Annotated in this window: 51 protein-coding genes and 1 tRNA gene (2 of these 52 running past the window's edge); 25 read left to right on the forward strand and 27 right to left on the reverse strand. The window is 43.2% G+C overall.

Features of this window, described 5'->3' with window-relative positions; translation table 11 throughout:
• From KXQ82_RS01115 to KXQ82_RS01135, 5 genes are all read right to left on the reverse strand, one after another.
• Window positions 1-987, reverse strand: the 5' portion of a protein-coding gene (locus KXQ82_RS01115; RefSeq protein WP_219486059.1) for a hypothetical protein. The gene continues 801 nt to the left of window position 1, outside the view; 987 of the gene's 1,788 nt are visible here — the first part of the coding sequence; it begins with the start codon at window positions 985-987; its stop codon lies beyond the left edge, outside the window.
• Window positions 984-3,077, reverse strand: a complete 2,094-nt coding sequence (locus KXQ82_RS01120) for a hypothetical protein (protein ID WP_219486060.1) — start codon at window positions 3,075-3,077, stop codon at window positions 984-986. The genes KXQ82_RS01115 and KXQ82_RS01120 overlap by 4 nt, the downstream gene beginning before the upstream one ends.
• Window positions 3,070-4,551 (reverse strand): BatA domain-containing protein, encoded by a 1,482-nt coding sequence (locus KXQ82_RS01125; RefSeq protein WP_219486061.1) that lies wholly within the window; start codon window positions 4,549-4,551, stop codon window positions 3,070-3,072. Before KXQ82_RS01125 ends, KXQ82_RS01120 begins: the two co-directional genes overlap by 8 nt.
• A gap of 64 nt (window positions 4,552-4,615) precedes the next feature.
• Complete coding sequence (locus KXQ82_RS01130; RefSeq protein ID WP_219486062.1) at window positions 4,616-5,470, reverse strand: DUF58 domain-containing protein; 855 nt, start codon at window positions 5,468-5,470, stop codon at window positions 4,616-4,618.
• A 112-nt stretch (window positions 5,471-5,582) separates the two neighbouring features.
• Window positions 5,583-6,584 carry an AAA family ATPase gene (locus KXQ82_RS01135; RefSeq protein WP_219486063.1) on the reverse strand — a complete coding sequence of 334 codons (1,002 nt, stop codon included), beginning with the start codon at window positions 6,582-6,584 and terminating at the stop codon, window positions 5,583-5,585.
• Window positions 6,585-6,747: 163 nt separating this feature from the next.
• On the opposite strand from KXQ82_RS01135, the gene KXQ82_RS01140 reads away from it, so the two are divergent.
• Window positions 6,748-7,371, forward strand: coding sequence for a DUF4159 domain-containing protein (locus KXQ82_RS01140; RefSeq protein ID WP_219486064.1), 624 nt, complete (start codon window positions 6,748-6,750; stop codon window positions 7,369-7,371).
• Between the two features lie 45 nt (window positions 7,372-7,416).
• Here KXQ82_RS01140 and KXQ82_RS01145 read toward each other — a convergent pair whose 3' ends face one another.
• A complete protein-coding gene (locus KXQ82_RS01145) occupies window positions 7,417-7,764 on the reverse strand; it encodes a YciI family protein (RefSeq protein ID WP_219486065.1) in 348 nt (115 codons plus the stop codon).
• A 316-nt stretch (window positions 7,765-8,080) separates the two neighbouring features.
• Here KXQ82_RS01145 and KXQ82_RS01150 point away from each other — a divergent pair, with 316 nt between their 5' ends.
• Window positions 8,081-10,957, forward strand: coding sequence for a S9 family peptidase (locus KXQ82_RS01150; RefSeq protein ID WP_219486066.1), 2,877 nt, complete (start codon window positions 8,081-8,083; stop codon window positions 10,955-10,957).
• A gap of 70 nt (window positions 10,958-11,027) precedes the next feature.
• On the opposite strand, the gene KXQ82_RS01155 is transcribed toward KXQ82_RS01150, so the two are convergent.
• Window positions 11,028-12,098 carry a hypothetical protein gene (locus tag KXQ82_RS01155; RefSeq protein ID WP_219486069.1) on the reverse strand — a complete coding sequence of 357 codons (1,071 nt, stop codon included), beginning with the start codon at window positions 12,096-12,098 and terminating at the stop codon, window positions 11,028-11,030.
• 456 nt (window positions 12,099-12,554) lie between these two features.
• On the opposite strand from KXQ82_RS01155, the gene KXQ82_RS01160 reads away from it, so the two are divergent.
• From KXQ82_RS01160 to KXQ82_RS01210, 11 genes are all read left to right on the forward strand, one after another.
• The gene (locus KXQ82_RS01160; RefSeq protein WP_219486070.1) at window positions 12,555-13,712 is read left to right on the forward strand and encodes a PQQ-dependent sugar dehydrogenase; all 1,158 of its coding nucleotides are present in this window, start codon (window positions 12,555-12,557) and stop codon (window positions 13,710-13,712) included.
• Between the two features lie 79 nt (window positions 13,713-13,791).
• Window positions 13,792-14,565, forward strand: a complete 774-nt coding sequence (locus KXQ82_RS01165; RefSeq protein ID WP_219486071.1) for a rhamnogalacturonan acetylesterase — start codon at window positions 13,792-13,794, stop codon at window positions 14,563-14,565.
• Window positions 14,566-14,570: 5 nt separating this feature from the next.
• Window positions 14,571-15,365, forward strand: a complete 795-nt coding sequence (locus KXQ82_RS01170; protein ID WP_219486072.1) for a rhamnogalacturonan acetylesterase — start codon at window positions 14,571-14,573, stop codon at window positions 15,363-15,365.
• Window positions 15,362-16,315, forward strand: a complete 954-nt coding sequence (locus KXQ82_RS01175; protein ID WP_219486073.1) for a pectinesterase family protein — start codon at window positions 15,362-15,364, stop codon at window positions 16,313-16,315. Before KXQ82_RS01170 ends, KXQ82_RS01175 begins: the two co-directional genes overlap by 4 nt.
• Before the next feature lies 1 nt (window position 16,316).
• Entirely contained in the window at window positions 16,317-17,270 is a 954-nt protein-coding gene (locus tag KXQ82_RS01180) for a pectinesterase family protein (protein ID WP_219486074.1), read from the forward strand.
• An 80-nt stretch (window positions 17,271-17,350) separates the two neighbouring features.
• Window positions 17,351-17,704: an S-adenosylmethionine decarboxylase family protein gene (locus tag KXQ82_RS01185; protein WP_219486075.1), complete on the forward strand. Its 354-nt coding sequence runs from the start codon at window positions 17,351-17,353 to the stop codon at window positions 17,702-17,704.
• 1 nt (window position 17,705) lies between these two features.
• Entirely contained in the window at window positions 17,706-19,022 is a 1,317-nt protein-coding gene (locus KXQ82_RS01190; RefSeq protein WP_219486078.1) for a DUF4178 domain-containing protein, read from the forward strand.
• Window positions 19,023-19,212: 190 nt separating this feature from the next.
• A complete protein-coding gene (locus tag KXQ82_RS01195) occupies window positions 19,213-19,437 on the forward strand; it encodes a DUF350 domain-containing protein (RefSeq protein ID WP_219486080.1) in 225 nt (74 codons plus the stop codon).
• Window positions 19,438-19,442: 5 nt separating this feature from the next.
• Complete coding sequence (locus KXQ82_RS01200) at window positions 19,443-20,951, forward strand: polyamine aminopropyltransferase (protein WP_219486082.1); 1,509 nt, start codon at window positions 19,443-19,445, stop codon at window positions 20,949-20,951.
• Window positions 20,929-22,599, forward strand: coding sequence for an FAD-dependent oxidoreductase (locus KXQ82_RS01205; protein ID WP_219486084.1), 1,671 nt, complete (start codon window positions 20,929-20,931; stop codon window positions 22,597-22,599). Before KXQ82_RS01200 ends, KXQ82_RS01205 begins: the two co-directional genes overlap by 23 nt.
• Complete coding sequence (locus tag KXQ82_RS01210; protein WP_219486086.1) at window positions 22,589-23,674, forward strand: hypothetical protein; 1,086 nt, start codon at window positions 22,589-22,591, stop codon at window positions 23,672-23,674. Before KXQ82_RS01205 ends, KXQ82_RS01210 begins: the two co-directional genes overlap by 11 nt.
• 73 nt (window positions 23,675-23,747) lie before the next feature.
• Here KXQ82_RS01210 and KXQ82_RS01215 read toward each other — a convergent pair.
• Together KXQ82_RS01215 and prfA are read right to left on the reverse strand one after the other, a co-directional pair.
• Window positions 23,748-23,824 (reverse strand) — tRNA-Asp (locus KXQ82_RS01215).
• A 60-nt stretch (window positions 23,825-23,884) separates the two neighbouring features.
• Entirely contained in the window at window positions 23,885-24,958 is a 1,074-nt protein-coding gene (prfA, locus tag KXQ82_RS01220) for a peptide chain release factor 1 (RefSeq protein ID WP_219486088.1), read from the reverse strand.
• Window positions 24,959-25,099: 141 nt separating this feature from the next.
• Between prfA and KXQ82_RS01225 the strand changes: the two genes are divergently transcribed.
• On the forward strand, window positions 25,100-25,981 hold the full coding sequence (locus KXQ82_RS01225) for a glutamate--tRNA ligase family protein (RefSeq protein ID WP_219486089.1): 882 nt from the start codon (window positions 25,100-25,102) through the stop codon (window positions 25,979-25,981).
• A 12-nt stretch (window positions 25,982-25,993) separates the two neighbouring features.
• Here KXQ82_RS01225 and KXQ82_RS01230 read toward each other — a convergent pair whose 3' ends face one another.
• On the reverse strand, window positions 25,994-26,755 hold the full coding sequence (locus KXQ82_RS01230; protein WP_219486090.1) for a UDP-2,3-diacylglucosamine diphosphatase: 762 nt from the start codon (window positions 26,753-26,755) through the stop codon (window positions 25,994-25,996).
• A 97-nt stretch (window positions 26,756-26,852) separates the two neighbouring features.
• The gene (locus KXQ82_RS01235) at window positions 26,853-29,348 is read right to left on the reverse strand and encodes a M14 family metallopeptidase (protein WP_219486091.1); all 2,496 of its coding nucleotides are present in this window, start codon (window positions 29,346-29,348) and stop codon (window positions 26,853-26,855) included.
• Window positions 29,349-29,442: 94 nt separating this feature from the next.
• Between KXQ82_RS01235 and recQ the strand changes: the two genes are divergently transcribed.
• From recQ to KXQ82_RS01255, 4 genes are all read left to right on the forward strand, one after another.
• Window positions 29,443-31,596 carry a DNA helicase RecQ gene (gene recQ / locus KXQ82_RS01240; RefSeq protein ID WP_219486092.1) on the forward strand — a complete coding sequence of 718 codons (2,154 nt, stop codon included), beginning with the start codon at window positions 29,443-29,445 and terminating at the stop codon, window positions 31,594-31,596.
• A gap of 166 nt (window positions 31,597-31,762) precedes the next feature.
• A complete protein-coding gene (locus KXQ82_RS01245) occupies window positions 31,763-33,064 on the forward strand; it encodes a UDP-N-acetylmuramoyl-tripeptide--D-alanyl-D-alanine ligase (RefSeq protein WP_219486093.1) in 1,302 nt (433 codons plus the stop codon).
• A gap of 4 nt (window positions 33,065-33,068) precedes the next feature.
• On the forward strand, window positions 33,069-33,419 hold the full coding sequence (locus KXQ82_RS01250; protein WP_219486095.1) for a hypothetical protein: 351 nt from the start codon (window positions 33,069-33,071) through the stop codon (window positions 33,417-33,419).
• Entirely contained in the window at window positions 33,406-33,885 is a 480-nt protein-coding gene (locus tag KXQ82_RS01255) for a hypothetical protein (RefSeq protein ID WP_219486097.1), read from the forward strand. The genes KXQ82_RS01250 and KXQ82_RS01255 overlap by 14 nt, the downstream gene beginning before the upstream one ends.
• 2 nt (window positions 33,886-33,887) lie before the next feature.
• Here the strand turns inward: KXQ82_RS01255 and KXQ82_RS01260 are convergent, their stop codons facing one another.
• The 7 genes from KXQ82_RS01260 to KXQ82_RS01290 form a co-directional block, all read right to left on the reverse strand.
• Complete coding sequence (locus KXQ82_RS01260) at window positions 33,888-34,256, reverse strand: methionine-R-sulfoxide reductase (RefSeq protein WP_219486099.1); 369 nt, start codon at window positions 34,254-34,256, stop codon at window positions 33,888-33,890.
• A gap of 170 nt (window positions 34,257-34,426) precedes the next feature.
• Window positions 34,427-35,308 (reverse strand): succinate--CoA ligase subunit alpha, encoded by an 882-nt coding sequence (sucD, locus tag KXQ82_RS01265; protein WP_219486100.1) that lies wholly within the window; start codon window positions 35,306-35,308, stop codon window positions 34,427-34,429.
• A 96-nt stretch (window positions 35,309-35,404) separates the two neighbouring features.
• Window positions 35,405-35,968 (reverse strand): PPC domain-containing DNA-binding protein, encoded by a 564-nt coding sequence (locus KXQ82_RS01270; protein WP_219486101.1) that lies wholly within the window; start codon window positions 35,966-35,968, stop codon window positions 35,405-35,407.
• A gap of 41 nt (window positions 35,969-36,009) precedes the next feature.
• Window positions 36,010-36,600, reverse strand: a complete 591-nt coding sequence (locus tag KXQ82_RS01275) for a hypothetical protein (RefSeq protein WP_219486102.1) — start codon at window positions 36,598-36,600, stop codon at window positions 36,010-36,012.
• A gap of 10 nt (window positions 36,601-36,610) precedes the next feature.
• A complete protein-coding gene (locus KXQ82_RS01280; RefSeq protein WP_219486103.1) occupies window positions 36,611-36,826 on the reverse strand; it encodes a hypothetical protein in 216 nt (71 codons plus the stop codon).
• A gap of 191 nt (window positions 36,827-37,017) precedes the next feature.
• Window positions 37,018-37,203, reverse strand: a complete 186-nt coding sequence (locus KXQ82_RS01285) for a hypothetical protein (RefSeq protein ID WP_219486104.1) — start codon at window positions 37,201-37,203, stop codon at window positions 37,018-37,020.
• 129 nt (window positions 37,204-37,332) lie between these two features.
• On the reverse strand, window positions 37,333-39,234 hold the full coding sequence (locus KXQ82_RS01290) for an ATP-dependent nuclease (RefSeq protein ID WP_219486105.1): 1,902 nt from the start codon (window positions 39,232-39,234) through the stop codon (window positions 37,333-37,335).
• 441 nt (window positions 39,235-39,675) lie between these two features.
• Between KXQ82_RS01290 and KXQ82_RS01295 the strand changes: the two genes are divergently transcribed.
• Window positions 39,676-39,885 (forward strand): hypothetical protein, encoded by a 210-nt coding sequence (locus KXQ82_RS01295; RefSeq protein WP_219486106.1) that lies wholly within the window; start codon window positions 39,676-39,678, stop codon window positions 39,883-39,885.
• Window positions 39,886-40,458: 573 nt separating this feature from the next.
• On the opposite strand, the gene dctA is transcribed toward KXQ82_RS01295, so the two are convergent.
• Window positions 40,459-41,703 (reverse strand): C4-dicarboxylate transporter DctA, encoded by a 1,245-nt coding sequence (dctA, locus tag KXQ82_RS01300; protein WP_219486108.1) that lies wholly within the window; start codon window positions 41,701-41,703, stop codon window positions 40,459-40,461.
• Between the two features lie 95 nt (window positions 41,704-41,798).
• On the opposite strand from dctA, the gene KXQ82_RS01305 reads away from it, so the two are divergent.
• Complete coding sequence (locus KXQ82_RS01305; RefSeq protein ID WP_219486111.1) at window positions 41,799-42,401, forward strand: TetR/AcrR family transcriptional regulator; 603 nt, start codon at window positions 41,799-41,801, stop codon at window positions 42,399-42,401.
• A gap of 8 nt (window positions 42,402-42,409) precedes the next feature.
• On the opposite strand, the gene KXQ82_RS01310 is transcribed toward KXQ82_RS01305, so the two are convergent.
• Both KXQ82_RS01310 and truA read right to left on the reverse strand, forming a co-directional pair.
• Window positions 42,410-44,206, reverse strand: a complete 1,797-nt coding sequence (locus KXQ82_RS01310) for an ABC transporter ATP-binding protein (protein ID WP_219486113.1) — start codon at window positions 44,204-44,206, stop codon at window positions 42,410-42,412.
• Between the two features lie 98 nt (window positions 44,207-44,304).
• Window positions 44,305-45,066, reverse strand: coding sequence for a tRNA pseudouridine(38-40) synthase TruA (gene truA / locus KXQ82_RS01315; protein WP_219486115.1), 762 nt, complete (start codon window positions 45,064-45,066; stop codon window positions 44,305-44,307).
• Window positions 45,067-45,146: 80 nt separating this feature from the next.
• On the opposite strand from truA, the gene KXQ82_RS01320 reads away from it, so the two are divergent.
• Window positions 45,147-45,614 carry a DUF4293 domain-containing protein gene (locus KXQ82_RS01320; RefSeq protein ID WP_219486117.1) on the forward strand — a complete coding sequence of 156 codons (468 nt, stop codon included), beginning with the start codon at window positions 45,147-45,149 and terminating at the stop codon, window positions 45,612-45,614.
• A 65-nt stretch (window positions 45,615-45,679) separates the two neighbouring features.
• Here KXQ82_RS01320 and KXQ82_RS01325 read toward each other — a convergent pair whose 3' ends face one another.
• Entirely contained in the window at window positions 45,680-46,285 is a 606-nt protein-coding gene (locus KXQ82_RS01325) for a porin family protein (protein WP_219486118.1), read from the reverse strand.
• Window positions 46,286-46,528: 243 nt separating this feature from the next.
• Here KXQ82_RS01325 and KXQ82_RS01330 point away from each other — a divergent pair, with 243 nt between their 5' ends.
• From KXQ82_RS01330 to KXQ82_RS01340, 3 genes are all read left to right on the forward strand, one after another.
• A complete protein-coding gene (locus KXQ82_RS01330) occupies window positions 46,529-48,241 on the forward strand; it encodes a glycoside hydrolase family 3 protein (RefSeq protein ID WP_219486120.1) in 1,713 nt (570 codons plus the stop codon).
• Window positions 48,242-48,306: 65 nt separating this feature from the next.
• Window positions 48,307-49,602 (forward strand): Kelch repeat-containing protein, encoded by a 1,296-nt coding sequence (locus tag KXQ82_RS01335; RefSeq protein ID WP_219486122.1) that lies wholly within the window; start codon window positions 48,307-48,309, stop codon window positions 49,600-49,602.
• 170 nt (window positions 49,603-49,772) lie between these two features.
• A complete protein-coding gene (locus KXQ82_RS01340) occupies window positions 49,773-52,496 on the forward strand; it encodes a family 78 glycoside hydrolase catalytic domain (protein WP_219486124.1) in 2,724 nt (907 codons plus the stop codon).
• An 88-nt stretch (window positions 52,497-52,584) separates the two neighbouring features.
• Here KXQ82_RS01340 and KXQ82_RS01345 read toward each other — a convergent pair whose 3' ends face one another.
• From KXQ82_RS01345 to KXQ82_RS01365, 5 genes are all read right to left on the reverse strand, one after another.
• Window positions 52,585-52,734 (reverse strand): hypothetical protein, encoded by a 150-nt coding sequence (locus KXQ82_RS01345; protein WP_219486125.1) that lies wholly within the window; start codon window positions 52,732-52,734, stop codon window positions 52,585-52,587.
• A gap of 56 nt (window positions 52,735-52,790) precedes the next feature.
• Window positions 52,791-52,940 carry a hypothetical protein gene (locus tag KXQ82_RS01350; protein ID WP_219486127.1) on the reverse strand — a complete coding sequence of 50 codons (150 nt, stop codon included), beginning with the start codon at window positions 52,938-52,940 and terminating at the stop codon, window positions 52,791-52,793.
• A 95-nt stretch (window positions 52,941-53,035) separates the two neighbouring features.
• On the reverse strand, window positions 53,036-53,695 hold the full coding sequence (locus KXQ82_RS01355; protein ID WP_219486128.1) for a hypothetical protein: 660 nt from the start codon (window positions 53,693-53,695) through the stop codon (window positions 53,036-53,038).
• A 1-nt stretch (window position 53,696) separates the two neighbouring features.
• Complete coding sequence (locus KXQ82_RS01360; RefSeq protein WP_219486129.1) at window positions 53,697-56,864, reverse strand: ATP-dependent helicase; 3,168 nt, start codon at window positions 56,862-56,864, stop codon at window positions 53,697-53,699.
• Between the two features lie 54 nt (window positions 56,865-56,918).
• Window positions 56,919-57,419, reverse strand: coding sequence for a hypothetical protein (locus KXQ82_RS01365; protein WP_219486130.1), 501 nt, complete (start codon window positions 57,417-57,419; stop codon window positions 56,919-56,921).
• Window positions 57,420-57,496: 77 nt separating this feature from the next.
• On the opposite strand from KXQ82_RS01365, the gene KXQ82_RS01370 reads away from it, so the two are divergent.
• On the forward strand, window positions 57,497-57,671 hold the 5' end (the start) of the coding sequence (locus KXQ82_RS01370; protein ID WP_219486131.1) for an amidohydrolase. Its footprint extends 1,136 nt past the window's final position; the window shows 175 of its 1,311 coding nt (coding positions 1-175); it begins with the start codon at window positions 57,497-57,499; the stop codon falls past the right edge of the window.

The following is a 57,671-nucleotide window of genomic DNA, read 5'->3' on the forward strand; positions in this document are numbered from 1 at the left end:
TTGTGTTACTTGCTGCCTTAAGGCCGATGATTCGGCGGCACTTAAACTTTGCAGCGCTAACTGATCTCCCAATATCACATCAAAATTTTGAAAGGTAGCCGCGCTCAAATTGACCAGGTGCATTTGCGAAGCGTTGATAGCCTCGGTACTGAACTTATTTTTACTGATAGCAGTTCTGATATGTACCGCGTAACTATTAGCACTAAGCCAATTCTTCAAAAAACGGTTCTCAAAATCAGGCGAAGAGGCCAGTATTAATATCCTTACCGGTTTAACAGCAGTTACATGTATTGGCAACTGCTCACTCTCCAAAGTATCTTTATCGCTTTTCGCGATGAGGTTGTACACCGCATTCCCTTTTATTTTTGGCGTGGACCTCAATTCAAAATCGCTGTTCCCCTTTACGGTGATGGAATCTAAAGTAACGTTCAGGCCTTTTAATATGAGTTGATATGGCTTACCGTCATCTCCATTCAAATGCCCCTGAACAGTTAGCGCCTCGCCGCTTTTTAACTCCCTGTTCCAGTTAACCGTGGCCACTCCTGTTGGCTTTACAGCGGCGCCAAACCGCACCGGCATTTTATCTAATTGCTTTAATTCATCTGCATCTAATCCATATCCCCAAATATTCAAGCCGGTAATATCGGGATGGTTGGTTTTTATCTCCGTTAGGGTATTTAACAGAATTGCTTTGGCATATTCCTTTTTAATTGCCGCATTAGTGGTAAATATAGGTATGCCCGGGTATTGCTTTAAGCTATCTACGCTAAAACCATCGGTTAATAAAACGGCACGATGTTCATCCGGTGTTTTTTGCGTGCTTGTATAAGTAAGCGGCAACGCTATACAAGCCAGCATAGCCACAGCTACAGTAACGGCAACCATACGCCAAATCAAATGTCCCCTGTTCACGCGCATTGCCTCTTTCCAAACCGAAAAGATCAGCAGTACTAAACAAATAACGGCTACAATAATACTCCAGCTCATTTGTCCAGGTTTTTATAGTATTGTTGGGATATCCCCATATCAGGCTGAGTTTGTACAGCACGCGGCATAGGTTTGGCTGTATGCAAGGTTTGTTGAATGGCCTGTTCAACCCGACCAATATCTGCTTGCTGTGCCAGCGCAGGCGCTGCCAATATTCTGCGCATTGCGCTTACCGAAGCCAGGTAAACACCCGGCTGTGCCGATGCTTTTATACTCAATTGCTGCCCCGCTAATTGTAAGGTCCTAAACTGCTGTGTGCCTATCGGCGCCTTACTTTTCAGTTGCTCCAACACGCTCACCGCGTTTTGCAGGTTAATCATCGGGTTATCCAAAGGCTTAACAGTTGAATGCAGATCCGGCCCGATGATCTTATTCAGTTCTCCGCTCAAACGCTTTTCCATTTTTAATGGTGGTGTTTTAAAGCTGGTTTTGGCAACATACGCCCTCGACTTTTGTTGCAGATCCTTTAATAACCGCAATGCCTTATAAGCAAAGGGCAATGCTTCCTGCGGTTTATAAATACGCAGGTGCAACTCTGCGTTCCACATTTCGGTAAGGGTAGCTTTTAGCTGGTCTTTTTGTTTGGCATCAAAAAAGCCCGCATCTTCAGAGTTATCGTGTTTATCGGCATACTCATCCATTATTTTGTTCACATTATTAAAATCGGCGGGGTCGCTTAATGTGCTGCCCTCATGTTCACCAATGTTTGATTCCGATTCCTCACCTAAAAACTTGCCGTAGCGCAGTCGCAACAATTTCTGGTCTATCCCCAAATTATTGCTTCGTTTTTTAAAGGCATCCAAACTAATAGTGTCCCGTTCCTTTAATAACTGTTCGGCATCAATGATGATCTGCCGCTCACTCCTGAAAAATTCCGGCTTAAAATCCGCGCCCGAAACCAATCCGTTCATGCTCAGCAGCGCCGCTGTATCCTGTATCGAAACCGTATAAGCATCCGTTCGGCTCTGTTGATTATGGGTATCGGTAGCCTGTATAAAAAAGTAAAGTTCATCGCCGGGTTCCATATCCAGCTTTTTCATATCGATCAGCTTTTGCAGATCATACTTAGGCTTATGTTCGCCAAACGAAGTGTTAAATGGTATCTTGTATTCCTTAAACTTAACGGCTTCGCCTGTACCCTTGGCAACTGTTGCCATCAACAGCGCATTACTAATACCGTAATCATCGTTCAGTTGCGCCGTAATGTTTACTTGTGGCACTTCGCCAGCCTCAATATGGGTATATGGTTTTGGTGTGATGATACGTATCACCGGTGACGCATCTTTTATCACCTCCACCTGGTACAGGTCGGATAGCTTACCATCAATATCCACCTGGTAAAAGCCGGGTTTGGTTATGATTTTTTGAGTAGTGAATACCGTATGCCCGGCATTTGCCGATAAACTGATCCGCTCGATCTCATTAAATACTAATGCCGCCTGCTTTACCGCGATATTGGTGCTGATCTCCCATTTTACGCTGCATCCTTCTTCTACATTTAAAGTAAAGTAGCTCTGCTCCCGCACCGGTTTGCCGGTATAAGCAGGGGGAGAAATTATAAGTATGTTTTTAGCTATCTGCGGCAATACCTTTTCAGGAATTCTTTCAGCCATTGTTGGTACCGGGCTTAACGCGCTCTTTACTTTCTGTATCAATATCCCGCTTTTCGCGATGGCAAAACTTACCGCCAGCATCAGCATCAAAAATAAACCGGCTTGCCGCAAATGTTTGGTGAGTTGTTTCGGCATGCCATTTAGATCATGCAAAGCCCTTTCAACTTTAGCCAGTTGTAGCTTTTCCAGCAGGTTGAGGCTATCCTTTGGTTTCAATACCAATCCGCAACTTTCTTGCAGTTGCGGGTATTGGATATTTAGCAAGGCTGCAACTTTACTTTCGGTAATTGCCCATGGTTTCGCAACAGCTAACAATATCAACAAGGTCACAATCAATACCGCCGACGCCCACCCCAAACCAATAACACTATAAGCCAAGGTAGCAAAAGCCAGCGCAACCAAAACATTGGCCGCAACCTCATAGGCTACCCAGCGGCTGCGTATGGTGTTTAGGTGTTGTATGCCGCTGCTATCCATTTGCTGTTTTAGTTTTTTGATGAGATAACCACCGTTCCGCAAAAAATGCCAGTATCAGAACCAGCCATACGTAATGCGACAGATCAATATCATCTGCCATTCCTGCCAAAGTTTGTTTACCATTATTGCTCATCACCGGCATCATTTGTTTATATGCCATTACCCGTTTATCATTTGCTGCACTTTGGGCCGAAAGCTGCTCATCACTCACCAAAGCCAGCAGCATCCTTGGGAAATTATCATTCCATACCAGATCGCTCCACGCCGGACTAAAGCGGCTGTAAAAGCGATAAAGTTTAAATCCCTTACTTTGCTCGCTTGTTAAAACCGGTTTGCCAAATCCATCATGCCAAACTATCTGCTCATCTTTTTTCTCCGAAATGATCAATTTGTAAACCGGCACCTGCACATTGCCCAACCACGAGTTAACCACCTGCTCTTTACCCGTTTGGTACACAAATAAATTATCAGCCAATTGCGCTGCCGGTACATCAACTGGTTTCTTAGCCAGCCAGAACAACCAGGTTTGTTTTTGTTTAACCTGCAAAGCATTGGTATAATTCACCAGTTTTACGTTATGCGGTATCAATGGGGCGATGGCTTTTAAAGCCGCGTTCAAATAATTTGCATCCGGCTCACCGTTATCAGCAACAACCGCTATTCTAAAAACCGAAGTATCGGCTATAACAGTTTGTTGCGGCTTGCTTTTCAGCGATACTGTAACTCCGCCATTGGTAATTGCTGCATTAAACAGAGCATTGCTTTGTCCCGGTTGTACGGTATATGTTGAAAACGTAGTGCCATATTGATGGCTATCCCCCTTAACCACCCTGATGTTATTATCCTTTGTAAACCAGGCCTTCTCCAGCCATTCACTTGTTGAATCGGCAGGGCTATAAGTTTGCCACTTTAAATTGGCAATAATGGTAGGTTTGTTTCCGCCGAAGTGCTTCGCGGCATTATCTGTAAACAAATAAACAGGTAGCCTGGCGGGTGCTTTACCATTCAGCCGCGCAAGCATATCCCAATAATTGGCTGCGGTACTATCCGTAACTTTAGTAGTGTCTTTCAGTACCTCTAATAAGTTGGCTTTAGCAAAACCCGCATTAAAATAATGAAACTCATAGCCTGCCGCGGTAAGTGAGTCAACAGGCTTTTTAAACCGCGCATAGGTTTCTTTAAAGTTGTTACCGGGTATCATCACCCAGCCTTTTATTTTGCTGTTATTCGCCAAATGGCTTAAAAGTGGCATCGCCAATAGCCCGGCCAATGATACCAGGATCAGGCAGCGTAACATCAGTAACAAAATATCCAGCAACCTGAAACTCCTGCTGCTTTGCCGCGATGCCTCTCCCATCAATGCGATACTCCCCACCTTTAATGTTTTCCCCGGCGTGATATTCCACAGGTGTATCACCACCGGTATCAATACCGCCGCCACCGCTAAAAACCATATCGGATTGAGGAAATGCATTATTAGTATTGCGTATTACGAATTCATTTTGTTATTTGTTAATTCTTCTTCGCCAGCCGTAGCTTTAGCGAAGGATGGTATTCCGCTGCACCAAAAACTCGCGCAATGCTTCGTCCAGCGGTTGCGATGTGCTTATCATTTTATAGGCAATCCGTTTGCCCAGCAATTGCATCCGTAAGGCCGAAATATGCTGATCCAGGGTTTCCTGGTATTGTTTTTTAGTTTGCGCGCTTACCTGCACCGTTTTGCCTGTCTCCAAATCTTCTAATGTGGAGTAGCCCTTAAAGTCAAAATCCAACTCATTTTGTCCCATTAAATGGAAAACAACTACTTCGTGTTTTAACGCCGTCAGCGAGTCCAGCAATTTGCTGATCTCGCCTTCTGATTGATACATATCGGTAACAAATACCAACAGTTCCTTGCGCCCGGTTCCGGCAAATAGTTCTTTATAGTGTATGGGCTTGGTAAATGTTCCGGCGGGTTGTATTTGCTCAAGTTGATAGTATAACCGCTGCAAATGTTGTGGGTCGGGCCGCGATGGGAGCGAAAACAATTCGCCCTCTTTAAACACATACATTCCAATGGCGTCGCCCTGCAAATTGGCCAAATAAGCCAGCGAAGCTGTTAAAAATCTGGCGTAGTCTATCTTCTTTATCCCGTCATCATCATGGTTCATTGACGCACTCGCATCCACTAAAAACCGTACCGAAATGCTCGTCTCAATTTCCGATTCGCGGATATAGTACCTGTCGCTGCGGGCAAACATGCGCCAGTCCAGCCAACGCAGGTCATCGCCCGGCTGGTAGCTTCGGTACTGGCTAAACTCCAACCCCGGCCCCTTCACCGTGCTTTTATTAAACCCATTCATAAAGCCATCAATAACCGTTTTTGCCAGCAGCGGCAAATCCTTAATGGTCATTAATGTTTTGGGGTCGAGCACTTTATTTTATGTAATATGTGAGATGTTATATAAGATGGAAAAGGTAAGATGTAAAGAGACTGACAATACCTCTTACACCTTACGTCTTCCATCAAACTAAAGGTCGCTGTATCAATTGTATCAACTCTTCCGTCACTTTATCCGATGTTATTCCTTCGGCCTCGGCTTTAAAGTTGGTCAGTATCCTATGCCTTAAAACAGGGATAGCCATGGCGTGGATATCTTCCATCAGCACCGAATACCTACCTTTTAACAGGGCTCTTGCTTTGGCCGTCAATATCAGGGCCTGGCCTGCCCGCGGGCCTGCGCCCCAGCGTACCCACTCTTTAACATAAGTAAGGGTTGTAGTATCAGGGCGTGTAGCGCGGATCAGGCTGCTTACGTATCTTATCAGGTCCTCGTTAATGGTTACCTGCCTTACCAGTGCCTGCGCCTGCTGTATCTCTTCTGCGTTGATGATGGCATTGATGGTGGCTTTCGCTGTCCCTGTGGTACGGTTCAATACTTCATATTCTTCAGCCTCGGTAGGGTAGCCAATTTTTATCAGGAGTAAAAACCTGTCGAGCTGCGCTTCGGGCAATGGGTAGGTTCCGGCTTGCTCTATCGGGTTTTGGGTGGCCAGGATAAAGAAGGGTTTATCCAGCGGGTACGTTTGCCCGCCATAAGTAACCTCAAACTCCTGCATCGCTTCTAACAAGGCCGATTGTGTTTTCGGCGGCGTACGGTTAATCTCATCAGCCAAAATAATATTCGCGAAAAGCGGGCCTTTATTGAATTTGAAAAAGCGCTTGCCGGTTACGTGGTCCTCTTCCAAAATTTCGGTGCCTACAATATCGGTCGGCATCAAATCCGGTGTAAACTGGATACGCCTGAATGATAGGTGCAGGGCCTGCGACATGGTTTTAACGATGAGGGTTTTTGCCAGCCCCGGTACGCCTTCCAACAGGCAATGGCCGCCGGCTAAAAAGGCAACCAGCAGTTCGTCCAGTATTTCATCCTGGCCAACAATTACCTTTTGTATTTCCTTTTTTAACGATGGTAATTTCGCCAATAAGGTTTTAATATCTTGTTCTGTCAGTTGTGTTGAGGTCATTAATTTTGTGATAGTAAAATTTGAAAACACAATATATACTGCTTTAGCTTAGTAAGCAATATTTTATTAAGTTTTGCAGTAAAGTATCCAAATATTTACAAGATAGTCACAAATTATCGGATTTTGCTTAAAATATTGTACTACTTTAGTTGTTTAACATTACATGGCCATTAGCACAAAGTTTACATTTACCCGCCTAAGCTACCATAGCGGCGATTGGGATACCGACCAGCGCATGCCTGTAAACGTGCTTAACTCGCTTTTAGAATATACCACCATCCCTTTCGATCCCAAAGAAAAAGTGATCGCTTTGGATAGCAACGATATTTTCAGCGCGCCGTTTTGTTATCTCAGCGGCCACAAGCTGGTGCAGTTTGATATGCAAGAGCGCGCCAACTTTAAAAAATATGTACAAAACGGGGGCTTTGTTTTTGTGGATGATTGCAACCATGATATCGATGGGCTGTTCGCCAAATCGTTCGAAGCACAAATGGATGCCTTGTTTGGGCCGAAGAGTTTAAGGAAGATACCCAATACGCACCCCATTTACAGTTCGTTTTTTAAGTTCGATAAACCGCCAAACACTGCTTTTGAGCTTAACGGCTGGGGCGACGATCTTATTCACGATTACCTGAAAGCTTATGAAGTGAACGGCCGCATAGCGGTATTATACAGTAATAAGGATTATGGCTGTGAGTGGGATTATGACTTTAGGAATAAACGCTTTTTAGCGGAAGATAACACCAGGTTTGCGGTAAATATTGTAGTGTATGCCATGGGGAGCTGATAATTAAATGCGGCCACCACTAAAATGACAGCCGCATTTCGGTTTTTACATAGCAGTTGGGATAATGCTCCTCACCTCAACACTGCCATTCATTTTTAATACCGGGCAGCCTTTGGCAAATTCAACAGCCTCTTCAATAGTTTCGGTTCTCACCACAATAAAACCACTCAGCATTTCTTTCATTTCTACAAAAGGCCCGTCGGTTATTACATCATTTGGCTTTAATACTTTTGCCTCGAAACCTAAACGGTTGCCCGGGCTGGCTAACTTATTTTGCGCGGCAATGCTGCCCATCCAATCGCGCCATTGGGTTAATACGCCTTGCATTTGCTCGGGCGAATATTTAACATCAGGGTCCTGGTCATTTCTAAAGATAAATGCAAATTCGTTCATGATTTTTTAATTTAAATGGTTTTTCCTTGATAATGAGAGGGCATTGTAAAATTGGACAATTGTTGTAAAATAATTTAAGGCATATTAAATATATGCATTGCCATTGAGCATATAACGCTAAATTTAAAATAGTGCTTTAACAAGATGGCAGTATATAATTTGGTATCTCTCTTTTGTGGCCGGTAAAACATGTTAAAATCACCATAATTGCGAATTAGCTACGTAAAGGCTTGTTGTATGTAACTTTTTAATAGCAATGGAGGCATAATTATAAAGTTTTTAGCATATTGGTTTTACATTATAAAACTGACCCGATATGCGTAAAATTTTCCTCCTCTCGGTATTTGTTGCAACCTGCAGTCAACTTTCGGCTCAACAAAAAACCTCCAAAAAGCCCCTCGATCACACTGTTTATGATAACTGGCAAAGTATTGCCAGCGAACGCATCAGTGATGATGGTAAATGGGTAGTGTATGTAGCAAAGCCACAGCAGGCCGATGCCAACCTTTATATAAAAGACGTAAAGAATACCAGCGAATTAAAAATACCCCGCGCTGATACGGTAAGGTTAACCAGCGACTCCAGGTATGCTATATTTTTGATCCGCCCGTTTTATGCTGATACCCGCATGGCGAAGATCAAAAAGAAAAGCCCCGATGCTTTCCCGAAAGATACCCTGGGCTTGGTAGCCCTGGGAAGTAAAGACCTCAATAAAGTTCCCGGTGTAAAATCATTCAAAATAGCCGATAAGGCACCCGTTATTGCCTATCTGGCCAATGTAGCTACCGATACATCACGTGCCAGAACTGCTCCTGCAGCCGGTGCAACACCCGCGCCCGCTGGCAGAGCCGGCGCAGGTGGAGGCAGAGGGGGCCGGGGAGCCGGCGGCGGCGCAGCTGCACCTGCAAGTAAGGACGGTGGCGACCTGACCATTAAAAATATGGCACTAAATGGTAAGCAACATACCTATAAACTGGTTACAGATTACCTGTTGAGCAAAAATGGCAAGTTTGTGACTTTTGCGGTACTGGCAGGCCCGCGGGATAAGGATGTAAAAACAGGTGTGTATGTGTACGATGTGGAAAAGGATACCGCCAAATTAGTAAGTTCGGGCAAGGGTACTTACCGCAATTTAACTTTCGATGAAAATGGTAAACAGTTAGCCTTTACCGCCGAAAAGAATCCCGAAAAGGCACAGGTAAAACCATATAAACTCTATTATTATAATGCAACTAAAGATAGCGCCGAAGTTATAGCTGCCGAAAGCTCTGCCGGAATGCGCAGCAAATGGGCTGTAAGCGGCGATGGCAGGGTATATTTCAGCAAAAGCGGGAAGAACCTGTTTTTTACAACAGCGCCCATCCCTAAACCAATAGATACCACCATTGTTGATTTTGAAGTTGCCCACCTGGATATATGGAACTATAAAGACGATTACCTGCAGCCCGAGCAGTTACGTACCCTGCAGCGCGATCTGAAACGCAGCTACCTCGCTGTAATTGATCCGGATGACGCAGGTAAAAAGCTGGTGCAATTAGGTGATGAAGGTATAGAGAATGTACTGGTTGCCACAGATAATAATGATGCGCCTTATGCATTAGGGACTACTGATACCGGCGCGCGTGTACAAACGCAATGGGAAGGCAACACCAGCCGCGAGGCATACCTGATCAATATAAAAACAGGAGAGCGTACACGTATCAGCAACCGTTTAAGGGCACAATACAGCCTTTCGCCGGGTGGTAATTATGTGCTTTGGTTTGATTTTAAAGATCATAACTATTACACCTACAATGTAGCTACAAAAGTTAAAACAAACATCACAGCATTAGCAGGAACAAAATTTGTTGATGAATTGAACGATGTACCTGATGATCCGGGGTCATACGGTATTGCCGGCTGGACAGAAAAAGACAAAGCCGTTTTAATAAATGACCGTTATGATATCTGGAGCATTGACCCTGCAACGGGTAAGGCTGTGAGCTTTACTAATGGTCTTGGCCGTAAAGAAAAACTAACTTTCCGCTACTTGAATACAGATTTTGAGCAGCGGTTTATTAAAGACAAGCAAACCGTATGGTTACGTACCCAAAGCGAAGAAACCAAGCAATGGGGCTATTACCGTAAAAATATAGCAAGCGACAAAGCTCCCGAAAAGGTAATTATGGCAGCAAACAGCTACAGCGCATTAACTAAGGCAAAGCAGGGCGAAAACTTTATTTATACCAAAGAAAGCTACCAGGCATCGCCCGATCTGTATGTATCTGCCGATTTGAAAAAGGAAGTTAAAATGAGTGCTATCAATCCTCAGCAAGCCGATTATAACTGGGGCACTGCGGAACTGGTACAATGGACAACGCCAAAGGGCCATACCTCAAAAGGTATATTATACAAGCCTGAAAACTTTGACCCTAATAAAAAGTACCCAATGATAGCCTACTTTTATGAGCGCTTATCGGACGGTTTGTACAACTACCTTCCGCCAATGCCAACACCTTCGCGTTTAAACATTCCGTTTTTTGTAAGCAACGGTTATCTGGTTTTCGCGCCCGATATCAGTTACGAAACCGGTTACCCGGGACCATCAGCAGTTGAGTATGTAAACTCGGGTGTTGAAGCATTAAAGAAAAATACCTGGGTTGACGGGGCTCATATTGGCTTACAGGGCCAAAGCTGGGGAGGTTACCAGGTAGCTTACCTGATCACACAAACCAATATGTACGCTGCCGCATGGGCAGGTGCACCTGTAGCCAACATGACATCGGCTTACGGTGGTATCCGCTGGGAAACCGGGGTAAGTCGTGAGTTTCAGTACGAAAAAACACAGAGCCGTATTGGTGCTACCTTATGGGATAAACCCGAGTTGTATATTCAAAACTCGCCATTGTTCCAATTACCGAAGGTGAAAACGCCTGTGGTTATCATGTCTAACGATGCGGATGGTGCCGTACCATGGTACCAGGGTATTGAAATGTTTAGCGCCCTGCGCCGACTGAACAAACCGGTTTGGCTGTTGGTGTATAACGGCGAAGCGCATAACCTGGTACAGCGCCAAAACCGTAAAGACATACAGATACGGGAGCAACAATTTTTTGACCATTATTTAAAAGGTGCACCCATGCCCGTTTGGATGGATAAAGGCGTACCCGCTATAGATAAAGGAAAAGACTGGGGCTTTGAGTTAGTGAAATAGAAAAGGATATTAAATAAGAAAGGCGCTTAGAGGTTATCTGAGCGCCTTTCTTATTTATAAAGATAGCCTGTTATTTTGACGGGGATAAGGTAGAACCTAATGAACGGCTTGAAAGTGTTCCGGTTGTATTAGTGGGTGTTTTTTTAGCCGAGAACGGGCTTGAGCCAAAGCGGAAGATAATTGAAACAAAGGGGTTAAAGCGTGTAACCTGCTCATTCAGGTCGGCCTCCTGTAAACTTGTTGCTATAACCTGCCCGCTTGTAAACTGGCCTTTCAAATTAGTCATTTGGTGTGCTGCTATACCAAAGTTAATACCCATATTTTGGTTGTACAGTAACGAGTAACCTGCAATTACAATAGGCGATATGCCCGGGCTGCTGCTATTAAGCGCCACACCTAAACCGGCCGTAAAGCTACTGCTTAACGTGCCAGATTGCTTTGTAATGTAATGGAAAGCCACTGTAGGAGCATATTGCGCTAACGATTCGCTTGAAGCAGGGGTAATGGTATAAGTGCCAAGCGGCGCGCCACTGGCATCGCGGTTTTGCTGCGCAAAATGAGTATGCGGTTTGTATAAAGCAAACGGGATGTAAGTAAAGCCATATACAGTAACAAACTGGCCGCTTTCTTCAGTTTGTATGGTTAATGTCCATTCTTTTCTCGTGTCAGAATTGGTTACTGTTAAAGTAAACACTTCGTTATTCAGTTTTGAAACCGTGATCGGGTCGGATGTTGAAACAGACAGGTATTTTTCGTAAAACTCACAATTGTTGTTTTTAGCGATAGCCATTAACTGGCCAAATTCAGTCTCGGTTTTGGCATCACGCAGTGCCTGCTCTAAACCTGTGCATGGGTCAATACCGCCGGTGGCAGCTGTAGCGGGTACAGGTAATGTTCCCGATAACTTTAAGCTACGTGTTTGGTTAATGGTGTAATGGCCGTTAGGCAGTAAATTATGGATAACAACTACTACAGGTTTTTTATTAGCTATTTGATATAAAGGAGCAGTATTTGATAAAGCCAGATCTATAGATATCGTATCAATATTTGAAATTTTTGCTTTAGTCGTTTTTTGTGCATATCCGGCAGCACAGCTCAATAAAAATAATAAAGTTAAAAGGTTAGTAAATACTCTCTTCATATGTTATTAGTTAAATTATATTTATTACAAAACCGTAAAAGTATTCATTTTAAGTATATTAAATCAAATTATTGAAAGAAATATTCTAAAAAAGTATCTGTTTTAATTAAAAATTAAATATTATTCTTAAAAAGGACTTTAAATTTATTAAAAACGAAAGTGTTGAACAGTAGTAACTTATGGAAGTCTGTTTTTTTTACCGACAAAAAGTTTTGTTTAAATAGTCTTTTGGAATATGAACTATCTTATGATAAATTATTTTATCAGCAAATATTGCATATAACAGGTGGGTAATACCTTGTTTGTATTGACTGTCAATCTGTTTATAAATACAATAATAGAAATGATTATCCGCATAATAGTCGGGTGTTATTTTATAACTTGCAGCAAATCTAAAACACCATGCTTATTTGTTGTTTCAACTACATACGTTGCTTTTTAATAGCTGCATTGCTCTTGATTTCTCAACATACCCTCAAGGCCCAGATAGCTTTAGTGCAGCATCACATCGTATTAAAGAAAGGTATCCCGCTTGATCTTAAAGTGTTAAAAAGCTACAACATCAGTGTAGCTGCCGAGGGGATGCATCGCCTGCGCTTTCTTTCAAAAAGCCCGGACGGGCAATTGTTTGCGACCGATATGCATAGCCTGGCAGATAATAAAGCCGGTAAGATCTATCTTTTTGAAGATTGGGATAGTGCGACTAAAGCCTTCAAAACAACAACTGTTTTTGCTGATGGCCTGCACAACCCCAACCAAGTAATGTTTTACAATGATAAAGGCATAAATTATATCTACATAGCAGAAACAGATAAACTATCGCGGTACATCTATCACAACGGGGATAAGGGATTAAAAGGCAACGGACAGGTGCTTGCCCGTTTTCCGGATAGGGGATTGAGTTATAAATATGGTGGCTGGCACCTTACCCGCAGCCTGGCGCAGCATAACGGAAAAATTTATGTAAGTGTGGGTAGCAGTTGTAATGCCTGTGTGGAGAAGAAAGAAGATGTGAGGGCCATGGTGCTGGAGATGAACCCCGACGGTACAGGGCAAAAAGTATATGCATCAGGCATCCGCAATGCCGTAGCTATTAAATGGGCCGGTAATAAATTGTGGGGCACCTGTATGGGCCGCGACCTACTTGGCGCCGATAAACCCGAAGACCTTTTTGGTACAATTGAACAAGGTAAAAATTATGGCTGGCCCTGGTACTTTCAATACCAGCAAAAAATATACCCCGATGTGGCTATGATGGATTCTGCCAAATACCAGCACATCAAAGTACCGGCTGCGCCGCCACTTGCTTATTGTGGCTTTAAGGCGCACTCTGCTCCGCTTGGTTTTGACCAGTTCACTAATTTTAATGACCCCTTGCTAAAAGGTAACTTCCTGGTGGCCTTACATGGTTCAACTACAGTTAAACGCCAACGGGGTAATGCTGTAGTTTTGGTAGCCGGGAAAGACAAATATGTAGATATTGTTTCAGGTTTCCTTGTCGGGACGGCAGACAAAGACCGCCTGGGCAGGCCTTGTGATGTAATGATGAATGATGTAAACTCATTTTATATTACCGATGATAAAAACGGGGTGCTTTATTATGTGTGGAAATAGAATGTAGCAGCTTATTTACAGGCATTTTATTGAAGTTACCCGGATAAAATATATATTCGGGCTACCTTTTATAATCCGTATGAAAATTTTATTCAGTAAAATCAGCCTGTACGCGCTATGCCTGCTTATGCCCTTGGTAATGAGTTTTGGCTTGCAGCCAGGGCCTGTTACTATTTACCTTGCCGGAGATTCTACCATGGCTGATAAGGCCGTTAAAACCTTCCCTGAAACCGGCTGGGGTATGCCATTCAAGGCGTTTTTTGATAATACAGTTACTGTAAAAAATATCGCTAAAAATGGCCGTAGCACCAAATCATTCATTGCCGAAGGTTTATGGAACTCGATAGCCGATAACCTGAAAACAGGAGATTACGTGCTGATACAATTTGGCCATAATGACGAAGTGCCTACAAAAGCCACCTATACACCCGAAGCGGATTATAAAGCTAACCTGGTACGTTTTATAACCGAAACCAAGGCTAAAGGCGGTGTGCCTGTTTTAATAACACCGGTTGCCCGCCGTAAATTTGATAAGGATGGTAAGGTACAGGGTACGCACGATGTATATGCGGCATTAGTACGCACTGTGGCTCAGGAACAGAATGTACCCCTTATTGATCTGGATAAAGAAGCACAGGCCCTGATACAAAAATTTGGCCCCGAAGATTCTAAGATGCTGTTTAATTATTTAACGCCCGGCGAAAACCCTAACTACCCCGACGGTAAAAGTGATGATACGCATTTTAGCGAACTGGGTGCACGCAAAGTAGCCGAAATGGTGTTGGCCGATATAAAGGCTTTGAAACTCGATTTAGCTAACAGGATCGTTATATCGCACATAGGAGTAAAATAGTAGATATGAAAAACAGAAAATACTTACGCGCAATTTTATGCGGAGCATTGGTGCTCATGTCATTCAAGCTGGTGCCTCCAACTCCTATAAAAGTTTATCTTATAGGCGATTCTACCGTTTGTTTATACACAGCTAAACAATTCCCAATAAACGGATGGGGGATGCCTTTTGCAAATTATTTTGATGCAAGCGTTACTATTGATAACCGAGCAAGAGGGGGCCGTAGCACCCGTACATTTTTAGAGGAGAACCTTTGGAAGCCTGTTGCTGATAGCCTTAAGGCCGGTGATTATGTATTTATGCAATTTGGCCATAATGATGAAGCTAAAGAACCGCAATTTGCGGCCCGTTACACACCCGTGCCCGATTATAAAAAGAACCTCATTAAGTTCATTACCGAAACCCGTGCAAAAAATGCTATCCCAATACTGGTAACTCCAGTAGGCAGACGGAGCTTCGATAAAGACGGAAATATAAAAGAAACACATATAGAGTACTCGAAAGCTGTTTTCGAAGTAGGCGATGAGTACAAGGTTCCGGTTATTGATTTGGATAAAAGAAGCCGTGAACTTTATCAGAAAATGGGTCCTGACAGGTCAAAGCTATTATTTATGGAGCTGGATTCGGCGGAACATCCAAACTACCCTTTGGGCAGGCATGATAATACACACTTTACCGAGTTTGGCGCACGTAAACTTGCCGAAATTGTATTAAATGAGCTTAAGGCGCAACGCATTGAACTGGCCGACAGAATAGTAAAAGGCACAAACGCAGCAACTGTAAATCCACAAGCAAAATGAAAAAACTGATCATATTAAGCATCATGTTCGCTTTCGCGATCAATGCACAGGCTCAAAAACGAATTGTTGTAGCGCAGGATGGCAGCGGCAACTATAAAACCGTACAGGAAGCCATTAACGCCGTTACTGATAACAACAGATCAGTTACTGAGATTTTTGTAAAAAAAGGTACGTATAAAGAGCGTATTGTAGTGGCTGTATCAAAGATCAATATTACCCTTATTGGCGAGGACGCCATGAGCACCATTCTCACCTTTGATAATTATGCCAGCCGACTGGATAGCACGGGTAAGGCTTTAGGCACATCGCGCACGGCAAGTTTTTATGTATATGGCGGCGGCTTTACCGCTAAAAATATCACTTTCGAAAATTCAGCCGGACCGGTTGGGCAGGCGCTGGCTATTTACGTTGCCGGCGATAAGGCCGCTTTTTACAATTGCCGTTTCCTTGGTTTCCAGGATACCATATATACCAACGGCAGGGGTACACGTGAATACTATAAAGATTGCTACATTGAAGGAACTACCGATTTCATATTCGGCGCGGCAACCGCGTTGTTTGAGAATTGTGATATCTATTGTAAAAAGGGTGGCTCGTACATATCGGCTGCCTCAACATTGGATACTACTAAGTACGGGTATGTTTTTATGCATTGTAAAATAAGCGGCAGCGCACCCGATAACAGCTTTGCGCTTGGGCGCCCATGGAGGCCAAATGCCAAGGTTGTATACTTATATTGTGATCTGGGTAAGGTAGTTTCTGCCGGAGGGTGGGATAACTGGCGCAACCCCGAGAATGAAAAAACGGCTTACTATGCCGAGTATAAAAATACCGGAGATGGTTATCAGCCTGAGAAACGTGTGGCGTGGTCGCACCAGTTAACAGATGATGAAGCTAAAGCTTATACTAAAGAACAGATCCTGAACGGTTGGAAACCCACATCAAAATAATATGCAAAAGATAATTTGTGCCCTAATGTTTATGTGTTGTGCAAATGCGTTTGCGCAAAAAAAGATCGTTGTTGATCAAAATGGCGGCGGCGATTTTAAAACCGTTCAGGCCGCGTTTGATGCCATACCGGCACATAATACAAGCCGTGTGGTGATCTATGTTAAAAACGGCACATATCATGAAAAACTACGCCTTGACTCGGGCAAAAATTTTGTTGAGTTGAAGGGCGAATCAGGCTCTGGTACAATACTCACCTATGATGATCATCCCGGCAAGGTAACTGCTAACGGGCGCGGTATTAACACACAAAATTCTTACACTTTTCAAATGAATGCCAATGACTTTTATGCGCATGATATTACCTTTCGTAACGATGCCGGCTTTACCGCGGGCCAGGCTGTAGCGTTGGAAGCACGGGGCGACCGGGCTGTATTTATCAACTGCAGGATTACGGGCAATCAGGACATTTTGTTTCTGAACAGCGAGACCAGCCGCCAGTATTATAAAGACTGTTATATTGAAGGCACTACCGATTTTATATTCGGTGCTGCAACAGCATGGTTTGAAAGCTGCCATATCCACAGCAAAAAAAACTCGCATATTACGGCTGCATCAACACCGCAAAGCCACCCTTATGGCTTTATTTTTAATAATTGTACCTTAACAGGCGATACCAGCCTGCATTCGGTATCATTAGGCAGGCCATGGCGGCCGTATAGCATGGTGGTTTATATGCATTGCAACATAGGCCAGCATGTTAAGCCCGAAGGATGGAGCAATTGGAACCAAACAGAAAGTTATAAAACAGCGCGTTATGCCGAGTATCAAAACTATGGCCCGGGCGGGTCGGCAGCTTCGCGGGTATCATGGTCAAAGCAATTAACCTCGGCCGAAGCGAATAATATCACTCTAAAAAATATTTTCCCCGGCTGGGATCCTCAAAACGTAAGGTGAGTTAAATAGATTAAACAGCACATGTTTTTGTATTGGAAAACGCCCGGATATTGAATACTTTTGGTTACAAGAAATAAAAAATGCCTTATCAACCCGGTCTGCATATTTTAGTGGAATTTTCTGTATCCAATATTTTAAGTCTTTCAACATCTGTAAACTGTAAAGTCTTTTTCGATCGTTTGATCGTTGATCATTCCCTCGAAAAAGTAGGCGAGGTTTATCATGATTTTGATGGAGCCGGTTTTACGGCAGTAGTTTGTTTAACAGAGTCACACCTGTCTATTCACACCTGGCCCGAATTTAACCTGGCTACGTTTGATATTTTTTTATCGAATTATCAAAAAGATAACTCTGATAAGGTTCGGGCTATTTATAGTGATGTATTAGAATTTTTTGAAGCTACCGAAATGAAAAAAACGGAACTGGTAAGGTAATATGGCTACAATAAATTTAAGGGCCTTTCCTTACTCAGAAGATGTAGCCTGCCCTAAATGCAAGGACCAGATAGTGCTTTACGACCCCGAGGGTAGTGAATTTTGTGTGTGCCGATCTTGTAATTCACTTATTCGCTTTTCGGGCAAGAGTACGCCTGTTTTTCAAAAACACATTTTACCGCTAAAACAAGAGCCTGTAATTAAACTGGGCTCGATAGGTGCTTTTAATGATTATACCTTTAAGGTAATTGGCTATATAGAAAAAAAGGAAAAAGGCACTGCTTACGCGTGGCGCGAATATATTCTTTACAACTATGAAAAAGGTTATGCTAATTTTGCAGAGTACGATGGCCATTGGACATTTGTTGCAGGAAAGGAGTTTTACCCTGACCTTGAAGTGCTCAAAAACAACAATTGGGATTTTATTGACTACGGAGAAAATGAATACAAACTTTTTAATAAATATACCGCTGTAACCACTGCGCTGATTGGTGAGTTTGACTGGGATATTTTGCACGAGCAGGCCCATGTATCAGAGTTTGTTGCAGCCCCTAATATTATTTATAATGAGCAGGGGAAACCGGGGATATCGGGTGCCGATTTTTATCTCGGTAAATATGTTCAGCCTGCCGAAATAGCTGAGGCCTTTAAAGTAAACCTTGATCAATTTCCCGAGAAAATAGGTATTGGCGCTAATGAACCATCTGTACATGCTAAACGATGGTTTGCAGTAGCTAAAATTACTCCATTGTTAATCATATTATTGGCGGTTGTCGGGCTTATTGTATCATTTACCCACCCGGAGTACCAGGTTATGAGTAATGATTATTACATCGTAAATGATTCTACCAAGCTTAACGAGTTTAAGCCGTTTGTTACGCAATCATTCAACTTAAAGAACACCTCATCAGCATTGGAGTTTTTTATAAGATCGGATATTGACAACAATTGGGTAGAAGCAACCGTAGTATTGGTTAATGAAAGTAATAACCAAAGTTGGGAAGTGACCGAAAGTATTGAATATTATCACGGATATGAAGATGGAGAAAGTTGGTCGGAAGGTTCGCAGGTTGCCAATGTGCTCTTGTCTGCTATTCCGCGCGGCAAATACCATTTAAATATTTACCCGGCATCCGGCGATCTGAACAGTAAAAACATCCATATTAACATTGTTGCTGATCCGATCATATGGCGAAATGTATGGGTTTCTATTTTATTACTATGCCTTTACCCGTTTTATGTTTGGTTAAGGATGCGCATGTTCGAAAAAAAGAGGTGGATGAACAGTGATTATTCACCGTATGAAACTCACAACTAAAATGAAATATATTAAAGCGGTACGCATTTACCTGGTTTTGGCTTTTTTAATAATAGGGTATTACGCTTACAGTTCCTTTTATGGGATAGCCTTTTGGGAAAGCAGTACAATAACCAAAAACACTGAATATAATAACAATAGCCACGTAAGGGGTGTTCACGTATTTTATCACAAATAAAAGATTATTATTATGAGCTTACACGAATTAATTAACTACAAGTACATTATAGCTTCTATATTGTATTCGGCAATAGGGATCATTATCCTGCTGATATCGTATTGGATAATTGAAAAGATCACACCCGAAAACCTGTGGAAAGAAGTTGTTGATAAGAACAACATCGCGCTTGCTATCGTTTGCGCTTCTTTTATGATAGCAGTAGCTATGATCATCAGCTCGGCAATACACGGATAATTGATATGAATAAAAAACTGCATGCCCTGCTGCTTATATCGGTATTTGTAGTAGCAACCTGCGGTCTGATCTATGAGTTGATAGCAGGAACGCTTGCCAGTTATCTGTTGGGCGATTCTGTTACGCAGTTTTCTACCATTATAGGAGCATATCTGTTTTCGATGGGTATAGGCTCATGGATATCCAAATACTTCGAAAAAAATATCATTTCATGGTTTATCCAGTTAGAGATATTGGTTGGCCTTGTTGGTGGCACCAGCTCTACCATTTTGTTTTTAGTATTTGAGAGTGTCGCGTCATTCCGCATTATACTTTACAGCCTTGTGGGTATAACAGGGGTATTAGTAGGGCTGGAAATTCCACTGCTGATGCGGATACTGAGAGACAGGTACGAGTTTAAGGATCTCGTTTCAAAAATATTTACGTTCGATTATATTGGTGCGCTGCTGGCATCTATTGTATTTCCGTTACTGCTAATACCTTATCTTGGGCTGGTAAAAACATCATACATGGTGGGTATCCTTAATGTTGGTGTGGCGCTCATTGTTTGTATCAGTTTTAAAAAAGAAATTAAGGCAGCAGTATATTTACAAACAAGTGCCATATTGAGTATGATGGCACTTTTAGTTGGCTTTGTATATGCAGGGGTTATTACTAATTTTTCGGAAAGCCTTACCTATGCGGATACCATAATCTACTCAAAAAGTACACCCTATCAACGGATTATACTTACCAAAAAAGGAAAAGTGCTGCGCCTTTTTTTAAATGGCAACCTGCAGTTTAGTTCAGATGATGAGTACCGGTATCACGAGGCACTAGTGCATCCAGGTTTGCAGGCTTTGCCTAATGCGCATAATGTATTGGTAATGGGTGGGGGCGATGGCCTTGCCGTGCGAGAAATATTGAAATACCCAAATATCCAAAGTGTAACGCTTGTTGATCTGGATAAAGGCATGACGGGTTTGTTTAAATCAAACCGGATGTTGTTGAATCTTAATAAAAGCTCGCTGTTATCACCTAAGGTAAAGGTAATTAATGCTGATGCCTTTAGCTGGTTGCGACAGGACAAAAAGAAGTTTGATTTTATGGTGATAGACTTCCCCGACCCATCAAACTATTCAGTTGGTAAATTATATACCAACTCATTTTATAAACTTGCTAAAACAGCTCTTGCATCCGGGGGGATCATGGTGATACAGGCTACATCGCCATACGTAGCGCCAAAATCATTTTGGACAGTTGATACTACCTTGCGTTCTGTAGGCTTTCATACTATACCTTATCACAACAATGTGCCATCGTTTGGTGAGTGGGGCTATATTATGGCAACAGAAAGCCTGGTATATAAAAAACCAACTACCTTTTTACCGGGGATGCGCTTTATCACCAAAGAGAGTCTTGACCTCATGTTTTATTTTCCAAAAGATATGGCAAAAGTGAAAACAGAAGTGAATAAGCTAAATAACCAGGTGCTGGTAAAATATTTTGAAGATGAATGGTCATCCGTTTTATAAAGGCGCTAATCTTTTAAGTGGATCGAACCGGCGATCATTCCTGCTTAAAGCGGGTATCATCACTACGGGTATTATGCTAAATGGCTGCCTGCGTAAGCTCAAGCCAAATACTCCTTATAAGAATATTACAGGCACTATAAAAGGCCCAAATGCAAAGGCGGGGCATATTTTGCGCGATAAGTTATCATTACCTGTATCAACAGGTACGCGCCAGGTTAAAACGCTTATTATTGGTAGCGGTATATCGGGCCTGTCGGCTGCGCGTTATTTAAAAATGCAGGGCCACCTTGATTTTGAATTACTGGAATTGGAAGATCACGTAGGCGGTAATGCACATTCAGGAAAAAACAATGTATCAGCATACCCGTTGGGAGCTCACTATATCACTATCGCTAATAACGAAGATACCTTGCTAACGGATTTTTTACAACATTGTGGTGTAATTACCGGTTTTGAAAATAACCTGCCTGTTTACAACGAGTACTATTTGTGTTTTGATCCGGAAGAGCGCCTGCTTATTAACGGGCAATGGCAGGAAGGTTTAGTGCCCGAGTTTGGCCTGAATAGCACAGACAAATTTGAGGTGAAAAAGTTTTTTACGCTGATAGAGCAGTTTAAAATGGCAAAAGGAAACGACGGTAAATATGCCTTTGATATCCCGATAGACAATAGTTCTGCCGATGACAGCTTCAGGGCCCTGGATAGAATAAGTTTTAAAACATATCTAAACCAGCAAAAATTAACCTCCAAATACTTGTTATGGTATGTAAATTACTGTTGTAAAGATGATTATGGGCAAAAAATAGATAAGATATCGGCTTGGGCCGGTTTGCATTACTTTGCATCGCGCAGGGGCAAAGCCGCCAACGCCGATGCAAATGCTGTTTTAACCTGGCCAGAAGGTAATGGCTGGCTAACAAAAAAACTGGAAGCCGATGTGAGCGGGCATGTACTTAAAAAGATTATGTGTTACAGCATCAGTTACAATCAGCAAGGTAAAGTTGTGGCAGGTATTTATAATATAACATCGGGCACAACAAGTACCATAGTTGCCGATAATGTTATTATGGCAACCCCACAGTTTATAAACCAAAGGTTGTTAAAAGAAGGCGTAACCAGGATTATGGATTACAGCAGCTTTAATTATTCGCCATGGTTTATTGCTAATATTACCGTTAATCATTTACCACAGGCAAAGGGAATGGGTTTATGTTGGGATAATGTTGCTTATGATACCCCATCTGTTGGTTATGTTAATGCAGGGCAGCAAACAATTAATATGGTTGACGAAAAAAGAGTTTTAACCTGGTACCTCCCATTATGTGATCATGAACCACGGGTGGCGCGTCTTGCAGCTTATACCCGCACTTATGAGCAGTGGATGGATATAATGATTCCGGAGTTAGAATATATGCATCCGGGCATTACAGAAGCCATTGAACATGTGGAATGCTGGATATGGGGACACGGCATGATATATCCGGCTGTAAATTACATTTGGGGGCCAAACAGGGATGCGGCTAAACAACCGGTTAATAATACCCTGTTTTTTGCACATACAGATCTGAGTGGAATATCGATATTTGAAGAAGCATTTCACCAGGGTATCCGTGCCGCTAAACAGGTTTTGGCTATTTATGGAAAGTAAGCCAATATATAAACAGCCCTGGCTGCATTCGGCAGTTATTGACGGGATATTTATACTATCGCCTCCGTTCATTGCCTTATTGTTGGTTATTTGTTTCCCAAGCCGGTTTCAGGTAACAACTACCATCCCGGTTTATTATTGGCTTTTTCTGGTTGTTTTTATAGATGTGGCCCATGTGTACAGTACCCTTTATCGTACCTATTTTAATAGCAGGGCATATAAAACAAACACGCTGTTAATTATAGTACCAATTGCATGTTATATAGGCGGCGTTTTACTGCATAGTTATGATGGTATGCTGTTTTGGCGCATCCTTGCCTATCTTGCTGTTTTCCATTTTGTGAGGCAGCAATATGGTTTTATGCGCTTATATTCCAGGCAAGAGAGGGGCAGTTACTGGTTCAGACTTATCGATAAACTGGCTATTTATTCGGCAACAGTTTATCCATTATTTTATTGGCATTTTGGAGATAAGAGAAACTTTAGCTGGTTTGTAGAGAACGACATCTTATCCTATTCTTCACCCTCATTACAGGCCCTGGGCTTTATGGTTTACCTTGTAATAATAGTGCTTTACTTAATTAAAGAGGGCATTTATATAATCAATACCAAAATTATTAACTGGCCGCGAAATATCCTGATAGCAGGCACCTTTTTCTCATGGTATTTCGGCATAATTTACTTTAACGGAGACCTGGCCTTTACTACGCTAAATGTGATCTCGCATGGGGTTCCGTATATGACCCTGATATGGGTGTTTGAGAAAAAAAGGTACAAAAAAAGTAAAATCAAAGAGAGCATCATTTTAAAGAATACTTTTGGCCGGTATAGTGGCGTGCTGTTTTTTATTATGCTATTGATTTTTTTGGCCTACCTGGAAGAGGGCTTGTGGGACGGGATGATATGGAAAGAGCATGGAAGCGTGTTCGGGATATTTACATCATTACCCACAATACGCAACGAGCAGGTGTTATCACTTTTGGTACCGTTACTTGCCTTGCCTCAATCTACCCATTATGTGCTTGATGGTTTTATATGGAAGATCAAAAGCACATCAACTCATATGTGTAGTTAAGGATACATTTTTGCTCTTTAAACAAAAAACGCTTAAATCATTTGATTTAAGCGTTTTTAGGGAATAAACCCTTTGGCGGAATGGACGGGACTCGAACCCGCGACCCCATGCGTGACAGGCATGTATTCTAACCAGCTGAACTACCACTCCGTGTTTGGGATTGCAAATATAGGGTCTTAATTTCAATCCGCAAATAAATTTTAAAATTCTTTATGCAATGCTTCCTTCCTGCAGTTTTTCGGCGTTCTCGGCAAACTGTAGGGCTTCCATTATTTCTAATAAATTACCGTTCATTACTTCGGGTAAGTTATAGATAGTGAGGCCAATGCGGTGCTCGGTAACACGCCCTTGCGGATAATTGTAGGTGCGTATCTTTGCTGAACGGTCACCTGTTGATACCATCGTTTTTCTTTTCTTCGATATTTCTTCGAGGTGCTTTTGAAGCTCCATTTCGTAAATACGCGAGCGTAAAACGCCTAAAGCCTTGTCATAATTCTTCAATTGCGACTTTTGATCCTGGCATTGTGCTACTATCCCGGTAGGGATGTGCGTTAACCTTACGGCCGAATAGGTGGTATTTACCGATTGTCCGCCTGGCCCCGAAGCGCAGAACAGATCTTTACGGATATCGTTTACATGGATCTCCACGTCAAACTCATCAGCTTCGGGTAAAACCACTACCGATGCAGCCGAAGTGTGTACACGGCCCTGTGTTTCCGTGTCAGGTACACGTTGTACCCGGTGTACACCCGATTCAAATTTTAGCGTACCATAAGCATCCTCAGCATTCACGTTAAAAATGATCTCCTTGTAGCCACCCGCGGTACCTTCGGTATAATCAACCAGCTCGGTTTTCCAGCCTTGCTTTTCGCAGAAGCGGATATAAGCACGGTATAAATCGCCGGCAAACAACGCGGCCTCATCGCCACCTGTGCCACCACGTATCTCAACAATAGCATTACGGCTATCTTCCGGATCTTTAGGTATTAGCATCAACCGGATTTTTTCTTCCAGCTCAGTTTGCTGTGGTAATAGTTCATCCAGTTCGGCTTTAGCCATCTCCCTAAAGTCGGGATCTTTTTCTGTAGCCAAAATTTCGCGGTTAGCTTCAATGTTGCTCATCACGTTGGCATACACGGTGTACTCTTCAACAACCTTGGTCAGGTCTTTATATTCCTTATTCATCGCGGCAAAGCGTTTCATATCCTTCATAATATCCGGACTGCTTAACTCGCGTTCAACATCTTGCCAGCGTTCTTTTATCGCTTCTAACTTATCTAACATGTTATTTTGAAATTGTTATTGCGTTATATTGGTATCAATAACCTATACCTAATACTACAAATAATATGCAAAAGTACAGAATTTAAGTAATAAACGTATTTTGCATGCCAATTAGGCATAATCCCGATATCAGTCAACCAAATGCAACAAGCAAAGGCTATTTTTAATAAAACACGTATAGCGCCAACTCCAAGCGGGTTTTTACATTTGGGGAATGCGCTGTCGTTCGCCATCACTGCTGCGTTGGCCCATAAAACAGGGGCTAAAATATTACTCCGCATTGACGACCTCGACCAGGCCCGCATGCGCAGCGAATATGTTCAGGATATTTTTGATACCCTTAATTTTTTAGAGATATCCTGGCACGAAGGTCCGCGCGATATGGGCGATTTTAACAAACATTGGTCGCAAGTGCAGCGGTTGGGTCTATACAACAATGCGCTTAACCGTCTGAAACAAAGCAACAGTATATTCGCCTGTAGTTGCTCGCGCGCCGATATCCCCGAAAGCGGAATTTATCCCGGTACTTGCCTTAATAAAGGATTGCCCTTAGATACCCCTAATACCAGTTGGCGCTTTAAAACTGATAGTAATCCCATCGCTGTTCGCACATTTCCTTCCGGGATAGTAAATTCCAGGCTTTCGCCGGATATGCGATATTTCATTGTACGGAAAAGGGATGGCTACCCTGCGTACCAGTTAGCATCGTTGGTTGATGACCTTCATTTCGGCATCGATCTCATCATTCGCGGACAGGATCTTTGGCCTTCAACGCTTGCGCAGTTACAACTGGCAAACAGGCTTGATGAAAATGCATTTGTTAACACAAATTTTTACCATCATCCATTGCTAATGGCCGATGGTAATAAAAAGCTATCAAAATCTGCAGGGGATACTTCTATCAAATATCTGATAGAACAGGGTAAAAATGCAGCAGATATTTATACAATGATAGCTGCCCATACCGGGGAGGAACAAAGAGTTAATAACTGGCTGGAACTATCACATCTTTTGGGATCATAGCTGATATCGATGTCAGATTTCCGACCTCTTCTCAAAATATTCCAACTTCAGCTCTTCGCCATCAAAAACGGCATAGCTAAAATGGTTAAGCCAATCGCCGAGGTTAATGTAGCGGCTTTTGTCGTTGAGTTGGATATCAAGTGGGAGGTGCCTGTGGCCAAAAATAAGGTAATCAAAAAAACGGGCTTGCAGCACTTCGCGTGAGTAGGTCACCAGCCATTCCTGCTCCAATACTTTACGTACTTCGTTATTCCCCTGTACCACTTTACTTCGGTGCGACCAGTGGTTTGCTACGCCTACGCCCAAATTTGGGTGTATCCGTTCAAATAGCCATTGGCAAATTTTACTGCGGAAAAACTTTTTCAACATTTTATACTTGGCATCGCCCGGGCCAAGGCCATCACCATGGTGCAGGTAAAACTTTTTACCGTTTCGCTCAATCTCCAGTTCGTTAGTAATGATTGTGGCATTAAACTCTTGTTGAAAATACTCGAACATCCACATATCATGGTTGCCTTTAAACATGTAGAGTTTAATGCCCGCATCGGTAAGCTCGGCAAGTTTGCCTAAAAAACGCACATATCCTTTTGGTACTACGGTAGTATATTCAAACCAAAAATCAAATACATCGCCCATCAAAAACACCTCGGTGGCATCGGCTTTTATTATATCCAGCCACCGCACTAATTTATCTTCACGCTCACGACTGGTGGCGTAGTTGGGCACTCCCAAATGAAAATCAGACGCGAAGTAAAGTTTATGGCGGTTACTCATGGTTGCCAAAAGTAATTATTTTGTTGTTAGTTTTTAAGGGTAGTGTAGCAGCACATCCGTCAAACCCGATATCGAAATTCAGACATCCGAAATTAACTTACTTCCCAACCATAAATACCGCGTTGCTGAATAACAGCTTACCATTCTCCCAAAAACTGCGGAAAAGCGGATCATCTGCCATATAAATAATACTGCCCCGGCCCGATGATTGTACACCCAAAAGCATACCCTCGCTTAATTTAGCTTTGGTTTTCTGGCCAACAAAACCGGCCTGGTAGGCGTCTTTTTTTATAGTGCCTACGTTCCAGTCGCCATCGCCAAGGTAGTCGTACAGGTCGTCGCCCTGCTTAAGCGAATAATAGAATTTGGGCAGCCCATATGCCAGCGGGTGGGTATTATCTAAACTCAGCTTATAGATAGCGCCCGGGATGCTGCTTTTAAGGGCCTCGCGGTCACGGTCTTCATAAGGTATCAGGTCTTTTGCTGTAGTGGTTTTCTTGTCATCCTTTTTCTCGGTAGTTTTGCTTTTGATGTTAAAGCCTTTTTTATCAATAAGGCTGCTTACCGCATTTTCCATGGCTATCAGTTTGCCGCCATCGCGTATCCAGGCCTGTATCTTTTCGAGAGGCGCATTGTCATATCCGCCATCGGGTAATATAGCCACATCAAAATCGCTCCACTTAATGCGGTTCAGATCCTGTAGCCGAACAACAGTTACAGGGTAACCAATTTGCTGCTCAAATAAATGCCAAACCTCGCCCACGCTACCCGAGCTTACACCATCCCCTGCCACCAGCATAATGCGTGGCCTGGTAATATAGCGTATCTGCGCCGAGCCAAAATCGGCACCCTTATCTACAAAGCCGCTGGCAAGCGCGGTAAGGCTACGGCCAAACTTTAAGGCGGTTTGCTGTATCAACTGGTCAAAGTTGGTTTGCGTGTTCCCTGCATGGGTAATAATAAGCGAGCCTGCATCAAATGATTTTCCCGCTGCAGTAAAAGGCCGCTCTGCATAGCGCACTTTTATATTCAGTTTTAGCAAGGCCGCCAAAAAGCGTACATCTGCCATCGATTTCCATTGCGATACATAAGCGTAAGGGTGGTCGGTAGCAATAGGTTTCTCGGGCGTAACCGGCATAGCTGATGCCTGGAATTTTACGCTTTGTTTTAAACCATAGGTTTTTAAGCCATAAGCATAAGGCAGGGCCCAGGCGGTAATATCATAGGTATTACTATCGGTCATGAAGGTTTTTGGCTCAAACAATACGCTCAGCAAAACCGATTTTGGCTGGTGCGCATCTATCACCAGATCTTTAGCATCAATAGCGAAATTTTCGGTAGCGCCGGTAAAATAGTTAAAGCCGGGGCCATTTGCTGTACCACCAAAACCATATTGTATGCCGTTGCGGTCGAGCAGTTGGGCAAGGGTCTCTATTTTATCTGTATTATCATTTTTTATCACGTAGCCTTTGAAGTCGCCTGCAGGGCTATTTACACTATTACTAAAAAATTTTTTAAACTCACCTAGCAGTTTGGGCGCATTTGCCGATGCGGTTTCAACCGTACTTAGCCCGCTGGTAATATGGTGGTTAATACGTTGGCCCAGCGTAAGTGTATCGCCATCGCGGGTGGCAATGCCCAGGCCCGCTGCAATACCACCCTGCTCATACGTCATCCCGATAGCGCCGTTGTATAATGGGTACGTATCGCCGTATGATGGGTATAACAAGTCAAACTCTTCTTTGGTAAAATACATCCAGTTGTTAAGGTCAAAGTATTTGGCGTTGTTTTTACCAATGGTGATCTGAAAATCCTTTTGCCATTGCGTAATCACTTTATGAAAAGGCTCGGCAGCAGGAGCAAAGTAATAAGGGTTATTATAACCTTGCTCATGGAAATCGACATGTATTTGTGGCAGCCAATGGTTGTATAGCGCCAGCCTGGCCTGTGTTTCTTTTTGTGTTTGCCATGCCCAGTCGCGGTTAAGGTCAAAATAATAATGGTTTACGCGCCCGCCCGGCCATGGCTCAAAATGCTCGCGCGATGATGGGTTGTCATCGGGCACGGCGCTGTGTATGGGGTTATAAAAGTTAACATAGCGGTCGCGGCCATCGGGATTAAGGCAGGGATCAATTACCACAATGGTATTAACAAGCCATTTTTTGGCTTCGGCGTTATCGGGATTTGCCAAAATATATGCGGTTTGCATGGCGGCTTCGCTGCTGCTGGGCTCGTTGCCGTGTACGTTATAACTTAGCCAAACAATAGCCGGGCCGTTGGTATTAGCGGTGCCGCTTTCAAGCCCCGCAATGCGCAGGTTATTTTTGCGTATTTCTTCCAGGTTATTAATATTGGCCTCGGTGCCAATATATGCCGCAAAGAGTGGCCTGTTCTCATTGGTGCTGCCAAAGGGTAATACTTTTATGTTTTTTGATGCCTGCCCTAAATATAAAAAGTAATCAACTATGCGGTAATGCGGGGTAAACTGGCTACCCAAATCATAACCTAAAAACTCTGATGGTGATTTTAGCTTTTGTGCGAAACCATTAAAAAACAGGCAGACAAATAGTGCAAGGAAGAGGTATTTTTTCATTTCAGCTCATGTGACAAGCTAATCTAAAAAAGATTTATCAAAAAAAGCATTATAGCGTACATAAACATGCCTGCAGATATTAACTTTACCGTGAATGACCACCCACGAAGCACTGCATAAATATTTTGGTTACAACGGTTTCCGCCACGAGCAGGAAGCCATTATCAATAATGTAATTAAACAACAGGATACGCTGGTGCTGATGCCTACCGGGGGCGGTAAATCAATTTGCTACCAGTTACCCGCTGTGATGTTTGATGGTTTAACGGTAGTGATATCACCATTGATAGCCTTGATGAAGGACCAGGTTGACGCGTTGAACATTAACGGCATCAAAGCGGCATTCCTCAACTCATCACAAAATGAGGGTGAGCAGCGGGTGCTTATCCAGCAATTACGTAATAACGAGATCAAACTTTTATACCTCGCGCCTGAGCGGCTGTTCAGCTCCGAGAGCCGTTTGATCGATTTCCTCAAAACATTAAAAGTTTCGCTCATCGCGATAGATGAGGCGCACTGTATATCGCACTGGGGACATGATTTCAGGCCCGAATACCTGATGCTGGCCGGACTGAAAATATCATTCCCCAACATACCGGTAATTGCTTTAACCGCTACGGCGGATAAGATCACACGAAACGATATCCTCGATAAACTTAACCTGAACGATCCGGCTGTATTTATCTCCTCGTTCGACAGGCATAACATCAGTTACCGCATATCCCCCAAAAGGAAAAGCTTCGACCAGTTGCTTGACTTTTTAGATACGCATAAAGATGAATCGGGTATTATTTATTGCTTATCGCGACAATCGACCGAAAAGCTTGCGCAAGATCTGCGCGATGAGGGTTTCCAGGCAGAGGCTTACCATGCGGGGTTAGACCGCGCTACCAAAGACAAAAACCAGGAAGCTTTTTTACGCGATGAGGTAAAGATCATCGTCGCTACCATCGCTTTCGGGATGGGTATTAACAAAAGCAACGTACGCTATGTGGTGCACATGGACCTGCCCAAAAACATTGAAGGCTATTACCAGGAAACAGGCCGCGCCGGGCGTGATGGTTTGTCGAGCGAGGCCCTGCTGTTCTTCTCATACGGTGATGCCGAAAAGCTGAAAGGCTTTGCCAAAGTAGAAGGTAACGAAGAGCAAAGCAGGATCATGCTGAAAAAGCTGGATGATATGGTACGCTTTTGCCAGTTGCACACCTGCCGGCGCCAGTTTTTGTTGCGATACTTTGATGAACAGGCCCCCGACCATTGCGGCGCCTGCGATGTATGCCTGAGCGATGTAGAAAAGATAGATGGTACAGTGATAGCGCAAAAACTGTTTTCGGCTATAGCCCGCACCGGCGAAAGCTTTGGGATGGGTTATATCATTGAATTTTTGCGCGGCTCAAAAAGCGAAAAGATCCGCGAAAGCCATAAACAGCTCAAAACCTACGGCATTGGTGCCGATATCAGCAAAGCCGACTGGCAGCAATACATTCGCGAACTGATGGCGCAGGATTACATCAACATTGAAGGCGACCCGTACCCGATATTAAAACTGCAGCCCAAAGCATCATTGGTACTCAAAGGGCAACAGGAAGTGTTACTCACCAAAATACAGGTTATCCACGAGCGGGAAACACCACAATTTGCGTTGCCGTATGAAGCCGGTTTATTGGCCGAATTGAAACAAATACGAACTACAATTGCCAACAGGGAAAATGTACCACCCTATATCATTTTATCGGATGCCGGCTTGCAGGAAATGGCTACCTATTTGCCGCAGGAGCTGAGCGAACTAAGGCAAATATCCGGCTTTGGCGATGTAAAGCTTGCCCGCTATGGCGAGGCATTCAGCACGGCGATAGTTAGTTATTGTAAGCAGCATGATCTTACGTCTAAAATAAGTCTGAAATCTCCCAAAAAGGAACGTAAGGCAAAATCATCATCAGGCCCGAACAATACACAGCGCGAAAGTTTCACCCTGTTTAAAGCTGGCATGGCTGTGGGTGAAATAGCCAAAGTGCGTGGTTTATCAACCGTTACGATAGAGGGCCACCTCAGCATTTTTGTAAAAAGCGGCGAGATCGATGTATCGGAAATTACCGCTCCTGAAAAAATACCCGCCATTAAAAATGCAATTGAAAGTTATGGCGATGCTCAGTTAAGTCCGTTAAAAGAAGTTTTGGGCGAGGGCTACAGTTACGGTGAGATAAAAGCCGTAATAGCCTGGATGCAGGGGATGAAAGAAAATAAATAGTATGTTTTTATTCCCCTCTTGAGAGGGGGCGCGAAGGGTAAGCGCGGTAGCAGGGGTGTGTTATTTGCCTTGCATTACTTATATAACACACCCCTCCGCCCCTCTCAAGAGGGGAATCGCACAAGGCCATGCTTTTTTACTGATTTTTTTTATACTTGTACAACAAATGACCATCGAACAACTATACGCTATCTATCAACAATACCCGGTTATCAGCACCGATACCCGCAAAATAGCACCGGGGAGTATATTCTTCGCCCTTAAAGGCGATAAGTTTGATGCCAATACCTTTGCAGAACAAGCCATTGCCGCGGGTGCTGCTTATGCCGTTATTGATAACCCGGCCTATCAAACATCCGATAAACAAATACTGGTTAATGATGTGCTTACTACCTTGCAAGAGTTAGCTAAATATCATCGCAGCCAACTGCAAATCCCGGTTATCGGGCTAACCGGATCTAACGGGAAAACCACTACTAAAGAGCTTATTAATTCCGTGTTATCGCAACACTATAAAACCTATGCCACCATTGGCAACCTGAACAACCATATTGGTGTGCCTTTAACTTTGCTTGCCATAAAAAGCGATGTTGAGGTAGCTATTGTTGAGATGGGTGCCAATCACCAAAAGGAGATTGAATTACTGAGCAATATTTGCCAGCCTACACACGGACTGATCACCAACGTAGGCCGCGCCCACCTGGAGGGTTTTGGCGGCCGTGAGGGTGTTAAAAAAGGCAAAGGCGAGCTATTCGACTACCTCAAAACAAGCAAGGGTGTAGCATTTGTAAATGCGGATAGCGAAGTGCTGCTTGATATGGTAAAAGAGCGTTCGATGCAAAATGTGGTTTATTATGGTGCTGATGAAGCCAATGCCGTATCGGGTAAGCTCATCGAAAATTCGCCTTTCCTGAAACTGCAATGGAAACTGAAGGAGAGCACTTATCATATAGCCCAATCGCAACTTACGGGGGCTTATAATTTGGATAATATTCTGGCGGCAATATGCATCGGGCATTACTTTAAGCTATCCGAAGAGGAGCTGAACCGCGGTATTGAAAACTATGCACCAACCAATAACCGGTCGCAAATTGTGACAACGGAAACCAACACCCTGATATGCGATTACTACAATGCCAACCCCAGCAGTATGCTGGTAGCCATTGAAAATGTGGGACTTTTGGATTTTCCACATAAAATATTGATTTTAGGGGACATGTTTGAACTGGGTGATGAAAGCCCCGCCGAGCATACCGCTATAATTAACAAAGCTATGGTTACCCCTGTTGATGAACGTATTTTTATTGGTGAAGAATTTTATCGCCAAAAGGGTGAAACAAATGCCATATTTTTCCGTGATGCGGATGAAGCCATAACCGCCCTGAAAGCGCAGCCTGTTAAAAATGCTACTGTATTAATAAAAGGTTCGCGGGGTATGGCATTGGAACGTTTAGTCAACCTGTTTTAGCCGAATGATAAAAGCCCGCCGTATATCTAAAGGAAAATTAACGCTTATTGTATTTAGCGCCTTACTGCCTGTAAATTTTTTGGCCATGGTATGCGTGGGCTGGAATGACCAGGGCGCAATGGAGAACGGTTTTATTGTAAGCACAAGCAGGGCTATTGATAATATCATCCTGTTCCCGATGCATGCGATTGAGCGGGTATTTCACCTGGAGCCTTTTGCCGATACACTCTTTTTTATTTTTGATATTATTTGCCTTGCCTTGTGGGCGGTGCTGCTGGTATCGGTTTTTAGATTTTTCCAGCAGAAAACACAAAAGCCAAAACCCAAAAAGCGGAGTACACATGAAAGCGTTTAAGATTACCATAGCAATTGCCATTTGTTTTGGCCTATTGGCATTTACGGCTAAGCCATTTCAAACCAGTTTAAGCGCGCAACTGATTGGCGAATGGCGCAATTTTTATGTTAAGATAAAAGCGACATCGTTAAAAACAGGTAAAGTAAACATAATGGAGGCCGATAGCGCTAATTGGCAAACCCGTTTAGGTATTAAACCCATCCGCACCTATTTTAAAGCAGATGGCACTTATTACTCTGAGTACCGTAACCTGAAAGACAGTATTTTTAAAGCGCCATCCGGCACCTGGTTCATTAAAGGCGATTCTGTTACGATGGAACAGTTAAAGCCTGCTAAAACCACCCTGAAAATGAAACTCAGCATTGCCAATAACAAGGCTACCTTTAACGGGATGATAGACTTTGACGGCGACGGCGTAGCTAATGATGATTATTTTGGTGTACAGAAAAAGTTTACTGCGCAGTAATATCAAGCCTCATCAGGCACAAACTTCATCGACAGCGAGTTTACACAATGCCTTGTATTCTTCGGGGTAAACCTTTCCCCTTCAAACACGTGGCCCAAATGCGCATCGCAATTGGCGCAAACGATCTCCACACGGCGGCCATCGGCATCCAGCACACGTTTTACCGCGCCGGGTATCTCATCATCAAAGCTTGGCCAGCCGCAATGCGAATCGAACTTATCTGCCGATTTGTATAACGGCGAATTACACCTGCGGCACTCATAAACGCCGGGCACTTTATTGTTGGTATACTCCCCGGTGTATGGCCTTTCGGTTCCTTTGTGAACGATAACGTATTCTTCTTCGGGGGTTAGTTTATTGTAGTTTGACATATTGATTGAATGATTGATTTATTGAATGATCGATTTAATCATTTATATAAATATACGGTTTAGTCGGGTTTTGGTTTGCAACCTTACAGTCAAAAGTCTTCAAACAAAAAATCCCAACCTCGCAAGAGGTCAGGACTTTCAATATCTAAATACTATGTACTAAATACTAATTACTTTTTCAATTTAGCTAACTCCTCAGCCATGGCAGCGCCAATTTCGGCAGGAGATTCTACTACGCGGATACCGCATTCGGCCATGATCTTCATTTTAGCGGCAGCTGTATCATCGGCACCGCCAACAATAGCACCCGCGTGGCCCATACGGCGACCCGGAGGCGCTGTTTGGCCGGCTATAAAGCCAACTACCGGTTTAGTACCGTTAGCTTTTATCCAAAGCGCAGCTTCAGCTTCCATACCGCCACCAATTTCGCCTATCATAATGATACCGTGGGTATCAGGGTCGTTCATTAATAACTCAACAGCTTCTTTGGTTGGTGTACCAATGATAGGGTCGCCACCAATACCTATGGCAGTAGTGATACCCAAACCTGCTTTAACCACCTGGTCAACCGCTTCGTAAGTTAAGGTTCCCGATTTTGAAACTACACCTACATTACCTGTGCGGAAGATAAAGCCCGGCATAATACCGATCTTAGCCTCGCCGGCGGTAATGATGCCCGGACAATTCGGACCGATCAAACGGCAATCCCTGTCGCTGATATATTCTTTAACCAAAACCATATCCTTTGTAGGGATACCCTCGGTGATACAAACAATAACTTTAATACCTGCTTCGGCAGCTTCCATAATGGCATCGGCAGCAAAAGCCGGCGGTACAAAAATGATAGATACATCGGCTCCGGTTTTGTCAACAGCATCTTTAACGGTATTGAACACAGGGCGGTCCAGATGGCTTTGGCCACCTTTGCCTGGCGTTACGCCACCAACTACCTGGGTTCCGTACTCTATCATCTGCGACGCATGATAGGTACCTTCGTTACCTGTAAAACCTTGTACTATTACTTTAGAATTTTTGTTGACTAAAACACTCATGGTTTGGATTTTTGTTGCGCAAATCTAATCTTATTGACTATAAAGTCAAAGCCTGTTTGCATTAAAATGCATTTAGCGCAAAATGTCGCGATATTGTTATTGATTAAGGTCCGGGTCGGTCAGCGCGAAGCCTGTATCGTTCTCCTTTTTCTTGTATATCGAGAGGGGCTCCACCGTCACTACCACCTCCAGCGTGGGCCAAACATTGGCCTGGAAAAGGTGGCCGCCACGCACCAGCCCGTCGCTTTGAGCGACCGCCATGTGCACATGCACCGTAGGCTTGCCGTTAAAGGTAGCGATGTTGCCAATAAACGAAACCGTTTCGGCCTGGCCCTTTACGGGGATGATGTGGTACATTTGCCTGTCGCGATCATAACAACCCAGCCTTGCCGAGCTTACCGCGCCCAGCCCTGTAAAATGCGCGAAGCCGATATTGTACTTTTCGGCAAAGGCCGTAAGGCCCGACAAAATATCATCGCCGCGGTTCATTACAACCAGGTATACTTTGTGGCCCTTGCCCGTTTCGTTGAGGAGTTTCACCTTCATGCCCGGTGCAGCGTCTTTAGCGATGGTTTGGCCGGGTTTTACGTATTCTTCCTGGGCGAAGAGGTGTTGGGATAATAATAAAATGAATAGCGGGAGGAGTAGTTTTTTCAGCATCGTGACGTGGTTGGTTAATTATAATAGTGTAAGATATTAAGTTAATATTCTCTTTTGCAGCAAAGTAATTTGTAGGTCGAGCAAAGTGTTTTGAAGTAAGTGTAAGTTTTAGGGCCTAACGTTCCCCACCGATAGTGATGAAAAACATGCCCGTTTTTAAACTCCTCGAAAGTCATTTTTCTGCATGCCAGGCAAACTGATATGTGAGCATTAACGATGCCGCCCTTGAAAAACATTATTCCCATTCGTGGCTGGCTACAGCCGTTAGGGTCGCTGCCGGATACATCAAGATAGCTGTATTTTAGTGTTTTAAGTATGTTTCTTATGTCGTTCTTTTTCAAAACTTTACCACTATCGGCAAGTGAGGATGCCCAATGTTGAGTGGAATCGATTAACGCCTCGCGATATATATCTTTGTTCTCATCAGGTTCTTCAAGCAATATCCCTATCGGTGGCTTAATGGGTGTGCCACAAGAAAATGAATATATTTTTACGGAATCGGCTTTAAGGTTATCGATAACGTGTGCCAGTTTTACCTGGTAAGCCGGTATAGGTTTTTTATGATGAACTGTTTGTGCGAAACTGGGGAGCGTGAAAAACAGGATGAAAGATAGTGTTAAGCTTTTTAGCATGCGATGAGAATTACCATTTACGCATCTCAATCTTCAGGTCTTCGGTAGTTATAAAGCCGCCGCGTTTTATTTCGGCTTCACCACTTTCCAGGTCGGCGTTATACTCCTGCAAAGTTTGCGGTTTTTCGGTAGCCTGGAAACCAATACCCATTAACTTTAATGATTGTAGCAAACATTCCTTTTTACCTGGTTCCTTAATGTTATCGAAATCGATGATCAGTTCCATAAGTTTTGATTTGCTGTGTTATACAAAGCTATCGAAATATAAAGAATGAAGCAAGGGGGCGTACCCCGCCGATAGAAGCGGGCCGGGCTATCCGCTCATACTGCACGGGCCTTAGCCACGGGCCGGTATCCGCTGCTATCCCTTACGCGAAAAGCAAAGCGGTTAAGAAGAATAACTACTGGTAATATCGCCTACTCAAACTGCAATTCCCACTTATCCTCTCCGGCATCAACAATGCGGAAGATGGTTTTTTCGACACTTTGGCTGCCGTCCGAGGAATCGATGCGTACTGTTTCGTGGTCGTGGAAGATCTCCGTTTTATTTACCATCAGGGCACGTACCGAATGCGGATCGCCGGGGACTGTTATCGTTTTCATAGTTTGGGTTGGTTTATGGTGGGACAACAGTTGAGAAGGGAATAAGTTTTAGGGTGTTTCGGGCAGAAGCGTTGCGTACGCCAGCAAAGAGGGATACATGAACCAGCATGTTAAGATTTAAAAAATAAGCTAATTGGCTTCTTCTGCAATTAAAAGTTGAAATGTTTCGGATGTAAGTGCCGAACTTTGATCTACAATTAGATTAGGGTTTAATTTCAATACGGTCTGCATGTGCAATTTAATTTTACCCAATAACTCTTTACCTGGAGTTAATGCAGTTCCAGTTTCTTTATATATTTTGTCTGTATTGGCATTAACTATTTTTATGTCCATTTGATTGTTAGAATTTTTGCATAACTCTATTCTCTCACGTAACAAGAAATTAGCAATTTTATCTTTCGTAAATTGCTCTAAAGAAGAAACTTTTTCGTGATAAATTTGCTCACAGTCAGCATAAGGTAAGTTGTAAATCTGGCTTAAATGTTTTGGCTGACAAAAATAATTTTCTATCTCAGAGTACTCCGTAATAAAAGATAATATTCCTTGATTTTCACAATCAGCAGTGAACTTTTGTAAGTCTCTATCTAATTCTTCCTTCTGATCTTTATCGACGTGTACAATAACTTTTACGTTTGGTATATGTTTTCTAACAAATCCTTCGAGCAATTTCGCAAAATGAACTTTTTTACAACCCTCGTATGAGTGAAGGACAAATTCATCTTCCGATAGTCCATTCGCAATCACAAATTTTTTAAGGAATGCTTTCTTTTCTTCAACCCCATCAACAACGTCTTCGGTTACGATAATATATTTTAACGACTTCTTCGAAAACAAATAGTCGGCATCAGCAGCTCCAATATCTAACAAGATTTTACTTCCTTTAATTCCAGAAAACACCCCACCATCCTGAAAATGGATAACTTGTGCTGTTTCTCCTAACGCATCTAATATGTAGCGAGAATGCGTCGAAAAAACTATGCGTAATTCACGGTCCTTTCTCGCGCGATCAGATAACTCCTTCGCCAAAAGATGTTGTTTAGTTGGATGTATGTGTGAGTCTGGTTCATCTAAAAGCAAAATTTTGGGGGTAAAATATTCGAGATATGCAAATATTTGAATAGTTTGCAAGACTCCAGTTCCTACTGAATCTATAGGTAAAACAATATTCTTCGTTTTGACTGTGATATTTATAAATTCTGAGACATTTTCATCAAAAAAGGCTTCAACAACAATATCAGGATAAATCCTATTTATGGATGTATGAAATCTTTCCCACTTTGACTTGTCCTCAGAAATTCTATAAATGATATTTCTTAAGTAGCTATTACTATCACCTCGTGTCGCTGATTTTTTTATCGAAATTACAACTTCGTATTTTTCTTCTACTGGAATACCAGCAATACCAGGGACATAAACACAAAAAGGTGAATTAATGCTATTAAGTTGTTCCCCCAGTAACCGCCCAACGTGCGTCGTAGTAAAACCGCCGTTTTTTCCTCTTGCAACACTTACTCGCGATTCTCCAACAATAGTCTTGAATTTAAAACATATCTCTTTTCGCTCATTTTTTGTTCTTGCGCCCGTTAATTTAACGCCATGATAAAGGTTCTCAATTTGACGAGTAGGAGTGTATAAAAAATCTGAGGAATCTAACGATAGTGTTCGTGAATCGCCTTTTTTAACCCAGTTAGCTTTTTTGAGTTGTAAAGTTTGGGCACTTGAAATGGCAAATTGAATGCCTTGAATAAAACTACTTTTCCCGGAATTATTAGTTCCAATAAATATATTCACAGGCTCTAAAAACAATTTTGCCTTATTAATCTTTTTGAATTTTTCAATTTCTATTTCTATGTTGTTTTCTTGCTTTCGCCTTTCGTATTGAATTGCATTTGCTATTAATAGAGAAAAAATTTCAGAGATTCCGGCATCGAAAGATTTTTGTCCACCACTTTCTTTTTGCGATCTTACAGACTCGATAACATTTAATAGTAAAAGAGCTTGATTTTTATTTGATCTTTTTGTTTTAGCCATGTAAACTAAATATTAAAAATGAATATTTTTGAAATATAAGAATATAATATTTTTGTATTGTACAAAACATCTACATTAATTTTTATCAAGTTAGATTTCCAAAATTCTTTTTTCAGGGAATAGTTGGTGTAATTACTGTGCATTTGCAAGGAAGTTCTCTTGCCAATCTCACCAAAAATGCGTACCTTGTATGTGATGGGGATTTCACCGATTGATAGGTAATTACACCGATTTTTCTTTGAAATGATTCTTACTTTATCCCCCCTTGTTCAATTATTGAGTGATTGATTTTCTGAATGATTGAATGGAAAATGAGTTTAGCATCTTACTTATCCCCCTTTAAGAAAGAGGCGAAGCAAGAGTCAAGATGCAAGACAGAAAACGTTTTATAGTTTACCGCTTTGTAAATATTCCCTACCTTAAATAAAAATTTAAACCATCATGGGACTATTCAGCAAAGAAGAACCAAAAAACTACGAAATTGACGGCAAGCAACTCATCTGCACCTTTTGCGGTACAGATACATTTTACACCCGGCAGGAGCAGTTGCATTCGCCGGGGCTTACCATCTTAAACATGGAATGGGCGGATAAAACAGCTACCTGTTTTGTGTGCGGTAGTTGTGGTTATATGCATTGGTTTATGAGGTAGTGTAAGAAGCAAGAGTCAAGAAGCAAGAATCAAGACGAAAAAGTTCATTGAAATATACCCACTTTTACCCCCCCCCCAATCTCAAATTTGTTATTGCGAGCACGAGCGTGGCAATCCCTGAGAAAGGTAGGCGATATGCATAGTTCCAAACCTGTCTCAGGGATTGCCACGTCGTCCCCGAAAAGGGGACTCCTCGCAATGACAAAAAAAGAATGCGTGAATTATGACCTGACAAAAACGATAGGAAGATTACAAATTTCATAATAGGACAAACGGATTTACTTAAAAACACCCAAGAATACCCAAGGAAAATACCCAATATTGGGTAAATGGGTTGCGAAATTTGTAATTTGGTTGGTCATTGGGTCATCAGGTCATTAAGTCATTGGCCTGTCGATGGATCAATGTCAGGCGTGACTGGCTCGCAAAGGTTTGCTTCTCCGCTGAAGGAGCGGATCGCAATGACGTGTTGGGTTAGGTCCAGTGGTTACCTGTATGATGGGGTGCTGAAACAAGTTCAGCATGACATAATTTGATATCATTTGCACATCCGCACATTTGCAAATTGGCACATTAACGGGTCGCTGACAGGTACTTATTCTGGTCAAACTCCTTTTCGCTTTTGGCGATGACGATGGCGGCGATGCCGTTGCCGATCATGTTGGTGATGGCGCGTGCTTCGGACATGAACCTGTCCACCGCGAACAATACCACCAGGCCCTCGACCGGGATCATTTTAGTAGCCATGAGGGTTGAGCTGAGTACGATGAAGCCGCCGCCGGTAACGGCCGCCGCGCCTTTTGAGGTTACCATCAGGATGCCCATGAGGCTGAGTTCCTGCCCGAAGGTGAGCGGCACGTGGAAGGCTTGCGCCAGAAAGATGACGGCCATACCGAGGTAAATGGTGGTGCCATCCAAGTTGAAGGAGTAGCCGGTGGGGATTACCAGATCGACAACCGACTTGGAGCAGCCGAATTGCTCCATCTTCTCCATCATGGCGGGGAGAACGGTTTCGGAGGATGAGGTGCCGAGCACCACCAGTATTTCTTGCCTGATGAATTTGAGGTATTTGAACAGGCTGAATTTGCATAGCCTGCATACAATGAACAGCACCACGAAGATGAAGAGGAACATGGTGAGGTACACCGAACCCATAAGCGCGGCAAGCGGCCGCAGGGTTTTTACGCCGAAGGTACCCACGGTATAGGCCATACCACCAAAGGCACCCAGCGGGGCAAGCCGCATGATCATCTTCATGATGTTGAAGAATACCTTGGCTAATTTATCGAAAGTGCCGAGCAGCGATTGACCGGCGGCGCCCATTTTGCTGATGCCGAAGCCAAATAATATAGCGAACAGCAATATTTGTAATATATCGCCACGGGTAAACGAGTCGAACATATTGGGCGAGATGATGTGGGTGAGGAAATCCCAGCCGCTGCCGGCCTGCTTTTCGTAGTCGGCCAGTTTGGTAAGGTCTTTAGCGTTATGCGAGGCAGCAACGGCCAGGCCCTCGCCGGGTTTTAATATGTTGGCCACCGCCAGCCCGATGAACAGGGCGAAGGTGGTGATGACCTCGAAATACAGGATGGCCTTACCGCCAACGCGGCCCACCTTTTTGATATCGCCCATGCTGGCGATGCCCAGCACGATGGTAAGGAAGATAATAGGCGCGATGAGCCACTTGATGAGGTCGATAAATTTTTCGCTGATGATTTTGGCTGTTGGCGCAAATGTTGGGAAATATTTCCCGACAAGTACGCCCAGCAATATTGCAATAAGTACCTGGAAGTTTAAGTTGAGGAGTACCTTCTTCATTACGGGTTTAGCTTGAGCAGCATAAGGTAGCAATTTTTTTTAATAGGATTATGCCATACTACTTGTTTGCTAAATACCAATTGGTATATTTGTTAATGGAAACCAAAGTACCTAAAGCCGAGCGTACCCGTAAATTTATTACCGAAGCTACGGCCGCCCTGTTTAACACGCAGGGTTATGCAGGCACTGCCCTGTCGGACATTACGGATGCTACAGGCCTTACCAAGGGCAGTATATACGGCAATTTTGAAAATAAAGAAGAGGTAGCCCTTGCCGCTTTCGATCATAACCTGAGCATTATTACGCGCTCAACCATTGATAAAATAAACCGGGCCGATAGCTATCGCGATAAGCTGATGGTGTACGTTAAGGTGTATCATGCTTATACCGGCAGCGGTTTTCCTAAAGGTGGATGCCCTATATTAAACACGGCAGTTGAGGCTGATGATACCGGAGGTTTATTAAAAGAACGTGCCGAAAAAGCGGTACTGCGCTGGAAAAAGGGCATCACCAACCTGGTACAAGGTGGTATAGATGCAGGCGAGTTTAAACGCAGTACCGATCAGGAAGCTGTTGCCATATCAATTATAGCATTGATTGAGGGTGGCATTATGATAGCCAAATTAACCGATACGCCTGCTATTATGAGCACCATAGTACGGTCGGTTTCGGCACTGATAGATGAGTTGAAAGTTTAAGCAGAAGTTTATCCCACCCTGATACCTGTCGAGTTAAACTGCAGATCGTACAGTTTACGGTAGTAGCCATCGGTAATGCGCAGCAACTGCTGGTGGGTGCCCATCTCCATAATTTCGCCATGGTCAAGCACGATGATCTTATCGGCATTTTGGATGGTAGATAAGCGGTGGGCTATAACGATAGCGGTACGGCCCTCCATTAGCTTGTAAATTGCGGTTTGTATCAGCTCTTCGGTTTCGGTATCAACAGATGAGGTGGCTTCATCCAGCACCAAAATTTTAGGATCATAAACCAGCGCACGTATAAACGATATCAGTTGCGCCTGCCCGGCCGACAAGGTAGAGCCCCGTTCCATCACATTATAATCATATCCACCCGGCAAACGCTCAATAAAATTGTGCGCGCCAACTTCTTTTGCTGCCGCGATGATACGTTCGCGCGATATGGCAGGGTTGTTCAGGCTGATGTTATTGGCAATGGTATCGGTAAATAAAAACACATCCTGTATAACGGTAGCTATCTGGGTACGCAAGAAGTCCAGATCATAATCGCGGATATCAAAACCGTCTATTTTGGCGCTGCCTTGTGCTATCTCATAAAAACGGTTCAGTATATTAATGGTTGATGATTTGCCGGCACCTGTTGCGCCTACCAAAGCCAGTGTTTCGCCGGGTTTGATGTGAAATGAGATATCTTTCAATACCCAGTTCTCATCATTATAAGCAAACCAAACCTTGTTAAACTCAATTTCGCCATTAATATGTTCGGGTTTTAAAGTGCCCGTGTTAACTACCACTTCATCAGTATCTAAAACCTTGAAAATACGGTCGGCGCCTACCATACCCATTTGCAGGGTGTTAAACTTATCCGCCAGCTGGCGTATTGGCCTGAACATTAAATTGAGCAGAAAGATAAAGGCGAATATTAAACCCGGGGTTACACCTTTGCCATAAAGCAGTACCATTTCCTGGTCGGACAGGATACGTTTGGAGCCGTACCAAACCAACAGGCCAAGCGAGAAGGCCGAGAAGATCTCCACCACGGGAAAAAAGATAGAATAGTACCAATTAGAGCGGATGTTGGCATCGCGGTGTTTTTCGTTCACCTCGTTAAACTTGCGCATCTCCTGGTCTTCGCGGGCAAAGTATTGGATAATGCTCACCCCGGTAATGTGTTCAGCCAAAAAGGTATTGAGCCTGGCTACCTGCGTGCGCACTTCCTGGAAAGAAGATTTAATGGCTTCCTTAAACACATAGGTAGCCAGAATAACAAAGGGGATAGGTATTAGTGTGATGAGCCCTAATTTCCAATCGCAAATGAGCATATAAGCTACAATGGCTATTACCAATAGCAGGTCGCCGATGATGGAGATCAGCCCTTCTGAAAAGATATCGGCAATGGTTTCCAGGTCGGATACGGTGCGGGTAATGAGCACGCCGATAGGCGTACGGTCAAAGTATTTTAAACGCAGGCTGGTAACATGGTTAAACACATCTATCCGCAAATTACGGATAACCGATTGCCCCAGCGAATTGGTTAAATAAGTTTGATAATACTGCGCCGCGGTTTGGATAATGAGTGTTACCAGCATTAAAGCGATCATGAGCACCATGCCGTTGTAATTGCCCGTCAGGATATAATCATCCAATGTTTTTTGGGTAAGGATGGGCTGCACCAAAGCCGCTACGGCTAAAAATACCGTCAAAAAAGCAGCGATAACAAAAGTTACCTTGTAGGGCTTTACATAACGCATTACGCGTTTCAATAATTTCCAGTCAATTGCCTTACCTGTTACCTGCGACATTGGTGAGTTGTTTGTTATTAGGTTGCTATGTTATTAGCCACATTCAAAATTACGTATAAAGCTCTATTACCATCAACCAATAACTTAATAACGAGCAACTAAAGGTACGGGTATTTTATCTCAGTCAAATACAAGCCGCAGGCCGGTACTGATGTTCCGGCGTTTGAGCGGTTTTTACTTTCGATGATCTGTCGTACTTCTTCGGGTTCAATTTCTTTGCGGCCAACCATCATTAATGTACCAACAATCGCCCTCACCATATTGCGCAAAAAGCGATCGGCAGAGATATAGAATATGGCCTTATCGTTATGCAAAGCCCATTCAGCACGCGCTATTTTACAATTATTGGTTTTAACCTGCGTGTTCGATTTGCTGAAGCAGCTAAAATCGGTATACTCCATAACTATTTGAGCAGCCCTGTTCATCAGCTCCACATCGGGCTTATCCCGCACCTGCCACGAAAAATTATTCCTGAACGGGTCTTTTTCAAAATGGACATGGTACTCATAACTCCGCAACGTAGCATCAAAGCGTGCATGCGCCTCAGTATCAACCGGGATCAATCTTTTCGCTGTGATATCAATCGGCAATAAACCATTGATACTGCGCAGTACGCTATCCACATTTTCCATTTTACCTCTTCCATCTTCCATTACATCAAAGTGCGCAAACAATTGCTTCGCATGCACCCCCGCATCTGTCCGGCCACAGCCAACGGTTTCTATTGCTTGCCGCAAAACAGTACTTAAAGCTTTATCCAGCACCTCTTGTACAGTAATGGCATTGGGCTGCGTTTGCCAGCCATGGTAGCGTGTACCATCAAAAGCGATCTCGATAAAATAACGTTGTGTTTTGGTCACGCGCAAAGTTAACCAAAGCTGTAATAACAAGCACGCTAATATTGCGCAAACAAATTATCTTTGCTTCAAAATATCATATCATGTTACAAAGAATACAATCAGTATATTTATTATTAGCCACGGTGGCGGTTTTGGCCATGTTTGTTTTACCTATAGCTCATAATGTAGATATTGGCGGAGCAGCAACTACCTTTAAAATAGATGGTATGTACCAGGATGTTGCCGGCCACCTAACACGCACTACATCTTTTTTAGCACTTACCATAGTTGCCGTAGTGCTCGCCATCATACCTTTACTCATTATGTTCAGGTACCGGGATCGTAAACAGCAAATAGCGCTTTGTTATGCCTGGATGCTGGCCCTTATCGGTTTTTATTTTTGGATGACCCAAACCGTTAAAGGTCTTGCCGATGCCAGCACTTTTAAATTCAATAACTTTTACTATGGCGCCATTATGCCTTCGGTAGCTATAATTTTTGTGCTCATGGCGATAAAAGCTATCAGGAGCGACGATAAACTGGTAAAGTCGGCGGATAGGTTACGATAGTTCCGGGCAACAAAAAAAGGTCTTCTCCAACCGGAGAAGACCTTTCAAAAAACTATCTGTTTTAATTAAAACGCTTTAAAAGCTAAACCCAATTGGAATACCTGGTTGCGGTATTGCGGGGTTTGGCTGGTACCATCCTGGTTATTCTGTTGCAGATCCAGTGTATAGCGAAACTCAATGTCTATATTTTTGCTGGCCGCCGCGGTAAAACCAATAACACCGTCAATCAGGCTCTTTTTAAACTTGTCTTTATCATTTTCAAACTGTTGCTGTACAACGGTGGTAAAACCGTTATCATAAGTGTTTTTGGTGTCAAGTAAAAATGAAATCTGCGGACCAACAACTACACTAAAGCCGGGGGCTAATTTAATTTTGGCTAACAATGGCGCGTCAATAAAATTGGTGCGTTGATCAAACACACCATAAGTGGTTTGTGCAGAGTAGCCTTTAGTTGAGTACAATACCTCAGGCTGAAAAGATAAAGGGCCAACCAGGTGAATATCCAACAGTACCCCGGCATTAAAGCCTGCTTTAAAACTGGTATTAAAATTCTTATCGTTGGTTTTTATAATGTTCGACAGGTTACCGCCGCCTTTAATACCAAAATTGATCTGTGCATTTACAGCAGCTGCCACCAGCAGGGCCATAGCTAAAAATATAATCTTCTTCATGTTATTTGTTTTTATTTGGATACCGCAATGAAATAAGCATGCCATTGTATCTCCCAAACCCTGTTTTTACACCTAAGTGCATTATTTTAAGGTTCTTGGAGGGTAAGTGTGCCGCCAAGATCAGCCTGCGAATGCTTGATTGCTGTATATTTTACTATACAATAGGGTGTGTCTTTAGCTCTTTTAGCTATAGAAATTTATTATCAGCACTATTTTGCTGATAATTGTGTTAATTGAATTGATATGAAGGCAAACGGCAAAGCACTTGTTATTATACTTTTTTTATGGGCGGCATTTGCGGGCGGGGCATGGGCCCAGCAAAGCTTCATACAATCGTTAAACCAGCAAAACCATTGGGTCGATTCTGTTTTTAACAGGCTCACCAAAAGGCAAAAAATAGCCCAGCTATTTATGGTGCGGGCGCATACTAATTTAAGCCGGCGCTATCAGGATTCGGTAGGGCAGGTAATTAAACACCAGCATTTAGGTGGCATAGTATTTTTCCAGGGTGGCCCTGTGCGCGAGGCTACATTAATTAACAAATACCAGCGTTTAGCAAAAGTGCCATTGCTTATTGCTATGGATGGCGAATGGGGTTTAGGCATGCGCCTGGATTCTACCATATCATACCCCTACCAGATGACATTGGGCGCCATACAGGATAATACCCTTATATACAAAATGGGCCAGCAGGTGGCGCAGGATTTGAAACGCCTGGGCCTGCAAATGAATTTCGGACCGGATATGGATGTAAATAACAATCCCAATAACCCTGTTATCGGTTTCCGTTCCTTTGGTGATAATAAATACAACGTAGCCGAAAAAGGTATCGCTTACATGAAAGGTATGCAGGATGCGGGCATCCTCACTACCGCGAAACATTTTCCCGGCCATGGTGATACAGATGTCGATTCACATTTCGATCTGCCGCAGTTGCCTTTTACCCGCCAGCGGCTGGATTCCCTGGAGGAATACCCATTCCGCGAGGCGATAAAAGCAGGTATCAGCGGGGTTATGGTGGCGCACATGAGCATCCCCGCGCTGGATAATACCGCGCACCTCCCATCCACATTGTCAAAACCCATCATCACCGGGATACTGAGGGATTCGCTGGGTTTTAAAGGCCTCATCGTTTCCGACGCGATGGGAATGAAAGGCGTAGTAAAATACTTCCCCGATGGAGAGGCTGATGTTAAAGCATTTATTGCCGGTAACGATATTTTGGAGCTTTCCGAAAACAGCAGGCGTGCCATCCATAAAATTAAAAAAGCTATCCGCCAGGGCCTCATACCCATGAGCGATCTTGATGCGAGGGTTAAAAAAGTGCTGGCCGCCAAATACTGGGCCGGGCTTAACAATGTAAAGGATATCCGGACAGAAAACCTGATTGCCGACTTGAACCGCCCGGAAGCCAAAGCCCTGGTGCAGCAGCTTACCGATGCGGCCATCACCTGCCTTAAAAACGACTATACCATCATCGCGGACGATCTTACAAAAAAAACAGCCATCATCAGCATAGGCACAGCCGATACTACCCTATACCAGCGCGAACTGCAAAAAAGCTTTACCCATAGCACCCTGTTCAGCCTAAGCAAAACGGCAAGCGCCCAAAAGATCGATAGTCTGCGCCAAGCCCTAAAAGCATATGATAAGGTCATTATTGGCGTACACGATACCCGCATCCGCCCGCAAAGCAAGCTGGATTTCAGTAATGAGGTAAAGCTGGTTATTACAGAGCTGGCAGCGCAACCAAACGCTGTTATTAGTGTTTTTGCCAACCCTTACACTCTTGCCGGTTTACCCGGGATAGAAAATAGCAGCCTGTTGCTAATGGGCTACCAAAAAAGCGATGAAATGCAACGCTCGGCAGTAAAGGTTATTTTGGGGCAATTAAAACCAACAGGCAAGTTGCCGGTAAATGTGAATGTGTTTTTCGGTTATGGTACAGGTTTTTGAGTTATTTGAGGAAGAAGCTTCATTCAGTCTGTACAACTGTAATATTTAGATCTTAAAATAGCATTATGAAGAAAGCGGTTTTAAATTACTTGCTCACTTTGACCTTACTAATTCCAGGAATGATAGGTTTAAGCTTTACTAACAATAATGTTTATCGTACAACTAAAGGTATTGCTGACATCATTATTTTTGTTAAAAATAATGATGGAAAGGCGATCCCCAATGCTACATTTATCAATAACAGCAAAGCATATACTCTTTTATTTGACTCAACAGGTAGGCTAAATATAGCCCGACGACATTTAGATACTGGTGACGAAATTTCAATTACCTGTATTGGATATACACCATTAAAAATCAAAGGAATTGATATTCTGACAAAAGGAACGAGAACTTTTGTTTTGGAATATAAGCAAATACTGTTGGGTGAGGTTAAAATTAAAAACAGCGCAGAAAAACTGGTATTTAAAAACGTTAGCAATTTGCCTTTTCCTCTGTACTACGAGGCATGTACATCAGATGGGCATTATGGGTATACAGTTAGTGGGTTATCTGGCAGGAGTATTTGTACACAGGCATTAAAATATGACCCTCAATCTAATAATTGGTCATTATTAGCACATGACCTTAAACCTACAATACAAGCTACCTCGGCGTATATACCTTCAAATGGAAAAATATACGTAATTGGTGGTATCACCTCAACGGTTAACTATACGTATTTTGAAAACGTTGAGACAATTGATACTAAAACCGGTAAGGTTGAATTATTAAAAGTTAAAAATCCGTTGCCAACAGCATACGCGGGATCAGCAGTATGGAATAACAAAATATATGTATTTGGAGGAGGCACTGGCATCAATAATATGACTTCGAGTGTCGCAGTTAATTCTTTTTATGAATTTGATCCTGTAATGGAGGCATTTAATAAACTTCCGGATATGCCCGAGAAATTGCAGACTTCAGGAACCGTGATCAATGGTATTTTATATGTCTTCGGAGGCTTTAATCCACAAGGGAATTATACCAGCTCAAATATTTATTCTTATGATATTCAAAACAAGGTTTGGGCTTTGATCGGCAAATTGCCAAAACCTATTTCAGCTAATGGAATTACTGCTTGTAACGATCTTATCTTTATTGCAGGAGGTTATGATGATAAAGATGCTGTTGGATTTTTTAATACCCAAACCCGGCAATTTACAGTTGTTAAATCTAATTTTAGTACCCGAAAGCATTTAGGAGCTATCGTAATTTATAATCATATAATGGTTATTGGTGGTAGTAATGCCATTTATAACACAGGTGTAAGTACCGTGCAAATTGCTGATTTAAAAGATATATTAACAAGAGCGCAATAATCAGCCTATAAAACGCATTCGCTGTATCAAGTTTAGAGAAGCGTAACTTGTAACAATCCTGCTGTTCGGTCTACCTTAATTTGGCTATATCTAAAAGTTTAAATATTATTGTTTAGCTAAATAGCCTGTTACCAACAGGTGTTTTTACCAGTTTTAACCCTCCTTATCTCATGAAACATCGTATTAGTTTTTGCTTTTCGGCCATGTTGTTCTTATTGCTGCCATTTGGCTTATTGGCCGCAAATCCGGGAAAGCCGTTAAACCTGCGTTGCCATAACAAATACTGCCCAATAGGTACCGAAGCAAAACCATACTTTGGCTGGTACGTAAATGATGCCGATGCCAACGAGGTACAAACCGCATACCAGTTACAGGTATCAACAAACCCCAACGCCGCTGCCGCAGATGTTTGGAACAGCGGTAAAGTAAAATCCGACAAACAGAACTATGTATATTATGCTGGTAAAGCGCTTTTACCCGCAACCCGGTATTACTGGAAAGTGAAAACATGGGACAAAGACGGGCACGAAAGCCCTTATTCGGCTACGCAATATTTTGATACGGGCCTGTTTGACAGCCAGGATTGGGCAGGCGCCAAATGGGTAAAACGCAACACCACCGATAAGGATGATTATACCTACTATCGCAAAACAAAAGCTCTGCCCGCTAAAACCATTAAGCGTGCAATAGCCTATATATCTGCCGTGCATAATTACGAGTTTTACATCAATGGCAAATTCATCAGCAAAGGCTCGGTTAATCATTACCCGCAATATCAGTATTACCACGCTTTTGATGTAACTGCCGATATCCATCCCGGTGAACGGAATCTGATTGCAGCACTAACCCATTGGTATGGCGGCGGCCAGGGTCGTGCTCCCAGTCAGCGTGGCTTTATCATGAAAACCATTATCGAGTATGCTGATGGCTCTAAAACAACCATCAGTACTGATAGCACCTGGAAACAACATCAGGCCGAATATTGGATTACCGGGCAGCCACAGCGTGGGGGCGAGGGTATTGGCTTTCAGGATAAAATAGACTCGCGCAAAGCCATCACCAATTGGTTTACCGCCGGTTGCGATGATACTGCATGGCCAACCGCTACAGAAATAGGCGCCCCGCTCGTAGCGCCATGGATAAATAACCTCCAGCCAGACCTGACCCGTGTTATCGAAAAAGAAATTACACCCCTAAGCGTAACCAGCCTCGGCGGGAACAAATACCTGGTTGACCTTGGCAAAATTTATGCCGGCATACCGGTCATTAATTTTTCGGGTGGCAACGCGGGCGACATGGTAAGCATGCGCGGTGGCTTTGTGTTAAACAACGATGGCACCATGAACGAAAAGATGAACCAAAGTACCAACCTGGCTTATTACTTTATATTAAATGGCAACAATGCTGTTTTTAAGCCCATGGTGTACTTGGGAATGCGCTACCTGGAGATCGATAATTCGCCCAATGTGTTAACTACGGTCAATGTTAAATTTATTATGCGCCATTTTGAGTTGGACGAAAACCGCTCCTCCTTTACCTCATCCAACACCATGCTCAACCGGGTTTGGGAGCTGATGAAATACTCACTGGTAGCAGGTGCTCAGGAAGGCTTTGTAGATACCCCTACGCGCGAAAAGGGTTCATTTTTAGGTGATGGCTGGTCGGAAGCGGTACCCGCTATGAGCGTGATGGGCGACCGGGTAATGAACGACCGGGTACTCAACGAGTTTATGCAGTCGCAAGACCAGTACTGGCCCGATGGCCGCCTAAACTCAGTATACCCAAATGTTGATGGCAAAAGGGATATACCCGATTATACACAATCGTATCTTGTTTGGGTTTGGGATTACTATGAGCAAACCGGCAACGCGCAGTTTTTAATTGATAATTATACGCGCCTTAAAAAAATAGCCGATTACGTTGACCGTTATAAAAGCCCAAAAACCGGGCTTATCCATAACCTGGCCGGCGGCAGCGGGCCTTACCTGTATGGTATTATCGACTGGCCTTCGCCGATGCGTTATGGCTATGATATGAGTACCGAAGCCCGTACTGTGATCAACGCTTATGCCTATATTGATTTTAGTAACCTGTCGAAAATTGCAGGCGTAGTAGGTAATACTGCTGATAGCGTAACCTATGCCGATAAAGCCATGGCTATAAAAAAAGCCATCAACACGCAACTCATCAATAGTAATGGCGTTTACAACGATGGTTTACACGCTGATCTTTCGCCAAGTACACATACATCGCAACATGCCAATATGTATCCAATGGCAATGGGTATTGTGCCACCTGCCAGCCGGGATGCGGTTATAAATGAAATAAAAAAGCAAAAAATGAGCGTTGGTATGGTAACGGTTAGATATCTGCCCCTCGCCATTGGCGAAGCCGACCAGGGCGCGCACTTGATTAATCTATTCACCAATACCGAATGGGACGGATGGGCCAAAAATATCACCCAAGGCGCTACCGTAACATGGGAATCCTGGGATGCGGATAAACGCAACGATAGTATGTCGCACCCATGGGGAGCAGTGGGCTTATTGGGTATGGAGGATTATATTTTGGGCATTAAAGTGCTTAAAGCGCAACATAAGTTGATACAGGTAAAACCACTCGAATTTAACCATGCACTAGATTATGCCAAAGGAACCTTACCTACAGATCGTGGCGATGTAAGCATTGAATGGAAACGCGGCGCTAAAAGTTATGTGATGACCCTCACCATCCCCGCAAACGTAAAGGCGAAGGTATATATACCTAAAAGTGGTACAAGCGGGAACCGGTTAATGGTTGACGGCAAACCGATAAACGCCGTTGCTGAGGGAAATTACCTTTTTGCAGGTCTTATGGGATCAGGGAAACACACTTTTGTACGGAACGCAAATTAAGGGGCCGAAATACACATTCGGGTATACAATTAATAAGATCAGGTGTTATGTTATATCTGTAATAAAGCGGTTTTATTGTAAAGTATTTTTACGTCCCCATAAAAAAGTGAATAATGCTGTCAGGGTCGATGCCGAGGCCTAATGTTTCATTATTAACTGAAAGTATTTCGATAGTAGGTTTGCGCCAGGTTTCTTTTGATGGCTGATTGGTAAGGGGAGTAATGTGTTGCGTTTGCATATATATAATATAGTAGTTTTTGTTTAATGCAATAATAAAGAGCTGGGTATAAAATATTAGGTACCATCGCTGTGCCCATCATCGCCTGTGGTTGGTAAACCCAGGGTATTATCTTTAGCTCCTAAAACTATAATTTGCGGCTTATGCCATGCTTCCCTTACTTCTGCGGTTTTTTCAAATTGTTTGTCGTGTATTTTTTCTTCCATAATTAAGGGTTTAAAAATCTTACTTTCAAAACTAATTTATAGAATAAAAAAATAAAATGCAATATCATTAGGCCTCTGCACCGCTGTAGTTGCGCTTACTGTACAAGATAAATTTTCAAAGCAATAAATACCACGCACATTACGATACCAAGAATGCGTATATTTTTACCATGTTTCCGGTCGGCCTCGGCAAAGCTATAAACCTGCTCGCCGTTAGGTAGTGTCTTTTTCGCCGTTGATAAATACCAGCCAATAAAAACACCGATCAAGCCACCCAAAAGCGAAAAAATATAGCCTAATGTTACCCCTAAAGTTTGCCTTTCTTCGGGTTGTTTCAGCATATCTATCTTGTCCTGCTTAAAATCCGCGATGTGCCGGTCGTTAATAACCACACCGCGCTCTTTCAGTATTTTCCGGGCAAGGGCAAAATCAAACGCGCTCCATTCATCAAAGTTTTTAACAATATCCACTAATTCCTGGTCAGTAAAGTCAAACAGGTAATAACCGGCTTCCACATCATTTAGTGCTTCTTCTTCTTCGGCAACGAGCAGGTTGTTTACCTTATCAAAATCGTGTTGCTGTAATTTAATCAGGTACTCTCTCATCAATTCATCACCCGATACCATGAGCGGGTTAGCTATTAACGATTCCTCGCCTACTTCATATTCAATTTCGTTTGCGTCAAGTAAGTCGGTCAGGCTCTTGGCCAAAGCCGGTTCATTAAACCGGCGGAATGTTAAAAATTGCTGCTGCATATTATTGTTCAATATCGTCTTCGGTTGTTTCCTGTAACTCCTCCTTTTGCTCAAAATTACTCCTTACAAAATGGCACCAATCACATTCCTTTTTACCGCAGCCGGTATTAAAATCGTGGTTCAATATCTTTTGGTAAACATCCTTTATCTGCCCGGTAACCTGTTCCACATCCTGCGGGGTTATCACCACCTTTTCTTTGTGGTACTCGCTTTCGCTAATAGGTTCAACAAACTCAAATTCGGTACTTATCACTTCCCAATCCAGCGTGCGGTCGTTATCAATTAAAATCTTATAAAATACCGCCTGGCGCCAGTAATCCCCACCAATAGGTTCGCTATCGTTAGGGCGGTTAAATTTGCTTTTAGCATTTTTATACTTGCCCGTTTTGTAGTCCACCACGTTTACCTGCTTGCCGGTAAACTCAATTTTATCCAGGTTACCCTTTATTGGGATGCCCGCTATCTCTACATTCTTTATACCCCTTTCGGTGATGGCGATCTTGTTCCATTTGGTAAGATTTTGCTCGTAATACGGTGGCAGTATCTTCTCACCATAATCAAGTCGTAACTTAAAATCTTCCTTGGTGAACGAATCGCGGTTACGGTACATATACCACCTGAACTGCCCCATAAAATCATCCGTTGCCGGGAACTCGTTATTGTTATCCGCCAAAGCACGAAACACCTTATTTAGCGCCCAGTGCACTGCCTGCCCAAACGTAGCCGCCGGACTCTTGCCCGCCGGCACCCTGATCAAATTCTGGAAATAGAATTTCAACGGGCAATCCAAATAATTGCTCAAATGCGTTACCGATAGGGTGTAGTTTTGCAGCAGATGGTCAATGTAGTTTTTATCTATCAGGCTCACTTTGGGCTTTTCGGCCTCGTTGAACTGGGTCATAAAAAACTCCATCATCGCATCCTCATTCACTTTCGGATATTCAATGTTATGGTGCGTATCGGCCAAAATCTCACCAATAAACTGCGACGATTCCTGTGGCTTGCCACTTTTTTCCTTGCCGGGATAGGATATCATCAGGCATTGCTTGGCCCTCGTCACCGCCACATAAAACAACCTGCGCGATTCTTCTTTTTGCGCGGTATCATCTGCCGAAGCCATGGTCAGCGTATCGGGGTAACTAAAGCCCGAGTTGCGGCCCTTGCTGTCCCATATCTTTTTGGTGCAACCTATCAGGAACACATACTCAAACTCCAAACCTTTGGAGCCATGCGCCGTCATAAAGTTTACTCCGTTCTCGGCAAATATCACCTGGTTCAGTTCCAGCGATATGCTGTTGCGCTTCATCAGGTCAATAATGGCCACAAAATCTGCCGGGGTGATTTCGGGTAACTTGCGGCTCTCATCCTTCAAAAAGTTGAAGATACTGGTGAGTACCTGCATAAACCAACCCTTATTGGGCTGCTCCATAATGTATTTGAGGATACCCATCTTGGCTATCATCTTCTGGAACAACTGTTGAAGCGTTAGACTCACAGCATCAGTGAGCAGCATATCAATATCGTTCACCAAAAACTTCATTTTGGTGGTTTGGTCGGCCGGGGTAAACAGATCGGCCTTGGGCGTTTTCATCTCGTGGATGTAGCGGCGCAAGGATGTTTTACCCTGGTTGTTGGCTAAGCCAAAATTGTTCTTCGACACCTCGATACTGGCCTTGGCTATTTCTATCGGCGCTATCCCAAAAAAATCATAATGCAATATCTCGAACAGCAACTCATCGCCGCTATACGGCGAATCGAGCTCCATAGCCAGGTAGCGTAAAATCGAGATCACCTTTTCGCCGAAAGGCAGTTCCAACACGTTGATCTTACGGCGGGTGCTTACCGCTATCTTTTTCTGGTCAAGGAAATGCACCAGGTCTTCCACCTGGTTGTGGTTGCGGTATATCACCGCTATTTCACCGGGCTCGGTGCCGTTACTTATCAGCTTTTCTATCTGCAATGCCACATCAACAATTTCCTGCTCCGGGTTATCGTATTCGCGAATGACGGGCTCAACGGCCAGCTCATCAAAACGCGGGTGCGATGATTGCAGGTTTTTATCCAGCGCGAGCTGTTTGGTTAAACGCTCGTTATTATTATCGATCAATACTTTCGAGATATTGAGGATATGCTGGTTGGAGCGGTAATTATGCTTCAATACCACGGTATATAGCGTGCTCACATAATCATTCGCGAAGTCCAGGATGTTCTTCATGTTCGCCCCCTGGAACTTGTATATCGACTGGTCATCATCACCAACCACAAACACGTTAGGGGTTTCCCAGTAGTTCAGTATAAACTTCAACAACTCATTCTGCGAACCGCTCGTATCCTGGAACTCATCTACCAAAATATACTGGTAGCGTTCCTGGTAACGGCGTAATATCTCCTCGTTCTCGCGGAAAGCGCGCAGCACCCAAATGATCATGTCGTCATAATCATACCGCCCCTGCGCCTTCATTTTGGCATCGTAGTTCTGGTATTCGCCAACTGCAGCCAGCAGTTGGTTCATTTTTTCGGCAACTGCGTCAATATCCTTTTGCTTTGGATCGCCTACGTTAATGCCCAGCTTGGCATTGGCGCGTTTGTAGGTAAACTCATCCCGTAATGGGATATCAGCCAAATATTCCTCCACAGCTTTTTTGATCAGGGCTGCATCCCAGCTCTCGCGCTTCATGGTCGAGAACAAGCTTTTCAACCGTGAAACATCATAATATACATCGCCTGTAAAGCGTTTCAGAGGGTGCGTGTTAGAAAACTCATCCACCAATTCTCGGAATAGTAAAGCCGAATCCAAATCGGACAGTGGCTCCAGATTCATCTTGCCAAAATACTCCAGGTTCTCCTGTATTACCTCATTACAAAACGCATGGAAGGTGTATATATTCACACGATATGCATCCGGGCCGATAAAATCGAACAGCCTTTTACGCATAGCAACTGCACCCGCATCGGTATAGGTTAAACATAAAATCTCATGCGGACGGGCATCTGTTTCGGTGAGTATTTTACCAATACGTGCCGCCAGGATTTGCGTTTTACCCGTACCCGGCCCGGCTACCACCAATACCGGTCCATCCATTTTATTCACCGCTGCAAGCTGTTGCGGGTTTAAAGTTTCGAGGGCCTGTTGGAATTTTGCGTTGTATTTATGGTAGGAGGGTTGCATAGTGTAAAGTTACGAAAATTGCAGACCATAGTCCATGGTCGATAATCCATAGTTTTATGGATTGTTAGCTGCAACAGCCTTTTGTTTATATATCTGGTAGGGGATATTCTTCAGATCAAATTCATCTTTTTTCCTACAAGCGTAAACTTTAGCTATCAAATTATTGCCTTTATTGATACAGAGAGTAAGCATGTATTGCTTATTAGGGTTTCTCCAGTATAATCTCGTGTTGATATCTTCTATTAGTATTTGAAACGATCGTTCTTCATCCTTATTTACAATTATGATAGTAAAAACGTCATTCGAAAATGTTACGCTAATTATTTTACAAGTCATCCATTTATAGCATTGCCAAATATTAAAAGCGATAAGGACTAAAAGTATTAAGCCCGAAAAAACTGCTAATTCAATACTGCCGTTTGAGAAAATTGCTGTATTAAGAAAAACGAGAAAAGGGATACAAATCAAGCTATGAATAATTGAGAAGGTAGTCAAATAAGTTTGCCATATCCTTTTTAAAAATGGGTCAGCGCTCTTTTGGAAAATAACATCCATATTGTAAATATACGAAATCACAAACACAGGTATTGGACTTAATCGCTATATTTAAACCTTAACACAACACCACAAAAATGAAGAAACCACTACTCAGCATACTATGCAGCTTAACCATGGCTGCTTCCTTCGCGCAAAGCACATCAAAAGCAGAAGTCGCCAAACGTGCCGATGCCATCGAAAAAAAGATCATCGCCTGGCGCGAGGATTTCCATGAGCACCCGGAATTGGGTAACCATGAGGTGCGCTCGT

The organism is Mucilaginibacter rivuli (assembly GCF_019391655.1).
Taxonomy (GTDB): Bacteria; Bacteroidota; Bacteroidia; order Sphingobacteriales; family Sphingobacteriaceae; genus Mucilaginibacter; species Mucilaginibacter rivuli.

Bases quoted from the DNA above. Each gene is read 5' to 3' on its own strand.
- KXQ82_RS01355 (WP_219486128.1), bottom strand. From the start codon at position 53,695: ATGCAGCAGCAATTTTTAACATTCCGCCGGTTTAATGAACCGGCTTTG.
- KXQ82_RS01275 (WP_219486102.1), bottom strand. From the start codon at position 36,600: ATGCTAAAAAGCTTAACACTATCTTTCATCCTGTTTTTCACGCTCCCC.
- KXQ82_RS01185 (WP_219486075.1), top strand. From the start codon at position 17,351: ATGCCTTATCAACCCGGTCTGCATATTTTAGTGGAATTTTCTGTATCC.
- KXQ82_RS01320 (WP_219486117.1), top strand. From the start codon at position 45,147: ATGTTACAAAGAATACAATCAGTATATTTATTATTAGCCACGGTGGCG.
- KXQ82_RS01305 (WP_219486111.1), top strand. From the start codon at position 41,799: ATGGAAACCAAAGTACCTAAAGCCGAGCGTACCCGTAAATTTATTACC.
- KXQ82_RS01195 (WP_219486080.1), top strand. From the start codon at position 19,213: ATGAGCTTACACGAATTAATTAACTACAAGTACATTATAGCTTCTATA.
- KXQ82_RS01120 (WP_219486060.1), bottom strand. From the start codon at position 3,077: ATGGATAGCAGCGGCATACAACACCTAAACACCATACGCAGCCGCTGG.
- prfA (WP_219486088.1), bottom strand. From the start codon at position 24,958: ATGTTAGATAAGTTAGAAGCGATAAAAGAACGCTGGCAAGATGTTGAA.
- dctA (WP_219486108.1), bottom strand. From the start codon at position 41,703: ATGAAGAAGGTACTCCTCAACTTAAACTTCCAGGTACTTATTGCAATA.
- KXQ82_RS01285 (WP_219486104.1), bottom strand. From the start codon at position 37,203: ATGAAAACGATAACAGTCCCCGGCGATCCGCATTCGGTACGTGCCCTG.
- KXQ82_RS01345 (WP_219486125.1), bottom strand. From the start codon at position 52,734: ATGCAAACGCAACACATTACTCCCCTTACCAATCAGCCATCAAAAGAA.
- KXQ82_RS01325 (WP_219486118.1), bottom strand. From the start codon at position 46,285: ATGAAGAAGATTATATTTTTAGCTATGGCCCTGCTGGTGGCAGCTGCT.
- KXQ82_RS01150 (WP_219486066.1), top strand. From the start codon at position 8,081: ATGCGTAAAATTTTCCTCCTCTCGGTATTTGTTGCAACCTGCAGTCAA.
- KXQ82_RS01200 (WP_219486082.1), top strand. From the start codon at position 19,443: ATGAATAAAAAACTGCATGCCCTGCTGCTTATATCGGTATTTGTAGTA.
- sucD (WP_219486100.1), bottom strand. From the start codon at position 35,308: ATGAGTGTTTTAGTCAACAAAAATTCTAAAGTAATAGTACAAGGTTTT.
- KXQ82_RS01230 (WP_219486090.1), bottom strand. From the start codon at position 26,755: ATGAGTAACCGCCATAAACTTTACTTCGCGTCTGATTTTCATTTGGGA.
- KXQ82_RS01235 (WP_219486091.1), bottom strand. From the start codon at position 29,348: ATGAAAAAATACCTCTTCCTTGCACTATTTGTCTGCCTGTTTTTTAAT.
- KXQ82_RS01330 (WP_219486120.1), top strand. From the start codon at position 46,529: ATGAAGGCAAACGGCAAAGCACTTGTTATTATACTTTTTTTATGGGCG.
- KXQ82_RS01130 (WP_219486062.1), bottom strand. From the start codon at position 5,470: ATGACCATTAAGGATTTGCCGCTGCTGGCAAAAACGGTTATTGATGGC.
- KXQ82_RS01245 (WP_219486093.1), top strand. From the start codon at position 31,763: ATGACCATCGAACAACTATACGCTATCTATCAACAATACCCGGTTATC.
- KXQ82_RS01310 (WP_219486113.1), bottom strand. From the start codon at position 44,206: ATGTCGCAGGTAACAGGTAAGGCAATTGACTGGAAATTATTGAAACGC.
- KXQ82_RS01295 (WP_219486106.1), top strand. From the start codon at position 39,676: ATGGGACTATTCAGCAAAGAAGAACCAAAAAACTACGAAATTGACGGC.
- KXQ82_RS01140 (WP_219486064.1), top strand. From the start codon at position 6,748: ATGGCCATTAGCACAAAGTTTACATTTACCCGCCTAAGCTACCATAGC.
- KXQ82_RS01290 (WP_219486105.1), bottom strand. From the start codon at position 39,234: ATGGCTAAAACAAAAAGATCAAATAAAAATCAAGCTCTTTTACTATTA.
- KXQ82_RS01360 (WP_219486129.1), bottom strand. From the start codon at position 56,864: ATGCAACCCTCCTACCATAAATACAACGCAAAATTCCAACAGGCCCTC.
- KXQ82_RS01145 (WP_219486065.1), bottom strand. From the start codon at position 7,764: ATGAACGAATTTGCATTTATCTTTAGAAATGACCAGGACCCTGATGTT.
- KXQ82_RS01205 (WP_219486084.1), top strand. From the start codon at position 20,929: ATGAATGGTCATCCGTTTTATAAAGGCGCTAATCTTTTAAGTGGATCG.
- KXQ82_RS01350 (WP_219486127.1), bottom strand. From the start codon at position 52,940: ATGGAAGAAAAAATACACGACAAACAATTTGAAAAAACCGCAGAAGTA.
- KXQ82_RS01155 (WP_219486069.1), bottom strand. From the start codon at position 12,098: ATGAAGAGAGTATTTACTAACCTTTTAACTTTATTATTTTTATTGAGC.
- KXQ82_RS01210 (WP_219486086.1), top strand. From the start codon at position 22,589: ATGGAAAGTAAGCCAATATATAAACAGCCCTGGCTGCATTCGGCAGTT.
- KXQ82_RS01225 (WP_219486089.1), top strand. From the start codon at position 25,100: ATGCAACAAGCAAAGGCTATTTTTAATAAAACACGTATAGCGCCAACT.
- KXQ82_RS01190 (WP_219486078.1), top strand. From the start codon at position 17,706: ATGGCTACAATAAATTTAAGGGCCTTTCCTTACTCAGAAGATGTAGCC.
- KXQ82_RS01340 (WP_219486124.1), top strand. From the start codon at position 49,773: ATGAAACATCGTATTAGTTTTTGCTTTTCGGCCATGTTGTTCTTATTG.
- KXQ82_RS01335 (WP_219486122.1), top strand. From the start codon at position 48,307: ATGAAGAAAGCGGTTTTAAATTACTTGCTCACTTTGACCTTACTAATT.
- KXQ82_RS01270 (WP_219486101.1), bottom strand. From the start codon at position 35,968: ATGCTGAAAAAACTACTCCTCCCGCTATTCATTTTATTATTATCCCAA.
- KXQ82_RS01135 (WP_219486063.1), bottom strand. From the start codon at position 6,584: ATGACCTCAACACAACTGACAGAACAAGATATTAAAACCTTATTGGCG.
- KXQ82_RS01260 (WP_219486099.1), bottom strand. From the start codon at position 34,256: ATGTCAAACTACAATAAACTAACCCCCGAAGAAGAATACGTTATCGTT.
- KXQ82_RS01180 (WP_219486074.1), top strand. From the start codon at position 16,317: ATGCAAAAGATAATTTGTGCCCTAATGTTTATGTGTTGTGCAAATGCG.
- recQ (WP_219486092.1), top strand. From the start codon at position 29,443: ATGACCACCCACGAAGCACTGCATAAATATTTTGGTTACAACGGTTTC.
- KXQ82_RS01170 (WP_219486072.1), top strand. From the start codon at position 14,571: ATGAAAAACAGAAAATACTTACGCGCAATTTTATGCGGAGCATTGGTG.
- KXQ82_RS01125 (WP_219486061.1), bottom strand. From the start codon at position 4,551: ATGCATTTCCTCAATCCGATATGGTTTTTAGCGGTGGCGGCGGTATTG.
- KXQ82_RS01280 (WP_219486103.1), bottom strand. From the start codon at position 36,826: ATGGAACTGATCATCGATTTCGATAACATTAAGGAACCAGGTAAAAAG.
- KXQ82_RS01255 (WP_219486097.1), top strand. From the start codon at position 33,406: ATGAAAGCGTTTAAGATTACCATAGCAATTGCCATTTGTTTTGGCCTA.
- KXQ82_RS01175 (WP_219486073.1), top strand. From the start codon at position 15,362: ATGAAAAAACTGATCATATTAAGCATCATGTTCGCTTTCGCGATCAAT.
- KXQ82_RS01365 (WP_219486130.1), bottom strand. From the start codon at position 57,419: ATGGATGTTATTTTCCAAAAGAGCGCTGACCCATTTTTAAAAAGGATA.
- KXQ82_RS01165 (WP_219486071.1), top strand. From the start codon at position 13,792: ATGAAAATTTTATTCAGTAAAATCAGCCTGTACGCGCTATGCCTGCTT.
- KXQ82_RS01250 (WP_219486095.1), top strand. From the start codon at position 33,069: ATGATAAAAGCCCGCCGTATATCTAAAGGAAAATTAACGCTTATTGTA.